This is a genomic window from Mycoplasmoides alvi ATCC 29626 (genome assembly GCF_000701785.1).
GTDB classification, from domain to species: domain Bacteria; phylum Bacillota_I; class Bacilli_A; order Mycoplasmatales; family Mycoplasmoidaceae; genus Mycoplasmoides; species Mycoplasmoides alvi.
The window spans coordinates 57,672-115,342 of record NZ_KL370825.1 but is presented as its reverse complement, the minus strand read 5'-3'; the positions used below and the strand labels follow the sequence as shown (position 1 = coordinate 115,342).

Sequence of the window (57,671 nt, the reverse complement as noted above, 5' to 3'; positions counted from 1 at the left end):
CCAAATAAAGTCAAAATCATAATTTGTGTAGGGGCAATACTGAATGGCAACACCAAACCATTATCATCTCCATGACTCATAATTAAGCCACCAATAATTCTTGTAGATAATCCTGCAGACATTGTATGAACAAATTCATAAATATTATTTTTATTTTGATACTTGATATCAAAAGCTTTAGAAAAATTTTGACCTAAATTATGACTAGTAGCAGATTGTAAAGCTTGTCCATCTGGCATAATTGTTTCAATTGTATAAGTTTCAATTGCGCCAGCAAATTTTTCATTTTCACTTTTTAGTCCAGACAAAGTAGGTATCATTAAGACATCATTAATAAGTCATGCATAAATATCATGCATTTTCTTAACCATATCAATACAACTTGAACTGTCAGAAAAAGCTCCATGCATTTCTTGTCAATGAAATTCACTATTACGTAAAAATGGTCGTGTAGATTTTTCAACACGAAAAACATTACACCATTGATTATAAAGAAATGGTAGTTGAGAATAATTTTGTAAAATTTCACTTCATAGTTTGCAAAAAGCTACTTCTGAAGTTGGTCTCAAAACATATGGACTAGACAATTTTTCATGATTTTTGCTCTCAATCAAAAATAATTCTGGATTAAAACCCTTAATGTGATTTGCTTCTAAAAGCAAATCACCATAAGGAAATAAGCTAGGTAAAGCAACATTTTTAATTTTTAATTCTTCAAATTTCTTATTTAAATGCTTTTGAATTTGTTCTCATATGCTTCAACCACGAGGTAGAAAACTCATGAAACCTTTGATGGGACTATAATGAATTAGTTCTGCTTTTTCAACAACGCTTGTATATCAATCACTTAAAGATACTATTTGACTAATAATTTCACGATTTTTCTTCATAGCATTACTTAGTATTATTAATGAGTTGTCGTTGCCACAACAGCAGCTACAACAATACCAATTAAAATAATTAGAATTATTGATGCAATAATAATTCTAATCTTTTTACTTTTATCCATTTTGGTTTTGTTTGTATTTTCTTGATTTTGTGACATTAAACTAAATTCTTAAATTGAAATATTAATGGAGTTAATTATAACATTTCATAAGGCATAAATAATATATTATGATAATTGCTATGATTGTCTCTATGAAGTTAAATAAAAATTTAAATGAATAATTAAAAATATTAATTTTTATTTATTAAATTATTTTTAATACAAGCATCTAGTTTATTAAACAACATAATTTTTAATATAAAATTATTTAATATTTTCTAGTATCTCTATCATTCTAAATAATAAATTTTAGGAGAAATATTTTATGCCAAATAGAAATTCTCAAGGATCACCAAAGCTTATATATCGAATTGATTCTCGTCCGCCTAATGAAATTTTTGAAGAAGGGTTTCAACCTTGAGGAACAAACACAAATTTTTTTCGACATATTTTAGGATATTCATTAGGTGATGAAATACCTGAAGATGATAGAAGTGGCATTATTTCAGCTTCTGATTCACCAGATTCAAGCTTAAGGTTTTTTGGAGGAATGATGAATAATCCTTTTCAAAATTTGGAATATTATTTATATGAAATTAGAGCTGATGAAAATGTTTATAGTGCTCAAAGAACTGCTAGTTTTTATCAACAACGAATTAACACAGGTTTAATTGATTTTGAAGAAGGTAATTTAGAAACAGCAATAGATGCAACAGACTCAGTTTTAAGAGATTTTGCTTATCAAAGAGAATGATTTAATGTTGGTCCTATTCCAAGGGAAAGAGTTCGATCAGCATGAAGAGTAGATTCTGTTTCAATTGATCCTATTCATATTCGACATCAACAAGATACTGTTTATTTTACACCAAGAATAAATGAACCTGAAATTTTAAATCCCAACTATGTAGATTCAAATACATATGCAAATGATTTGCCATATACAGAAGGTGCAACTATTGCAACAACTTCAAGAGTTAGTATACCAAATGAACTTCTTGAATCAGATGCATCAGGAGGAGTAGCAGCATCTTTAGGTTTTGCTTGTTCATTTTTGCCCGATAGTCCAAGAGATAAAAGATCTCTTAATAATAAAAGACAATTATTTTGTTACTATGATAAACAATTAATTCATAAGAATTTAAAAGATATAAAATTAAAACCTTTTATTTTAAGTTCTAGTTTTGCTCAAAAACTTTATTTACGTACTCTTAAAACTAAGCAACTTTTTGTTTTATTTTTTGAAAATCAAAAAAATTATAATTTAGCAAAACTTATTAATTTTAATCTATGAGAAAAAGCGCCAGATTTTATTTATGATGCTTTTCATAGATTAGTTTGGAACCCAAAAAATAAAGAATACTCCTATGCATTAACACCTGTTTATGTTGGGTTTCAAACTCATTATGAATTAGCTTATGCAATTGGTTCAATTAATGATGAATCACAAAAATGATCTTTAGAAAGAACAATTGTAAGAGACAATGAAACATTATTTAGAATAAAAAATAAAAAAATTAAAAATTTTTCTTTACAAAGAGAAATTAAAACTAATAAATTATTTTTGAGACATATAGATGATTATGATTCTAATTTTGAAGAAGTATATATTTCAATTAGCAAAGATACTTGTGATACTTGTATTTTGTTGCCTCAAGAATCAAAGACTAAACTAATTGATATTGAACTTTCATGATTTTATCAAAATCAAAATTATGTAATTGTTCCTGAAACTGGATGATCAAAAGCTGCAGCAATACCAAGAAATAAGTTTTTTTATGATCTAAATACTTATAAAATTGTATACATTGATAAAAATGGACAAGTTTTTGCTCTATACAATAATCGTGGTAATAATGAATGAAATTGAGTTAAATGAATAAAATCAGATTTACAAAAAACTACTAATAAAAATTTACTTTGATATTTCCAAAATGATAAGTGAGATGCAGAAAAAGGTATTAATTATCGTAACATTAGATCATTTAATAAAAATGATTATTTAAGAGTTGTTATCACAGGTCCCAAATGAGGGGGAGTTTATACTACAAATTATGGAGTTGATAAAAACTCTATTGCTTTGTTCAGAATTAACAAGTATGCTGATATTTAATAAATAAATTATTATTGTGTCAAATGCATGTGTAATTTTTAAAAAATTAATAAATTTTGTGTCACTGCATTAAATAATTTTAATTATGTTGCTTTTAGGATAGTCTTTTTTTAGTTTAATGTCAAAAGTATTTAATGTTTAAAGTCTAAAATTGCATAGTATTTATAAGAATAAACATAATGGAATGAGCATGCAACAGCATGAATGAAAAAATAAATAATTATTGGTCATATCATATTAGAAAAATAAATTTCTCACTTTGCATAGATAGATAATAAATAGTTAATAATCACATTTAATGCTGTTATTAATAAAAAAATACTAACATCAAATACTATGTATCAATTAATTCCAAAAAATTTACTATATCCTTTTGTAATTAAAAAATTAATTGTATTAAAACTTTTAATATAATTTTTCTTGATTAAATACAAAATTATTACATTAGTAACAATAAACAAAATTAAAAGTAAAAATTTTATAACTCAACTGATGTTAAAATCTAAATTAAAAAGTTCTTTAAAATTAATTACACAAAAAATATTTGTCAAAAAGAATGAAAAAAATAATGCTAAGCTATAACAAGATAATCAAAAAAAATTTTTTAAAAAGAAAGTAAAAAAACCTATGATAAATGTTTTAAAAAAATATCAATTTTTAAAGTCTTTATTGTTTGTGCTTTCAGGTATAGTATAAGTTGAATTTAATGATACATAATATTGGTTATCACTAAGATCAATTTTAGCAAAATTGGATAATTTAAAAAAAATATCTGTAAAGATTAAACAACAAATATTTTTGTTAATAACCATTTTTTTTAATTTCAAAATAAAATTTTTTCAATCAAAAGAAGTTAAATCTATATTTAATAAATTTAAAAATAAATATTTTGGTTTTTTGTAAGTTAATTTAAAACAAAGAATTTTATTTTGTGTTAATGCATTTAATTCATGAAATCTTTTTTTAGCATATTTAAGTAAGTTATAAGATTTTAAATATTCAATTGTAAGTTTTTTACTTTTAATTAAATTTTTTGAAAAAATAAAAATCTCATCATAAATAATTTTATAAACTGTTTGTTTTTTAATTAATTGAAATTCCTCAATACTAAATGTACTAATATTTTCAGAAATAAACTTGCTACGTTTAAAATCGGATAAATTTCATAAAGAAACGTCATTATATAAAACATTGCCAACTTTAGGTGGCAAAATACCTAAACTTATTTTATAAAAATCAGTAATTTTTTTAGGATTTTCATCATAAACAAAATAAAAACTATCAGAATTGAAAGTATACCAAAATCCATTTTTTAAATTGTCAGTAATTGATAAAGTTAAACAAGCCTCATAAGAAATTGTATTCTTCATTTAAATTAAATTAACCAAATTATTTTTGTACTTGTTTTAATTTTAATATTTCATAAGCTAATAATTTTTCAATTTTGGTTGTTTCAGTTAAATCATTAATTCGTGATAATTGTTGCTCTAACATTTTTTTTCTTGCAGCAACTTTGGCAACATCAATGTCTTTTGTTAAAACAAAATTAAAAGCAAAAATTTTAATTTCATTTTTTGTAGCATAAACTGTTCCGCTATTTAAAACACCTGATTCACGATTTTTATTTTCATGAGTAATGTAAATAACATTTGCTGATAATGGTGCAACAAAAGGAACGTGATTACACATTAATCCAATATATCCTTCCATAGTTTTTAACTCAACCATTCTTATATCCTGATCAAATTTAATACCATGGGGAGTTAAAATTTTTAAATGAACTAAATTATTTGCCATTACAATTTACTTGCCTTTTCAACTGCTTCTTCGATGGTTCCTACATAGAAAAAGGCTTGTTCAGGCAAATTATCATGTTTACCCTCAAGAATTTCTTCAAAACCTCTAATTGTATCTTGCAAACTAACATATTTGCCTTGATTACCCGAAAACTTTTCAGCAACAAAAAAAGGTTGACTTAAGAAATTTCTAATTTTTCGTGCGCGGGCAACTGCAAGTTTATCCTCTTCAGAAAGTTCATCAATACCTAAAATAGCAATTACATCTTGTAGTTCAGCAAATTTTTGCAAAATTTGTTGAACATTTCTTGCAACTTTATAATGACGTAATCCAACAATGTTAGGATCCAGTAAACGACTTGTTGACTCTAAAGGGTTAATTGCTGGGAAAATACCCAAAGCAGCAATATTACGATCTAAAACAGTTTTTGCATCTAAATGAGAAAATGTTGTTGCAGGCGCTGGGTCAGTTAAATCATCTGCAGGAACATAAATTGCTTGAACAGAGGTAATTGAACCACTTTTAGTTGATGTAATTCTTTCTTGCAATAAACCCATTTCATAAGCTAAAGTAGGTTGATATCCAACTGCTGATGGCATTCTACCCAATAATGCTGAAACTTCACTACCTGCTTGAGTAAAACGAAAAATATTATCAATAAACAATAAAACATCTTGATTACGAGAGTCACGAAAATATTCAGCCATTGTTAAAGCAGTTAATGCAACTCGCATTCTTGCTCCTGGTGGTTCATTCATCTGACCAAAAACTAGAGCTGTTTTATCAATAACACCTCCATCAATCATTTCATAATATAAGTCATTCCCCTCTCTTGTTCTTTCACCAACTCCAGCAAAAACAGATAAACCACCATGACCTTTAGCAATATTATGAATTAATTCTTGCACTAAAACAGTTTTACCAACTCCTGCTCCACCAAATAAACCAATTTTACCACCTTTAGAATAAGGTATTAAAAGATCAATAACTTTGATACCTGTTTCAAAAATTTCAATTTCACCAGATTGTTCTTCAAAAGTCGGAGGATCACGGTGAATTGACATTTTCTTTACATTTTTTTTATCAAGACTTTCTAAATTATCAATTGTTTGACCAGTTACATTAAACATTCTACCCAAAACTTCTTCACCAACTGGAACTTGAATTGGTGCACCAGAAGCTAAAACTTCAACACCTCGGCTTAATCCATAAGTGGCTCCCATAGAAATACAACGAACAACATTATCACCAATTATTTGTGATACTTCTAAACATAAATCTTGACCATCTAATTTAACATATAGAGCATCATTAATTTTTGGCATGGTTTCTTCATCAGGGAAAATTACATCAACAACTGGTCCAATTACTTGATGAACTTTACCTATAATTAAATTTTTTGTTTTCATAACACTTAAAAATCCTTTTATTTTTGTTCACAGCCTTGAATAATTTCATTAATTTCTTGAGTAATTGAAGCTTGTCTTAATTGGTTGTACATTAGTAAATAGTTATTATATAGATCATTTGCGTTATTGGTTGCTGCTTCCATTGCATTACGTCGACTTGCATATTCAGAAACTTTTGTTTCAATTAAGCAACCATAAAGAACAACTTGCATAAATTGAGGCATTAAGATTTCAATTACTTTTTGAGCATCTGGTTCAAATTCAATGGGAGCAAGATGTTTTTTGCTTGAATTTTGGATTGACACCAGATGCTGATCAAAAATAGCTTTATCAAAAGGTAAAACCTGAATAATTCTAGGTTCTTGTTTTAAATTGTTAATAAATGTTGTATAAACAATACAAACTTTATCAAATTCATTAGATTTATAACAATTAAAAATTTCATTACCTAAACTAAAACTAATATCAAAATTGATATCTGCATCTTGCAAATCTTTAACTGATAAAATTGCTTTTTCCTTGCCTTTTAACTTTCAAAAACCTAAACTTTTTTTACCTAATAAGATTAATTTATCATTAGGCTTAATTTGATCATATAAAATACGATTCATATTATTATTAAAACCACCACATAAAACTAAAGATGAATTAATTAAAACGTATAAAGTACTATTGTTAGTTGTCTTTTTTTGGGAATAATATTTAGCGTTTGCAATTGCATGACCAATAATTTCATAATATTCATTAAAAAAATCATAAACAGTTTCATGCTGTAATTTAAATTTACGTAATTTAGCTGTAGCTGCCATTTGCATTGCTTTAGTGATTTTACTTGTAACTGTAATTGAATTCATTTTTTGCTTTAATTCTTGTTTGGAAGCCATGATCTAAAATTCTCCAGTTGAATTTAGTTCAGTTTCATCACCAAATTTACTAATATCATAACCAGGAATAGCCATGACAAATTCTTTAATAAAGGTTTTAAAGGCGTTTCGTAAAGATTTTGTCAAAGAATCATCAAAAACTTTATTAACTACTAATTTATTATAAGTATCTGAATTAGCAAAATAAGAAATCATTTCTTTTTTAAATGCTTGAATATTTTCAATTGGAATTCACTTAATAAAACGTTCTTTAATTGCAAATAAAAAAATTGCTTCCATTGCTTGGTCTAATGGCTGACCATTTGATTGTTTTAACATTTCCATTACTCGTTTACCATGGTCAAGAATTTTTTTAGTTTCATTATCTAAATCACTACCGAATTGACTAAATACATCTAATTCTCGATATTGGGCTAACTCTAATTTTAAAGAACCAGAAACTTGTTTAATTGCTTTAGTTTGAGCTGCTGAACCAACACGACTTACAGACAAGCCAACATGAATTGCTGGTCTTTGACCTGAATTAAATAAATTAGTAACCATAAATAATTGCCCATCTGTAATTGAAATTACATTAGTTGGAATATAAGCAGAAATGTCTCCAGCTTGAGTTTCAATAATTGGCAAAGCAGTAATTGAACCTCCACCTAATTCTTTGGATAAGTGCCCAGCACGTTCCAATAAACGAGAGTGTAAATAAAAAATATCACCAGGGTAAGCTTCACGACCAGGAGGTCTACGTAATAATAAGGAAATTGTTCTATAAGCAACTGCATGTTTAGACAAATCATCATAAACAATTAAAACATCACGTCCTTGACGCATTCAATATTCAGCAATGGTTATTCCAGTAAATGGGGCAACATAAGATAAAGCAGGAATCTCTGATGCTGTAGATGAAACAATTGTTGTATATTTCATTGCATCTGCAGATTCTAATTGACTAGAAATTTGCGCAATAGAAGAATTTTTTTGTCCAATAGCAACATAAACACAATAAACATTTTTATTCTTTTGATTAATAATTGCATCAATTCCAATAGTTGTTTTGCCTGTTTGTCGATCACCAACAATTAATTCACGTTGACCTTTGCCAATAGGTAACATTGAATCAATTGCTAAAATGCCTGTTTCTAGTGGTTCATTAACTGTTTGTCTCTCCATCACTCCAGGAGCAATTTTTTCAATTGGTTCATAAGTAACATTTTTTAATTCACCTTTACCATCAATAGGTACACCAATTCCATTAACAACTCGACCAATTAATGCATCCCCAACCGGGGCTTCAATAACTCTTGATGTTCTTTCTACTAATGAACCTTCGTGGATATCATAATACTCACCCAACATAATGACACCAACACTATTAGATTCAAGGTTAAAAGCAATTCCAAAAGAACCATTTTCGAATTTAACTAATTCATTCAAAATAACATTATCTAAACCACTAACTTTAGCAATACCATCACTAATTGAAACAACATAACCTTTTTCATTGGTTAAAATTTTGTCTGAATATTTTTTAACTTGTTCCTTGATTAAAGATGATATTTCATCTAAATTAATTGCCATTTTAATCTCCTATCTAATAAATCTTGTTGAGTGTAAACTTGCTGCAATTGCTTTTAACTTACCTTTAATCGTATAGTCAATTGAATTGGATTCAGATTCAATTTTAATTCCAGCAATAACATTGGGGTCAATTTCTACTTTAATAATTAAATTTTTTTTAGTTTTTTGCTCTAATATGCATTTGATTTGTTCAATTTGCTTATCTTCTAAAGCAAATGCAGAAATAATCTTAATGAATTGTGAACTTTCTTTTTCTTCAACAATTTCTAAATATTTTTTAAAAATTAATTTAATGTCGTAAAAACTATGCATATCAATAAGAACTCGCATAAAATTGCAAAGTAAATCATTAAAGTGATTTTTAAATGTTTTATCAATAATGTTAAACTTATCCAATTTATTTAATGATTGATTATCAAACAATTTGATAATTTCTGGATGAGTATGCAATAAAGATAAAAAACTTTCAATTTGATCAAAAATAATTTTGATTATTTTTTTTTCATCTGCAAGTGAATATAATGCTTTAGCAAAACTAGCAATTTTATTCAAAATCTATTTCCTCCAATTCAGAAATAAATGTTTCAATAAATTTTTTGTTATCTTCATTTGAAATAGATTTTTTTGTTAATTCTGTTGTAGCAGCAATTGTTAATTCAATAATTTCTTCATTTAATTGAGATCGCAAGCGATTTTCTTGCTTTGTAAGTTCATTTCGAGCATTCTGCAAAATTACATTGGCATCCCGACGAGCTTTAGTCTCAATTTCATTTTTAATTTGATATGCTTCATTAGTTGAATTATTAACAATTTTTTGAGCCTCACTAATTGCTTTCATCCGCTTTTCATTTGCTTGTAATAAGTATAACTCTGCTTCCTTTCTTGCATTATTTGCTTCATCAATGTTCTTTTGAATAATTTCAGAACGATTAGCAAGAGTTCTTTTTGTTGGTTTTCATAAAAACCAAATCATTACAACTAACAACAAAATTAATGCAATGATATTAGCGAGAAAAACTCAAAAATTTGGAAAAAATTGGTTAACAATTGTATCTTGATTTAATTCTTCTGGCAAAGCACAAGATGTAAGTGTTAGTGAAAATATAAAAATTAAAACCAAAATTGATAATAATAAAAAATATTTTTTACTTCGTCTTAAAATATTCATTTTCATTAACCAAATAAATTAATTAAACAACAAAAATTAAAATAAATGCAATAATTAATGCATAAATAGCCGAAGTTTCAGATATTGCTGCACCAATAATCAAAAATGTTCTAATTTTTGATTCAACTTCTGGGTTACGGGCAATTGAGTCACATGCTCGACCAGCAACATATCCTTGACCTGCCCCAACACCAGCTGCTCCAACCATAGCAAGACCAGCACCAATGTAAGCAGCACCTTTATCTGTATAAGTTGTTCCACTTGCAGCTGTGTGATTAATAATGTTTGATAATTCAAGTAAAAAATTGTGATCCATAAATATTAAATTTCCTTCTTAAAATAAATTACTAAATTCGATCATGAGAACTTAAATTTGTTGTTTTAATTTTAATACTTTTAGTGGAATTATTTTCTCCTTTTTCACTTTCCATCATTTGATTTGACCAATATGTATAAGTCAACATAACAAAAACATATGCTTGAATTAATCCGATTGTCAAATCAAAATAAAGGTGAAATACAGGACTAATTAAACCACCAAAAGTTGATCCTAAAACTAAACCAAGAATAGTAGGATTTACATTACTAAATAAAAATTGCATAAATGAATAAAACAATGCCAAAATTAATGTTCCAGCAAAAATATTTCCCCATAAACGCATTGAAATTGAAAGTAATGGCGACACTTCACCTAATATGCTAAAAGGGTTAATCATAATTGGAATTGATTTGTTTTTATACTTTAGCTTTAAAGCAAAAGTTTTAAGATATGATAACCTTTGATGCCTAAAACCCATATAGATAGTTCCAATAAAAGTAATTAAACCCATAGAAAATGTCACAGTTAAAGAACCTGTAGGCGGAGACAATCCTACTAATGCCAATAAGTTAGAAACTGTGATGTATGACATTAGCATTAAAAAATAAGGTGTTATTTTTCTATAACGTTCGCCTAACAATTCAACTGTTAAATTTTCAAAACTAATAACCATCATTTGAACTAATAAAACATAACCTGTTGGAGCTACATCAGGTTTTTGATTACGCAATTTAAAATAATAAACAAAAACACAAATCAAAATAATTATAACAGTTACTGGAATTGTTATTACTGCTGCTGTTGGTACAAATGGTTTTCAATCTAAACCACTTATTGGCATTTGATTCCAAAAAGAATCCAAACTAGAATTAAAATCACTAGATTGCTGCCAAACTATCGCCTGTGGGGACATATTTTTTACCTTCTTCTTTTTGCTTGTGGTTACGATAATCAATTCAAAATAATAGATAATTTACTACAATACTAGAAATTGGAATTAATATTATTGCAACAATAGTTGGAATAACATTAAATACACCTTCTAATTTAAATCCATTAATACCACCAGCAATTAAAATTGGCAATGCATAAAATATATATCTTAGAATATAAATCAAAATACTCAAAGACATTATCACTTTATTTTGCTGTTCTTTCTTTTTCTTTGAGTAATTCAACAAAAAATTTGGAATCAATGTATAAGAAATCATTGCTAAAATTGCAAATGGTGTAACTAACAATCATCCATAAAGTGATCCTCATGGAGTCAAGTTTAAACCACAAATTATAAGTAAAACAATTATTCCAATAAAACAAAGTCCACTATAAATTAAAAACAATCACTTAGTTTGTTTGGTATTAAACATTAATTAAACTCCAAAGAGTGATCTTATTCTAAACCTAAATTATGTAATAAACATAAAAAATTTAATATTTTATTCTAATAAAAAATGACCAAGAGATTCTTGGTCATTTAATTTAAAAATGGCGGAAGCGGAGAGATTCGAACTCTCGCACCGGAAAACCCGATCTAACACCTTAGCAGGGTGCCCCCTTAACCACTTGGGTACGCTCCCATTTGTGTGAATAGTTAAACATAATACTAATAAATTATAAATATAAATTATCATTTTTGATGTGACATTTGTTGAATCCTTAACATATATGAATTTGTCATCCTAATTAAAGGAATTAAATTAACAACAATTAATGGCATTTTAAATGTTTCTTTAATAACACGGGGAATTAAATAATAGTATGAACCATATACTAAAAAATTTTTGGAATAAGAATTATCATTAGAAACAAAATATTTATAAAAATTAATTGCAGCTATAGTCCCTAAAATAAATGAAAAAATAATTGATAGCAAAACTCCTAATAATGTTGTATAAATAAACAAAATAAACTGTTTCTGATATAAAGTTTTGTATCGCAAAAGCGTATGAATAATAATTTCACTAATAATAAAAAAAATACTTATACAACTAATAGTAAGTAATACAGTATCTATGTGATTTAAACCCAAAAAATTTAATGATGCATCATCAAATTTACTTGAAGCAAAATTTAATAAAATCAAAATTGAACTAATTGTAAACAAAATTACAATTGTTTGAAATAATAAATAATCTCAAATTGAATTTTTATATTCTTTTCTAATATTATAAATTCCAGCAATTATTCCTGCTAAACAAGTAATTAAAGGTTCTTGAATAGCATACATTCAATATCAAATTCCTCCTGATCAAAAAAAAGTGAGTGAATCCATTAAAATTCCAATCGGAATTCCTAAAATAGGACCAAAAAATCATCCAATTAATGATGTTGGAATTCAAGTTACAGATAAACGTAATACAGGACCTATTGGTAAACTAAATATTTGGGTTATAAGTCTAAATGAAATTAGAACTGCCAATAAGACAATAAGTTGTGTTGAATATTTTCATTTTAATGGAAAATATGGAAACAAAAATTTTAAAAATTTTTGTTTTTTAGTTTTAAATTTTGGAAAAATAAATTGTTGTTGACAATTTAAAAAATCAATATTCATGTAAAAAAGCCACTATAGTAAGCAATGCGAATAATTTTTATCCAAAAATTTTAAATTTAAAAACTAACTTTAATAAACAAAAATTTACGATCGTGAATTATTTGATAATTACAATTCTATTTTTAGACTTATATTCTATTCTAAACATCATCGCACAAATAAAATTTACATTATAACTTAAAAACCAAAAGGTCCGCCAAAACCACCAACTGTATCATTTAAGGCACTATCAAAAGGATCTTTACCACTGTTTTTTAATTCTTCTGTGTATTTATTTAAAATTTCTTGCATTCGATTAAAGTCTTGTTTTGGATTTAACACTTTTGCGGTTATTAAAACAAGAATTAATGGTAAAAAACTAGCTAGTAAAATAATATTAGTTATGAATATTGCCATTATAACAGGATCATTTAAACCCATTTCACCATTCATTCCACGAAAATTATTGATATTTATAACAACAACCATTGGATTTAAAACACCTATTGGAATTAGCGCAATCAAGAGATGAACAATAAAAGCAAAAATAATAGAATTTGGTCTTAAATAGTATTGTAAATTTTGATTAACTTTTGGAATATTTTCATTTGGATTTAAAGAATTTTGGGCAATTAATTGTTCAACCTTTTTTTTATTTGAATAACTAAGTTTACCCATTCAGTCATTTGAATATTTTATTACCATATTCAAACCAAAACCTACTAAAATTATAGGAGTTAAAATAATAGTAAAAACATTGCCACCGTTTATTAAAACTTCATTATTAGCGCCATTATTCGTATTTATAAATTTAATTCCAACAGTAGTTGCATAAATTCATGCAATAATTACACCAAGACCAGCTAAAACATACAATAAGGATAAAAGAACCGTAATAAATTGCAAAATTAAAATTGCTCTTGGTTTTTGCTCTCAACAATACACTCTTCCTGATCTAACATCTAAATTAAGACGTTTTGTTGCAGCAGCACGATAAACAATATCTGCTGAATTAAAAGAATTGTTATCTTTAACAAAGGAATTAGCAAATACATTATTATTTCCCGAAAGAGAAGACCAAAAATTGCTATTTTTTCTTGCATTAAAATTAGAATTGTTTATTCTTTCGCCTTTTAAAGCTTCAGAATTTTTAGATGAATTATTTAAATTAGTATCATCTATAGAATCTGTTGAGTTAATTTTATTTTGTTGTTTGTTTAGGTTTGAATCACTATCTAAATTAACATTATTATTGATATTTATTGGAAATTCTGAAAGAGATTTTTGATTAAATAAATTTTTAACAGCAATATTTAAGTAATTAATTTCATCTTGAATATCATCTAAATCAGTAATATTTTCAAACTCATTTAAATTAATATCCTTATTAGTTCTTAATTTGAAATTCTCAAGATACTTTGATGTAATTTTATCTTCTGTGTTTGAAATTTTTTCTAAATTATTATGAATAGCAATTCCCTTGCTTACAACTGCTGCAAAGTTATCATTGTTACTTAATTTAGAAACTAAAGCATCATTTCCGAAAATAGTACTCAAATATTGTCTGATCGTAATCAATAATTCACTAGTTGATTTTGACATATTTAATAATTTAATAATTTCCTTTTACAATAAAAAGTCTAATAGAATTTGGGTCAATACTAAACATTTTTAATTTGATATCCAATGTAAGTATACTATTTAAAAAAAAATCTAGTTCTTTTATACCTTTTATTCTACAAATTTTTTTCATTTCTCTAAATTGATATGAACTTATATCTAATGATTTTGATATTGTAGCATCATCTATTTTTTTATTCAATGATCATGAAATCATAATTAACTTAAGCACTTGACTAGCCATGATTTGTAACAGTTCAATGTAAGAAAAAAATTGTGGAACCAAAGCATCTAACAATTTTATAGCACTATCAATTTTTTCTGTAAGAATGTATTCTACCATTTTAAAAATTGAGACATTACTATATTCAAAAATTAAATTTTCAATCAATTCATCTGATATTTCATCTTTTGTAAAATATCTTAATTTATCAATTTCATTATTTAAGATCTGGGCATCTTGAGGGATTTTTGATAACAAATTGTTAATTTGATCAAATGATAAATTTATTTTTTTTTCTTTTAACAAACTAATAGCTAAATTATGAAATGAACGAGAATTTAATTTAGGAATTTCAATTACTTCAAACAATTCTTTTATTTTTTTTATATTTGCATTTGATAATAATTTTGGACTATTAATAGTTAAAAAAACATCAAGATTTTGATTCATTTCTAAAACACGAAATAAATCAAAAGCAATTTTACATTCATTTTCATCTGACAAAAAAGAACAACCATGAATAATAAAATGTTTTTCTTTTTCAAGAAATAAGCTTTTAGCATGTAATAAATCAATCAATTGATTAGGTGTTTTGTACATAAAAACTTCATAATTGTCTAAATTATTTTTTACTAAACTATTTATTTTATGGTTAATCAAACCTTGATCTTCTGAATAAATTATTGTCATAACATGTAAAATTATATTTTTGTTTAACCTTTAACTTAAGTTTTTTTTACTTGAATTTAAAAAAATAAATACAGAAACAAACATGAAGTAGTAAAAATAAAAAAATCATTTGTTTATTATATAAATATCTAAATGAATGAACAAATTAACTTTTGATAACAAGTTAATTATAAATAATCCATTGTACATAAAATCTATTCAAGATCATAAAAATGGAAATCAAAAAATAAAAAGTGTAAAAATGTAATAAAAAAATATAAATGGACTAAATAGTCAAGAATTTAAAATAGTAAATATACTTATTTTTCCATTAATTTTTAAAATAATTGGTCCAATTAATAAATTAATTAAAAAAGAACTTATAAATGGTTTTAAATATTTGTTTATTGAAATAAAATTAGTCAAACAAATTCCTAAAAGGGATAAAAAAGTTAATTGAAAACTTAAATTAAAAACACAATAAGGGTTTAAAACTAATAAAATAAAACCAGATAATCCTGTTTTTGATTGTAAATTTCAAGATTTTGTTTTTTTAAAAATTAAATCCAAAAAAATTAATATCATTACACGCATAGCGCCATAAGAAAAATTTAATAAATATCCATAAAATAAAATAACTATAAAACCTAAACTTTTAGAAAAAATTGGATATTTTTTAAATATTCTATTAATAAATGAATAAATTAAATTTAAATGAAATCCGCTAACAACAAACAAATGAGCAATGCCAAGATTACATAAATCATTATAAAAATTTTCAACTAAATTACTTTTTTCATTAAAAACAATTAATAAAATTAAATTTTTTATTTCACTTTTGTTATTTTTAATTTGTTCAATTAATAAGTTTCTTAAATTATATTCAGAGGGTATAAAACTAAAGATGGTTTTTATTTCTCATTTTTGGCCACCTAAATAATATAAAATTTGACCTCAAATTAAAATTAATATACCTATAATAACAACTCAATAAATTATTTTTCAATTTGTAATTAATAACAAAGTAATAAAAATAATAATAAAGCATATTAAAAGTTCAAAATTTTTACTAAATGTTAGATAAACAAGGCCAGAAAGAAATAAAAATAGTAAAAAAATAAATTTTTCTTTATTTATTGCATGAATGCTATTTAATAACATTTAATGTACATGACAACAAATAATAAATTTCAAATTTAATAAAATTTTTTTGTTAAATATATTTTTCAATACAATAAAAAAATTTACTTGAACAAAACTTCATTTTTAATTCTTTCCTATCAATATAAGTTCATTTTTTAAAAGTTTTGTACAATTTTTTTAAAAAAATATCAAATTTACTTAGTTTTAATTAAAGATTTTTCTGACATTTCCTTAGGTGTTTTAATGCCTAAATAATCTAAAATAGTTGGTGCTACATTGGCCAAAGAACTATTTTTGTTAAAAATAAACTTTATTTTTGTATCTGTGCAAGCAAATGGAACCATATTAGCTGTATGTTTTGTAATTGGTTTTTTGTTTTCATCTATCATAGCTTCAGCATTACCATGATCAGCAGTAAAAAATAAAGTTACATTATTTTTTTCACAAATTTTAATTAACCTGCCAATTTCCAAATCTAATTTTTCTAATGCTTTTATAGTGGCTTCATAATTACCAGTATGCCCTACCATGTCCGGATTTGCATAATTTAAAACAATTAAATCATATTTACCAATTTCATTAATCAATTTATCAGTAATCAGTTTGCATGACATTTCTGGAGCTAAATCATAAGTTTTTACTAATTTATTTGAAGGTATTAGAATCTTTTTTTCCAAAGGATAATTTACTTCTTTTCCTCCATCAAAAAAGAAAGTCACATGAGCATATTTTTCTGTTTCTGCAATCCGTAATTGTTTTCGCTTTTGTTTTGCAATAACTTCACCCAAAGTATTTTTGTAATTAATTTGTGGAAAAGCAATTGCTGAAGGCTTTATTCCTTCATATTGCATCATTGTTAAAAAATAAATGTTTTTGCGGCGTAATTTTGGTTGTTCTTTGTAATATTTAGATTTAAAAATAAAATGAGAAAGTTGACGTGCTCTATCTGGTCTAAAATTAGCAAAAAATACAGCATCATTATCTTGAAGAGTAACTGCTTCAATTGGTTTAGAAATATTAACAGCTGGTTCTAAAAATTCATCATAATTTTTTTTACTATATTGTTCTTTAATGTACAAAATTGGATCTTTAAATTTATTAGCCTTGCCTTCAACTAAAGCTAAATAATACTTATTTATACGTTCTCAACGTTGATCACGATCCATTGCATAATATCGACCAGAAATAGTTCCGATTGTTACATCCATTTTTTTAAAATTTGGTAAAGTTTTTTTTAAATCTAACAAAATCCTTTGAGGACGAACATCACGACCATCTCCAAAAATATGTAAAACAGTCTTAACTTTATGTTTATGTGCAACATTTAAAATGGCTAAAATGTGATTAAGTGAACTATGAACACCACCAGTAGAAAATAAACCCATAACATGAAATTTAGACTTATTTGTTTTCGCATGTTTAATGGCATTTAATAAAGCTTTATTTTGTTCAAAAGTTTTATCCATAATAGATTTATTAATCAACGATAAACCTGTATAGATAACACGACCTGCGCCAATGTGCAAATGACCAACTTCTGAATTTCCAATTTGACCTTTAGGTAATCCTACAGCAGTTCCTGATGCTTTAATTTCAATGTGTGGGTATTTAGATTGCAATTGATCTAGATATGGAGTTTTAGCATTCATAACAGCATTGCCTGTTTTATTTTTAGAAATTCCATAACCATCAAGAATCATTAAAAGAACCTGTTTTTTAGTATTTTTGGTTGTTGTATGCATTACATATTATCCTAACAATTTCACATAATCAGAAGCAATTAAAGAAGCTCCACCTACTAAAGCACCATCAATGTCTGGTTGATTTATTATTTCTTTAATATTAGTTGGTTTTACAGATCCACCATAAAGAATTGGCACTTTATTAGCAATTTTATTTCCTGCAATTTTTTTCAATTCATTTCTAATTGCTTTAATTGTTGATTGCGCATTTTCTGATGTTGCGGTTTTGCCAGTACCAATAGCTCAAATTGGTTCATAAGCTATAATCAAATTGCTGAGTAAATTTAAATCAATATCTTTTAATGCTAATTTAAGTTGTTTTGCACAAACTTGATTAGTTTTTTTTTGATTAAATTCTTTTAAATTCTCACCAATACATAAAATAGGAACCATTTTGTTTTCTAATAAAGCTTTTGTTTTTTGATTAACAACTTCATCAGTTTCATTGTAATACTGTCTACGTTCTGAATGACCAACAATTACATATTTAATTTTTATATCTTTTAATTGTGATCAACTAACTGTACCAGTAAAAGCTCCTGAGGCAACTGCATTAGCATCTTGAGCAACAATAATCATTGATTTGGGTGCAAGTGATTGTGCTAAAGTCAAATGGATTGCTACTGGTGCAACTCCAAATATACAATCAACTATATTCTTTTTTAAATGAACCTTTAACTCATTAAAAAAATTTTTAACTTCTGCTTGAGTTTTATTAGTTTTCCAATTGCCAATAATAATTTTTTTTTTCATACTACTCATATTACTTTTTATGTTTTTTATAAGTTTAACAATGCTTTAAGTTCTGCATTAATAACCTTTGCTTCTTTTGCCAATTCAACAAGTGAATCACCATAAAGATTGTAATAAATTTTAAATTTAGGCTCAGTTCCTGATGCCCGGAACCTTAGTCATGAATTATTTTCAAAAATTCAATCATAGCAACCGCCAATTTCATTGTATTTAATATCAATTATTTTTCGATTACCAATCATTGGGTAATTAAATTTTAAAATTTTTTGTAAACGTTCATCAACCAATAATTTTCAATTTAATTCACTAAATGTAAAAGCAACGGTGTCATTATAAACAATTCCATATTTATGATAAATTTCTTGTTCCAAAAAGTCTATTATGTTTATTTGCTTTTGCAAACAATCATAATAAATTTCCAAAGCTAAGGCAGCAGCTTGATATGCATCTTTATCACGATTAATTGTAGAATTTAAAGCTCCAACAGCTTCTTCAAAACCAACAACAAATTCTTCATCATTTCCTATTTCATTAATTTTAGCACCAACCCACTTAAAACCAGTTCCTACACGATAAACTTTGCCGCCATAAGATTGTAAAATTTTATCAATTAGATTTGTAGATACATATGATGAAATAACATAAGGAATCTTTTCGAATTTTTTATTTTTTAGAACATAATAAGTGTAAATAATTCCCATTTGGTTTCCACTAAGAAAACGTCATTCATTATGATAACGAACTCCCATTGCAAACCGATCTGCATCAGGATCAACTTGAATGATCACATCAGATTTATATTTATCAGCATATTTAATAGATAAATTTCATGCATCACGGTTTTCTGGATTAGGAGTTAATGTATGAGAGAAATTACCATCAATCAAACATTGTTGTTTAACTGGAATAATGTTTGTATATCCTAAAGATTGCAAAAATTCTGGTAAACGTTTGCAAGCAGTTCCATGTTGCCCGCTAAAAACAATTGGAAAATTCTTAATTTCATCAACTTTAGTTTTAATTAATGCTGATTTACATTCATTATAATAATTTGTAAAAATTGATTCATCTAAAAATGTGATTAAACTATCATTGTTCTTAACTTTTAAGTTAATTACATCTTTTATATCAGGCATAAATTCAACAACTTTAGCTCCATCAATAGGTAAAACTTGACCTCCAGTTTCATCATAAATTTTAAATCCATTGTCTTCTTTAGGGTTGTGACTTGCAGTAATAATAGCTGCTCCATTAGCATTTAATGCACGAATTGCATAAGAAACAATTGGTGTAGATGTTAATTGATTGTGTTCAAATAAATACACTTTAATACCCAATGAAGTCAAAACATCGACCACATCAACTGAAAACATTGTGCCATTATTTCTATTATCATGAGCAACAATAACACTTATTGGTTGATTACTAAATTTATATTTCAAAAAGCGACCATATCCAATCGCCATTTGATAATAAACAATTTTATTTAAAAACTGTGTTCCTGGACCCATTTTAGCTCTAATACCAGCAGTCCCAAATGCCAATGGAATATTAGCAAAAGCAATCTCTAACTCAGTGCTGTCCATTTGTTTAATTTGTAATTTCTCTCAATCACTAACATTTTTACTTTCTAATCAAAGATTAATTAATTCATTATTCATTGACGAATTTCCTTTGCAATTGTTTAATTCATGCTATCAACATTAAAACTAAAAGGTAAAAGTTCACCAATTTTATAAACTTTTTTTTCACCTTTAAGATTGTAAGCAATAACCGGAACATTAGGTTTAGCAAATTCACTTAAAACTTGACGACAAACTCCACAAGGAGTTCCTACCTCTTTGTTTAAAGTATTTGTTAAAAGATATACTTGACAAATATTTTTAAAACCAGCTGTTACCATTGAACTAACTGCACTACGTTCTGCACAAATAGATGGCGAATATGCACAATTTTCAATATTAACTCCAGCAAATCAACCACCATCTGACATTATTAAACATGAGACACGAAAACGAGAATATGGTACATAAGCATTTTTTAAAAGTTCTAGTAATTTTTCAAAATACAAATCTCGATTTTTCATAAATACAATTCATCCATCTATTTAATTTTAAAAATATTTTTTGCCCGAATAACCAATTCTAATTCAATTGGATTTGAAGAATACAGGGATATAATTTTATCACCATTTTTTACACTATCTTTTTCTTTTGCATGTAAATAAATTCCAGCTTGATAATCAATTTTGTCATTTTTTTCATATCGACCAGAACCTAAATCAACACTTAATTGTGCAATATCAATAACACTTTTATAACTAACACGTCCTTTTTTTTGAGCTTTTATTGTATATTCATACTTTGGTTTAAAAAAATTATTATTTTCGATTTTTTTGACATCACCTTTTTGAGCTTCTACTCAAGCAATAAACTTATGAAATGCCATTTTTGAACTAATTACATTTTTAATTTTAATTTTTGCTTCACTATTAGATTTGCAAATTTTTGATTTTATTAAAATTAAAGTAATTAAAGTTTCCATAGTTTTTTTAAAATCTTTAGAAACTCAATCTTCATCCTTTAAATAATCTACAACTTCTTGAACTTCAATTGCATTACCAATTGCTTGTCCTAAAACTTGATTCATATCACTTAGAAGAAAATAAACTTTGCGGTTAAATTTTTGTGCTAATTTAATCATAATATCTTTTAATTTTTGTGCAGTACTTAAATCTTTACAAAAAGCACCTTGACCATATTTGATATCAATAAAAATATAGTCAGATTCAAATGCAAATTTTTTTGATAGCACTGAAGCTGCAATTAAAGGTAAGGAATCTACTGTTCCTGTAACATCTCTTAAAGCATATAAAATCTTATCAGCTGGAACAATGTCACTAGTTTGTCCAATAATAAACATGTCATTAGAATTTAAAATTTTTTTAGCTTCTTCAATTGAAAGATTTGTATCAACACCAATTGATTCTAATTTATCAATTGTTCCGCCAGTAAAACCTAAACCTCTTCCAGAAAGTTTAGAAATACCCAAATTAAAACAACTTAAAATAGGTGCTAAAGCAATGCTAACTTTGTCACCTATTCCTCCAGTTGAATGTTTATCTATTAGTATTTTTTTATAACTAGGATGAAAACTATAAATTTTACCTGAATTAGTCATTGCTTTGGTCAAATAATATAATTCATTTTGATCAAGTCCATTAAATCAAATAGCCATTAACAAAGCACTAATTTGATAATCAGGAATTAATTTATTAACTACTCCATGAATGAAAAAATTAATTTGCTCTTCAGATAACAATTTTTTGTTTTTTTTTAGATCAATTAACTCAATTACATTCATGATACAGTTAGTTGCCTTCCTTTTGTTGATTCAATTCCAACATAATATCTACACTTTTTGAAGATCCAATTCTAGTAGCTCCTGCATTGACTAAAGCTTTAACATCATCCAAAGTTTTAATACCCCCAGATGCTTTAATTCCAATTGGTCCATATTCGTCTGATACCGAACGCATAATTTCAACATCTCTAACTGTAGCACCTCTGGTTGAAAAACCAGTTGATGTTTTGACAAAGTCTGCTCCTGCTTCAATAACAGCCATTGTTGCTTTTCTAATTTCTTCTTCAGTTAATAAAGCTGTTTCAATAATCACTTTTAAAATTGTATTTTTGCAAACTTTTTTTACCTTTCTAATTTCACTAATGACACATGCACAATTTTGTTTAAATTCAGGAATATTCATAACCATATCAATTTCATCGGCACCATCTTTGATTGATCGTTTAGTTTCATAAACTTTTTGTTTAGTTGAAGTTTGCCCTAGTGGAAAACCAACAACAGTACAAATCTTAACATTTGAATTTTTTAACTGACTTTTTGCATATCGAATATATGATGGATTAACACAAACAGAAAAAAATTTATATTTAATTGCCTCAGTACATAAATTTTTAATTTCATCTACTGACGCATCTGCTTTTAATAAAGTATGATCAAAAAGTTTATTAGAGATATAACTCATAATGTATATTAAACCTTAACTTATTTTAAAAGTTCAACTGACATATCTAAAGCCATTTGAACCATATTTTTAAATGTTTTTTGACGTTCTTCTGGAGACATTGATTCATGTGTAATTAATGAATCACTAACAGTTAATAAGGTTAGTGCATGCTTTTTTTCTTTAAGAGCATTAGCATACAAACCAAAAGCTTCCATTTCAACTGCCAAAGCTTTATGTTTACGATACATTGTTGTTGGTTTATAAAGAGTTTGGTAAAAAGCATCTTCGGAAATAACTAAACCTTGATTAACATTAATATTATTTTTCTTGGCAACTTGATTAGCTAGTTTAACTAACTTCGAACTAGCATTTAGAATTTTATTTGTTGTTTTAATTCCCATTAATTTAGGGTAAATAGATTCACTATAAGCTTTATCAGCAATACAAACATCACCTAATTTAAGATTTTTTGTCAGAGCACCACAAGAACCTACTCTAATAATTGAATTAACTTTATAAAAATGCATCAATTCATAAGAATAAATTCCAATGGAAGGAATCCCCATACCACTAGCCATAATTGTTATCTTTTTATTCTTATAAAAACCTGTAAAACCTAGAACATTACGAACTTTATTAATACAAACAATATCTGTTAAAAAATTTTCAGCAATTCATTGAGCCCTTAAGGGATCACCTGGCATTAGAACAACTTTAGAAATTTGATCAATTTTTGCTTCAATATGTGGAGTCATATTGCAAATATCCTTATATTAAAAAATATTTATATAAAATTGTTATACATAATGATTATATGACTTTTTGCAATTTAATACATAATAAATTGAAAGGCTACTAGTATGGGATTACAAACATTAATTGCTGTTGAGGACCTATTATTGGAAAAAGAAATTAAAGCCATTTTGTCAAAAAGTAAAGTTAAATATGAAAATTTAATTAGTCCAGAAACTAGTGAAATTGACTGAGTTAAATTTAAACAAGAATTACGTTCAGAAAGTGATGAAAAAGAAATTATTTTATATATTCAACCTCCAAAAATAAATTACACTTCTTCATTAAATTTATTACTAAATGATAATCTTGAAATTATTTTGAAATGATTCATTAGATTTAACAAAATTCATCAAAGTATTTTTCAGCTAACTAATAATAAAAAAATTAAGATTCTTAACATCATATCATTACCAAATGATGAACAAAATTTAATTAGCAGAATTATAAACAATTATGTTTGAAAATATTATGAAGGCATGTTGATGGAAACCATTAATTATGGTGTAAATATGGGTATTATTTTTAGAAATCAAAATGAGTCATTTTGAAATCATGCAGATGCCTTAGTAAGATTTTTTCAAACAAAAAATCAATGAGTTTATACAAACATCAATAAAAGAATTTTAAATCAAGAAATTGTATCAAGATCTAAAGTTAAATATAACAAGGTTATTGATTGAGATTATGATAAAAATAAAAAAGTTGCCATCATTACTGGTGCTTCAGGCGGAATAGGATTAGCAATTGCTAAATACTTAATTCAGAATCATTGGAAAGTTTATTCTTTATCTCGTCAGGGCGGAGTAAATTATGGAATTATTTACATTAAATGCGATTTAAAAGATGAAAATAATATTAAAAGCATTATTAATGAAATTTTTGCGAAAGAAAAAGCCATCCATTTAATAATTAACAATAGTGGTTTTGGTGTTGGATCATCATTAGAAAACTTAGATACAGATCAATTTGAAGATATGTATCGAATTAATGTTATGGGAGGATTAAAATTAATTAATCTAGCATTACCTTTTTTGAATCAAACAAGGGGAACAATTGTAAATATTGGTTCTATGGCAGGAGTGTTTACGATTCCATTTCAAGTCGGATATTCATTAACAAAAGTGTTAATTGATGTCTATTCAGAAATTATTCTAGACCAAGTTAATGATAAAAATATTAAAATTGTTAATTTAATGCCCGGAGATACGCGTTCTAATTTTAGTAAAAACCGTCATTTATCAGTTCATGATCAAAATACTAGATATAAAGAACGTATTTACAAGTCTATTCAAAAAATGGAAAAAGATGAACATCATGGGCATAAAGCAGAATTAGTAGCTAAATGCTTATACAATAACATAAACAAAGAAATTTTGCCAATCAGATTTACTATTGGTAAATATAAATTGTTGTTTAAACTATCAAAGATGATCTCACCTAAAATGATCTTCAAAAAAATAAATAAAATGTATTCCCAATGAGAAAACAATGATTAAATTAGTTTATGTTTATAAATGTATTTAAAAATATTTTTAAGTACAAATTAAATACTAATATTTTAAATTTTGATAAATTGGAAATTTTTTAATCTTTTCACTTACTAATTTAGAAATTTTTTCAATTGTTTTTGAATTACCTTTGTTGGTAATAATTTCAATAATTCATTTTGCAACATCAATAAAATCTTTAGTTTTAAAACCTCTAGTAGTCATTGCTGCTGTACCCAAACGAATTCCAGATGGTTTATTTGGCGAATTTTCATCATAAGGAATAGTGTTTTTATTAACAATAATTTTAGCAGCTGTTAATCATTCCTCAACTTGATCGCCAGTAACATGATGATTTTTATAAATGTTTATAGAGAATAAATGATTATCAGTTCCGCCTGTAACTACATCAAAACCATGATTTTGAAAATAATCAGCAAAAACTTTTGCATTTTTAATTACTTGCTGAATATATTTTTTAAAACTTGGTTTAGTTACTTCCTTAAAAGCAACCAACTTAGCTGCAATAATATGTTCTAATGGACCGCCCTGACTGCCTGGAAAAGAAGCAGATCTTAATTTTGAAAAAATTGCTTCATTATTGCTCATAATAATGCCGCCTCTAGGTCCTCTTAATGTTTTATGAGTAGTTGAAGTTACAACATCACAATAAGGCAAAGGATTCATATGTTCATTAACCGCAACTAAACCAGCGATGTGGGCAATATCTGCCATTAAGTAAGCATTAACTTTTTTAGCAATGCTAGCAAATTTTTTAAAATCAATTTTTCGTGAATAATTAGATGCGCCGCAAACAATTAATTTGGGTTTAATTTTAATTGCATATTTTTCAATGGCATCATAATCCAAACAATTATTTACTTTATTAACTCCATAATGATAAAAATCATAAATTTTTCCTGAAAAATTTACATTAGAACCATGTGTTAAATGACCACCTTCGCTTAAACCCATAGCTAAAACTTTATCACCAGGTTTTAATAATGATAAATAAACAATCGCATTAGCTGATGAACCTGAATGAGGTTGAACATCTGCATATTTTGCTTTGAAAATTTGCTTTAAAGTTTCAATGGCTTCCATTTCAATTGCATCAACAAATTCACATCCAGCATAATATCTTTTACCAGGAAAACCTTCAGCATATTTATTAGTTAAAACAGATCCTGCAGCAATTAAAACATCTTCTGAGACAAAATTTTCAGAAGCAATTAATTCAATGTGAGATTGTTGTCTAATCAATTCTTGGTTTAGCAATTTAGAAACTATTTTATTTTTCATGCTTATAAAAACCCAATTTCATTTTAAATGAATTTAAATTTTCTTTAAAAACTTGTGGAAACATTTGTAGATCATGAACAAAGGTTTCATTGTAATTAATAAGTCGTTTTTTTCAATATTTAGTGTGAATTAAATTTTTTAAAGCAATAACAAGATTTAAAAAGGAAGTGAATACAAAAAGCATAATAATAGTATTAAATGGAAAAACAATATTTGTGTCTCTTAACACTAATGAAGCAATAATATATGAACCTGATACCGAATAATCTAATCGAGTTAATCCAGTTGTAAAATATTGAATATTCATAACTCTTGTAACAATTAGAACATAAACAACATAAAAAGTAATTAAAACATAAGTATAGAAAAATTTGGACAAACTATATCTATTAGAATAAATCATTCATGACAAACCACCAACCAATAAATAAGTATGGTAACCAAAAAAAAGTTGCTGATCAAAAAAAATTAATTGCCATGTAACATGAACATTTTCATCAGCAACAACGCCTCCATAAATTGTAATAAATCCGCCTAAAAAAGCCCATGGAGCAAATAAAGAAGCAATATCTTTTTTATAAGAAAAAATAATAGATAAAGGGAAAGCAATGGATAAAAATTGACATAATGGTGTCACAAAAATATTACTAAATGTAAAAGAATGTAACCACAAAATAGCTTGTTGATACAAATATAATTGATTATTTTTAGATAAACTATCAATAACTGTATTTACATATAAAGGATCATTTTGATTTACTACATTTAAATCAGTTAAAATTGGTGTAAAAGGATCAGGAAAAACTAAAAAAGGACTTGAAACATTTTCTAAATTAGTTCCTCTTAATAAATCATTAATCATATAAAATAAATAGTAATTAACATTTGTTTGCTTCATTACATATGGCATCAATGAACCATCGATTGGTGTTCCATCATAATAAACAGCATCAAAACCACCAATATCACCATTAGTTAAAATTTTATTTGGAACTCAAATAAATTTAATCCCACCATGCGCTTGAGCATCATTTAACACAAAATTAAACTGACTTAACTGAATTAAATTAACAATAAAATAAGCTCCAAACCAATAAAAGAAAATAAAAATTGCAACTCCTAATCAGATTGGATAGTCACTTTTTCACAATAAAAATCTTTCATTGTACAAAGCGCTTTTTAAACCAATTGGTTTAAATCAATGCTTATGATTATTATTTTTTTTAGCATAACAAACAAAACCAGCAATTATAGATAGAAAAATAGTCATCAAAATGCCAATAATAATTCGACCGGTTAATTGGTCATTTAAAACCGACTGCATACAATTAATTCCTTTTTAAATAAATAAAATTTAATATGCTAATTTGACTAAAATTATCTATATTATCTATGTTTTAAAATTATAACAAAACAAAAAGTTAACTTATAAAATTGCTATCATTTTTAAGAAAACAATCAAGTTTGCTCACCATTTAAAGAAGATTTATATGAATTTATTGTATTTTCATTGCCAACAATTAAATCATAGGAACTAAATATTTGATAATTTGACTTATTGGAAGCTCTTAATGGTTGAGACAAACCATAAGGCACTTCTTGAGTAACATTACTACTTCCTGTTTTATAAGACCAAGTTCCAAAATAAATGCCCATGATTTCATTATTTTGATTTAAATTCAAACTTCCAGAAGAACCACCAGATAAGTTGGAATTGTTAATGACATATCCAACACCTTGTTGCTTATATGAAGTTCCATGATAACTTAAACTTCAATCTAATAATTGTGGAAAATAAACTCCAGGTATGTAAGTGGGAAAACCAATTGCTTTACTATTCTGATTAGTATCATAAGATTGACCTTGATAATTAGAATTTGTAGGTTGCCCACTAGAATTCAATGGCTCATTGACAGTTCAAAAACCACTTCCTAATTCATATAAATTAGGTTGTAAATTAGTTGAATATTGAGCGGTAGACATATATGGATAGCCAGCAATATATGATCTATAAGAATTTAAAAAATCCTTGTTAATTATTTGAACTGGAAAAATTTTATCTAATTTTGAAGAAGTTTCATTGTTATCAACCAATTGATTTAATCTATTAATTGATTTTTGAATCAAATTTTGATAAAGGTAAGATGATGTATTAATATTGACTGATATTACAGCAAAATCAACATAATAATTATTCATAAGTCCAAGACCTTCTAAGTTTGAACTAATAATTGGTTTATAAAAATCAGTCGCAGCAAATTGAGTTTTAGGCAAAGAATTAGTTTTGGTAATTGGATTAAATGAACCTACCTCATAATATGATGTTGTTCCAGGAGTTCCATCATTAGTAACAACTGAATATTTACCTAAATAAAATGCACGAGTTGTAATAACGTTAGCATAATTTTTAACATTTAACAAACTAGGTGATAAATAACTAGGATTATCATTAGGGTTCAATAATGCATCTGCAACATGCAAATTAGTTCCAAAATAACAAGTACAATTACTACCATTATCCTTATAATCAAATAATCAACCTGTTCCAAATACCCTTGATTTATTTAATCCATCTTTTGAATTATCCATCATTAGAGAGTACTCTAAATCATGAGCAATTTCATATGGGGTATTTGCAGGAACAGCATGGGAAAAGTTACTTTGTACTGCTTGTGGAGAATAACTTATTCTTGAAAAAGAACAACCTGTAAGGATTAATGGAATTAAACCTAATCCAATAATGCCAACAAATCATTTTGAAACTAAAAATTTATTTTTTAATTTTATTTTTTTCATAGTGTAATCTTTTCATTATATTATAACTTAAATATAAAAACAATGTTTGATTACTACTTTTTTATGATTATCAAAATATTTAAATAGTTTTGTTTAACAATAAAATTAAATGCCATAAAACAATCAAGTTTTAGCATTATTTAATGAAGATTTATAAGAATTTTGTTGACCAGCAATTAAATCATATGAATTAACTAGAAGTTTATTAGTAGAATCATTAAAACGTAAAATTTGACTCAAACCAAAAGGTGATTCTATATTTTTATCTGAATAACTAAATGTGCCATAATAAATACCCATAATTTCATTATTTTGATTCATCAAAAGACTTCCTGAAGAGCCTTCAGAAATATTAGAATTATCAATTACATAACCAACTCCTGATTGATTATATTGCAAACCATGATAGCTAATAGATCAATTCTTTAATTCTTCAGAAATATAAATTCCTGGTAAAACCATTTTAAATCCATATGGTTTCTTATTTGCAGTTTGGGATAAATCAAAATTTTGTCCTTCATAATTTGGGTTAACTGGATTTTGCTTATCATTTAATGGTTCATTAATTGTTCAACATGCTGATCCAGGAGAAGAAAGAATTGATTGTGTTTGATAAAAGAAAGCATTTTTATCATCATAATAAGGATAACCCGCAACATATGCTTTCAAATTTGATAAATTATTTTTAGAAACATCTTGAATAGGAAACAATTTATCAACATATGAAGAATAACTAATGTTTCCAACTATTTGTTTTAATCGATTGATTGAATTAGAAATTCAATTAGTATAAATTGGATCAGTTATTGAAAGTGTAACTGCAAAAACAGCAAAATCAATGTAAGAACTAGAAAATTTACTAGTAACAACATTTGTTCCTACAAATTGAGTTTTTGGTAAAGTGTTTAATTTGCAATATGTAACATCTTTTTGAAATTTAATTGATGATAAATCACTATTTATACCATTATCATATTTACCTAGATAAAATAATTTTGTCACTAATCCACTTAAATCCATCTTGTCTTCAGAATTATGTAATGCATCTGCAACATGTAAATTTGTTCCTAAGTAAAATGTTACATCCTTATTATTGTTATTGAATTGAAAATCAAACATTCAACCAGTACCAAATGTAGCTTTATTATCGTTATTAACAATTAATAATGAATATTCTAAGTCATGAATAGTTTGATAAACAGTATTGGTAGGAATTGCATGTGAAAATTTATTATTAACTGGTGCTGTTGTAGAACATGAAGTTGCAATAAAAACAGAAGAAGTAATAATTGCAGACAAAGATATAGCAATTAAATTATAAAAAATGCCTTTTTTGTTAAAGTATTTCATTATTTGGTACCAAATAAACGATCGCCTGCATCACCAAGACCAGGAGTAATATAACCATCTTTATTTAATTTTTCATCTAAACCTGCCAAAAAAATATCAACATCAGGATGATCTTTTTGAACTTTCTTAAGACCAAAATAACTACCAACTAAACCAAGGTATTTAATAGATTTAGGTTTAAATTTTTTTATAAGATCAATTGCTTTACTTAAAGAGTTGCCTGTTGCAAGCATTGGATCTAAAACTAAAACATCAGCATTCTTAACACTATTTGGTAATTTGGTGTAGTATTCTATTGGATTTAACGTTTTTTCATTTCGATAAAGACCAATATGTCCAATTTTAACTGAAGGAACAATTTGACTGATGCCATCTACCATACCTAATCCTGCGCGCAAAATTGGAACTAAAACTAACTCATTCTTTAATTGATAACCAATTGTTTTTGAAATAGGTGTCTCAATATTTATTTTTTTTAAAGGATAAAATTTGGCAACTTCATACATCATCAAAGCAGTGATTTCTCTTAGCAAATCACGGAAATCTTTAGATTTTGTATTTTTATCTCTTATTTTAGTTAATTTATCCTTTACAAGTGGATGATCAATAACTGTATGCATATTTAATTTTGCCCATTAAATGAATATGGTTTAGATTATACAATAACTATCATTAATATGATTCTTTGCATAAAAGATAATATAGTAAAAATTACTTAAGTTATAGTGTTTAATATTTAAACATTTAACAATAATTAATTAATGTAAATTAATTCATATTTTTTAAAAAAATTAGACAAAAATGATGAATTTTATTTATTTAAAATACAAAATTTAAGTTAAGTAATATGATCTTCATAAAATCAAACATTAATAAATTATAGTATCATTTACTAAACATAAATTAACAATAGGTATATAAGTTTTAGATGCACTTTAAAAAAAAATATAGTAATTCCAATGTTACTTTTGTAAATTACTTTAAAAGTTTTTCTACAATTCGCTGAATTTTCTTTTCTGCTTTATTCTTTTTTTTAACTTCTTTTGGTTTGTTAATAAATCAAATAGTTGACAAATTATTGCAAAATCAGTTTTTAAATACACCATGAACAACAATTGATAAATTCACTTGACAAAGTAATATGTTATTATTGATTTTTAGCATATTCTTTGTATTTTTTCCTAAACATCAATTCTTAAAAACTGATAGTTTTTTAATTAGTAGTTTATCTTATATATTTTTTACATTTTTTGGATATAACTTCATACTAACTATCCTTGAAGGTGGTTATCCAAAAGATCCTTTTGATTGTTTTGTAAGTGTATGAGCTCATTTAGTGTGTCCAGTTGTATTCATGGTTTCTGGGATTCTTAGATTTTTTTTAGAACCTCAAACTATAAAATTAAGAAAATTTTCAAGAACTTTAATTTTAGGAATGATATACCCAACCATTTATGTTATTTATTTATCAACCATTCCTTTTGTTTTTAATACAAATGATGGTGAGGTTTATACAGTTTATAATATTGCAACTGATACAAAAAATCATCCGCAAATAGCTTGACCAGCTATTGCTTCAATTTATTTAATTTTCTTTCCATTAACATTTGCTGGTTTTTATTTTTCAGCTAAAAAAATTAAAATAAAAAAAAGTAAATAGACTTAACAAATTTTCATTAGGAATTATTAATGAATTTAAATATAAAGTATGATTACAGTTTTTCAATTATTATACCCTATTACAATACGGATTTAAACCAAACTAAATTTTGTTTGGAAAGTTTAATTTGCCAAAATTTAAATCTTTTAAAAGAAATTATTATTGTTAATGATGGTAGCAATGAAGAAAATAAAGAAGCATTAATTAAATTAGTTAATGATCTAACACACACACACACACACACACAAGGCAAATCATTAAATTAATTCATCAAGAAAATTTAGGGTCCACTGGCGCTAGAAAAACTGGTTTTGATCATTCTAATGGTGACATCATTCTTTTTGTTGATTCAGATGATTGGATAGAAGACAAAAAGTGAATTCAAAAATTAAATAATTGATTTTTAACTTATTATGAAATAAGTTTAATTACATTTGGTGAATTTCAAGTTGATTACAGAGATTCAAATAGTTTAGTAGTTCAACCCAAAAACATTTACAAAAAAATTAAAATATTAAACACTAAATGATACTTTGAAAATATTTTTAATTCAAAAGAATCTACAGTAGCAGTTTGAAGATATGCATATAAAAGAAATGTATTGAAAAATAAAGGATTTTGAAATTGTTTAAAATTACCATATGAAGACTGATATTTTAGTGCTTTTCTAATTAGTAATAATTTCAAGGCACTTGTCACTAATGAAATTTTTTATTGTTATAGAGTAAATAATTTAAACTCAAATGTAACTTCATCAAGTAGATTATCATTAAAAAAAAGATTGCAAATATTTAATGAATGGTTTACTAGTTCAAAAATATTTAATATTTACACATCCCATGTGGCAAAAGAATATTTTAATTGGATTATTATTTATAATGCAATCCCAACAATAGGTTTTAGAAAAACTATTAATTTAGCTAAAAATATAAATGAAACTTCACCTAGTTTAAAAGATATAAAAAATTTTATTAAAAAATATAAGGTATTTAATGGAATAAAAAAAATATATATTTATCTTATGCTAAACAATTTTTTGTTAGATTTTTTATTAGGAAGATTTTGTAATAAATTTATTGCAAAACATAAAATTAATGTAAAAGATTAATATTATTTGATTAATAATAAATTAAAATAAATTTTATTAATTTTAGCTAAATTCTTTAAATATAGTTAAACCCACTAAAATATGCAATCAAATTATACTTTTTCAATCATTGTTCCTTATTACAACACCAAAATTGAACAAACTAAATTTTGTTTAGAAAGTTTACTTATGCAAAATTTAAATCTTTTAAAAGAGATCATCATTGTTAATGATGGTAGTAATGATGAAAATAAAGAAGCATTAATTAAATTAGTTGATGATCTAACACACACACACACACAAGGCAGATTATTAAATTAATTCATCAAGAAAATTTAGGACTAGCAGGTGCTAGAAAAACTGGTTTTGATCATTCTAATGGTGACATCATTCTTTTTGTTGATTCAGATGATTGGATATGTGATAAAAAATGGTTAGATGAATTAAACAAATATTTTCATATTTATGATGTTGAAATAATTAAATATAACTCTAAGTGTGTGCTTGATAATAATTATCAAAATGACTATTGAATTAAAAAAAATAATATAAAAATTAAACATTTAAAATTAGATATTAAATGATTTTTAGACAAAAATAAAGTAGCTATACCACCAGTAATTGTATGAGAATATGCTTATAAAGCTTATGTTTTAAAAGATAGTAATTTTTGATTTAACTTAAATTTACCATTTGAAGATGTTTATTTTAATTCTTACTTAATAAGCAAAAAATTAAATTGCATTTTAACTAATCAAGTCTTTTATTGCTATAGAATGAATAATTTGAATTCCATAATGTACAATACAAAAAATTTTAATGCATTAGATAGAATTAAAATAATAAATAAATGATTTCAATCTAATGACAAATGAAATATTTTTGAATATGCTGAATGTAGAGATTATTGAATTTCAGTATATATGAGAATAATATTATCTCATGGAAGTTTTAGACAAATATTAGAAACATCAGAAAAAAATGAATTAACTCATCCAAAAATAGAAGAATTTAAATTTTTTATTAAAAAATATAAGTTTAGAAATGTTTTTATGCGAGTGTACATTAAATTATGTTTAAGCAATAAATTTATGGACTTTAATTTAAGAAAAATATTTTACAAGATTTATGTAAACATTTATTCCATAAAAAATAAAATAATAAAAAACATTTAAGTGTATACTTTAATCTATATCTTCATTAAATATAATAATTAAAATATTGAAGTTGATACATACACAAATGAAAATATTAATCTTAAATCTAAAACATCACCTTAATTTGGGTGGAGTCGAAACATATACAAAAAATCTTATAAATTTATTTTTAAATGAAGGGCATACTGTTTTTGAAATAAACACTGATTTTACAATTGAATATAAAAAAAATAATACCTTTCTAAGAGAGAGAGAGAGAGATTAAAAATTATTTAAACATTCCTAATAAGTTAATAAAAATAAAAAATAATCGATTTTTTAAATTTTTAGATAAAACTAAATTAATATTTTTTCTTACGTTAATAAACCAATATAGATTGGCAAAACAAATTAAAAATATATCTATAGAGCAAAAAATTGATATTGTTATTAATAATACTCGTGCAACTAAATTTTACTTTATATCTAATATAAAATATGTTTGGGTACAACATGATTTAATAAAGGACTACTTTAAATTAAATTGAAGAGAAAAATTAACTAGATTTTTATCTAAATCTTTAAATGAAATTAAATGACCTAATATAGTTTTGTATTCAACAAAAGATAAAGATTATTTTCTTAAAAAATTTCCTAATAATAAATCCAATATTTTTTTAATAACTCCAGGGAGTGAGTCAAAAAGTAATATTTCTAAATACATGAATGAAATAAACTATCAATTGAAAAATCAAATTGCATTTATAGGACGCATTGATGACAATACAAAGAATATTAACTTTTTAAATTTAGTAGCAAATAAATTAGAAAAATACAATAAAGTAATACATGTTTATGGCAAAGGAAAAGATGAATGCTTAATAAAAAATAACAAAAATATTATTTTTCATGGAAGTTTTAACAATAACGAAATAAAACAAATATTTTCACAAATTAAAATATTATTAGTCCCATCTAAAAAAGAACCATATGGATTGGTTATATCTGAAGCTTTATGTCATGGCACTCCATGCATCATTTCTAGTAAATGCTTTCATCATGATTTTTTTATTAATGATAAAAGAGGATCTATTATTAATGAATTTAATCCAGATGATTGAGTAAAAAAAATAAATCATATTGTTAATTTAGATGCAACTCAATATAAAAATATGTCTGATGCATCTTTCAAATTTGCAGCAAGTGAATTATCACTAGAAAAATTTAATAATAAATGAATAGACTTAATTGAATCAATTTAATACATAAATTAATATTTTATCAATAGTAACATTAATGAACTAGCATAATACTTTTAATTAAACTACATATTAATATGGTTTCAAATAAAAATATAAATAATATTTCTCTAGTGTCTTCTCTTAGTATATTTATTAAAAGCTTATGTTTTAAAAGATAATAATTTTTGATTTAATTTAAATTTATTATCTGAAGATGTATACTCCAATTCATATTTAATTAGGAAAAATTAAATTTAAAAATCACAGAAATAAATAAATTCAGTTTAATTAATAGGATTAAATAATAAATATGTGATTTGCATATTTAGTCTGAAATTAACATTTTTTGATCCCAAGAATATAAAAATTATTGAATATCAGTCTAGATTAAAAATATTTAATCCTATTGTCATTTAGAAAAATTTAAAAACTAATTATTTAGATAAATTACTATTTCCTAATACTTATTAAATGAAAGACTTTATTAAAAATATAAATATAGAAATAAAATTATAAGATATTGTTATAAGTTATTATTAAATATCAAATTTGTAGATCAAGATTTAAGAAAAATAGCAAATCACGCACAATTAATTTAATTTACATAAATTAAAGTTATAATACTAATCTCAATATATCTTTTAAAATAATAAATTTTTTATCTAGTTAAACATTTTTTTAAATTTAAATAGAAATAATAATCAATAATCAATGAATTTTAACAAAAATAAAAATTACAGTTTTTCAATTATTATTCCTTATTACAATACCAAAATTGAGCAAACTAAATTTTGTTTGGAAAGTTTAATTTGCCAAGATTTAAATCTTTTAAAAGAGATTATCATTGTTAATGATGGTAGTAATGAAGAAAATAAGGAAGCATTAATTAAATTAGTTGATGATCTAACACACACACACACACACACAAAGCAGATCATTAAATTAATTCATCAAGAAAATAGAGGAGTTGTTATTGCTAGAAAAAATGGTGTTTACAATTCTAATGGTGAAATAATTTTATTTGTTGATCCAGATGATTGAATTATTGATCAAAATTGAATAGTCAAGCTAAATAATTATTTTTCCAAAAATATAATAGATCTTGTTGCATTTAAAGGAATAGAAGTAATAAATGAAAAAATAAAGGTTCCAAAAATTATTACAAAAATTAAATATTGTAAATGAACATTTCAAGAAACAATAAACTATGAAAATCAAATTGCAGTTTGAAGTTATGCATATAAAAAAAACATATTAATTGATCCAATATTTTGAAATTCATTAAGGTTGCCAAGAGATGATGCATACTTTAATGCTTGCCTCTTAAGCAAAAAATTAAATATTTTAAAAACAAATGAAATATTCTATGCATATAGAATTAATAACCCTGGTTCTATTTGTTGAAATTCTAAACAAAACACTACAAAAGATGAAATAAAAATATACACAAAATGATTTACTACATTTGAAAATGCAAATATTTTTAATAACAATCTCATTAAAGATTATTGAACATTTTGTTGCATTTACAAAACAATGAGTCAAGTAGGTGGTTTTAGAAGGATGAAAAAATGATGTATAAAACAAAAAATTAATTATCCTTCCTTAAAAGAAATAAAAAGTTTTTTACATAAATATAATCCATATGTAAATGTTAAAAAAATTTATATTTGACTTTGTATAAATATTTCAATTTGTGATTACTTATTCCCCATTTTTTATAAATTAATTATTAAACTTAAAAATAAAAAATTTACAAATAAATATTGCTAAACAATATTGAATAAATAATTGTTTTTTATAAAATATTTTCTATCTTTATAATTAAAACTTTTTAAAAATGTTTCATAATTCATACTACAAACATAAATTTACTTTTTATTGACTTTATTAAAATGAAAAAATTTTCAATAATTGTTCCATATTACAACACCAAAATTGAGCAAACTAAATTTTGTTTGGAAAGTTTAATTTGCCAAGATTTGAATCTTTTAAAAGAGATTATTATTGTTAATGATGGTAGTAATAAAGAAAATAAAGAAGCATTAATTAAGTTAGTTGATGATCTAACACACACACACACACAAGGCAGATTATTAAATTAATCCATCAAGAAAATTTAGGACTAGCAGGGGCTAGAAAAACTGGTTTTGATCATTCTAATGGTGACATCATTCTTTTTGTTGATTCAGATGATTGGATATGTGATAAAACCTGACTAAATAAATTAGATAATATTTTTAATACACAAAATGACATTAAATTAATACTATTTAATCATTTATCTATGAATAACCAAAAAATAGATAAAAGTGAATTAAACAAATACATTTATACAAATAAAAAAAATATTCAAAGTGAAATTCATAATTTAGATTTAAATTTTTTAGTCAACAACAAACTTGCTACAGAAATAGTTTGAAGATATGCATACAAAAGAGAAATATTATTAGATAGTGCTTTATGAAACTTTACAAAGTTACCGCATGAAGATGTTTATTTTAATTCATACTTAGTAAGTAAAAACTACAAGATTCTATTAACAAGTGAAATATTTTATATTTATAGAATAAATAATGAAAATTCTTTAATGTGAAATTCACAAAGATTAACCATTTTTGAGAAAATTCAAATTATTAATGAATGATTTACTATGTTTCCTAATTGAAATATATTTAATTTTCAAAAATGTAAAGAATATTGAATATGAATTCTTATTGGAATCACTTTTTCTAAGTTTGGTTTTAGAAAAATAATAAAAATTTTAAAAAAGAAAAACATTTTATATCCGCAATTTAAAGAAATAAAAATGTTTTGTAAAAAATTTTATTCTAACAAACCGTTTTTTAAAAAAATTTATATTAATTTGTGTTTATATGTTAATTTTTTTGATTATTTATTACCATTACTATTTTTAAAAATTTGTAAAATTTTTAATTTTATTAAAAGTACACTTAAGCAATAAATGTTTTTTTATAATTAAACTAATTTCAATTTATACTTAATTTAATATAAAAGTTATTTTTATTATGACAACAAACAATAGTTTTTCTATCATAATTCCTCACTACAACAAAAAAATAAAACAAGTAAAATTTTGTTTAGAAAGTTTACTTGTACAAAATTTAAATCTTTTAAAAGAAATTATCATTGTTAATGATGGTAGTAATGAAGAAAATAAAGAAGCATTAATTAAATTAGTTGATGATCTAACACACACACACACAAGGCAGATTATTAAATTAATCCATCAAGAAAATTTAGGCTCAGCAGCTGCTAGAAAAACTGGTTTTTATTATTCTACTGGAGATATTATTCTTTTTGTTGATTCAGATGATTGAATATGTGATAAAGTTTGATTAGATAAATTAAATAAAATATTTATTGAAAATCTAGACATTGAAATAATAAGTTTTAATCAATTTGATGTTCAAAAAGAAAATGATCAAATTTACCAAAATAACATTTATTACACAAAGAAAATAATAGATATAAATTGATATTTATGAAATATGTTTAGAACAAATGAATCGACAATTTCTATATGTAGATTTGCTTACAAAAGAAAATGTTTAGAAAATAAAGAATTTTGATATTCTCCAAAATTACCATTTGAAGATATTTATTTTAATGCTTGTTTATTAAAACAAAAATATACTGCAATTGTTACAAATAAAATATTTTATGCATATAGAGTTAATAATCCAGAATCTAATTTAACAAATGCAATGAAATTAAATATTATTCAAAGATTAAAAATATTCAATAAATGATTTTTAGAAAATGAATATTTAAATATAAATACATCCAAAATAATGAAAGAGTATTGAATTTGAAATTTTACATGTGATGCAATTTTAACTGTAGGATTTAGAAATTTAGAAAAAATAGCAAAAAATGAAAATATATTTATTCCTACTAGAAAAGAAATAAAGGAAGTAATAAAAAAATACAAGCCCTTTAAATTAATTCAAAATTTATGTTTTTATGGAATGGTTTTAAATCCTATAATTGATGTAATCATACCAAAACTATATCGTAAATTTTTTGCTAAAAATCAAATTAATATTTAAATTACTATAATATAATTTTCATTATGTACATATACTCATGCTTGTTAGTATTTTTGTATATAGATAAAAATTATGAATAAAATATTAATAATAAATCCAAAACCACATACAGAATTAGGTGGAATTGAATCTTATACTTCTAAGTTAATTCAAATATTTTTAAATAATGGTTATAAAGTATTTGAATTAAGTCAAATGCCATCAGAAGTTTGTAAAATTAAAAACCAACATCATAACTTTTATTTTATAAATCATCCATACTACATTAAATCCAAATTAGATTATAAAAAATACAACTTTTTAATTAGATACATCAAATTGTTTTGGATTTCCATAAAAGTTAATTGATTAGCTAAAAAAATAATTAAGCAAAATGAAATAAACATAGTTATCGATAATAATCTTACAACTTATATTTCGTTTATTAGGCGTGTTAAATACTTTTGGATTCAACATTTCAATGCTGAAATAGTTATAGGTACTAAAATAAGACGTTTGCTTAAAAAAATTTTATTTATAAAAGATAGATTTAATTTTCCCAATATTATTACATTTACCAAAAAAGATGTTGAATATCTTGTGGAAAATCATCTTGTCAAGATAAAAAAACAAAAAATACATCAAATTACACCTGGAATAGTATTAAAACTACACACACACACACACAAGCGAACGCAATCAAATTGCATTCATTGGTAGATTGGATAATAAACAAAAAAACATTCAATTTTTAAATAAAATAACAAATGAAGCTAATAAGAATAATCAACCAATTCAAATTCATGTTTATGGTGATGGACCTGATAAACATTTAATAGAAAATAATCCTGATATTATTTTGCATGGACCATTTAAAAATGAAAATATAAATTTGATTTTGAATAAAGTAAAATTGCTCTTGTTGCCATCAAAATATGAAGGTTTCCCGCTTATTGTTGTTGAAGCATTATCGCATGGAATTCCATGCATCATTGCTAATACATATTTAAATGCTAGCTTTTTAATTGATGATACTCGAGGTAAATTAATTGATAGTTTTGATTCCAAGTTATGATTAGAAGCAATTAATAAAATTATGAATTTGTCTAATAATGAATACAATCAATTAGTTCAAAATTGTATTGAATTTGCTAAAAATAATTTATCTCTTGAGCAATTTGAAAATAGATGATTACAAATAGTTAAAAATTAGTTTAAACAATCAAACATAATACTTAGTAACAAATTCAGTAAACATATAATAATCTATTATAATAAATAAAGTTTTAGTATTGTTGTTAAGGTACTACTATTGGTATATATATATATATATATATATATGCAACTTGGAATTTTAAAGGAATTTAAAGTGGTTTATATAATTGGGTTATTTTTGTTTTTAACACCTTTTGTAACAAAATTATTTAGCAACATTTTGGGTTTTACTAACATTAGACCATTAAGACCAATTTATTTGTTTTTAATAATTTTAAACTTTACAGTAACAATATTTGTTTCTAGTAATTTAGTAAATTTTATATTTTATGTTGTATGAGTCTATTTGATAACTATAATTCTTTTTTTAGGTTATCTTTTAATAAACTTTTTTAAAATAAAACAAGCAACTAGTAATTTTGTTTTGTTACCATATTTTTTCAAAAAAAATATTAAAAAAATAATGCATGAATCTATTCCTATTTTTATTAGTAGCATTTTCTTTTTATTAATTTGCTTATTTAGTAGTAGCAAATTTGGAGATACTGGGGCATACATTAATATATCCAATAATTTTAAAAATAACATATTATCTATGAGTTTGGATGGAAATAGTCAACCAAATAACTCTTCCAATTTATTCTCTACAATAGGTCAATATCAGTACTCAGGAATTTACTACATATATGCAGCTTGAAGTATTAATAATAATGTTATTCCATATTACATGTTTTTAAACCCTTTAATATATTGAATCATATTAAGTCATTCTATTAATGAAATTATTTTATTACTATATAGAGACAAAAAATGATCTTTATATTTGGCCATATTTGCACAACTTTTTTGTTTATTTTTAACATTATTTAATTTTTCTTGGATTACAGCAGCAAATAATAGTCCATTTGAAATTTTGTTTATATTGATAATTTATGAAATTATAAATACTTCTAAATGAAAAACTTATAGTACTAATTTATATTATCCTTTGTTTTCATTATCATTTTTTTCCATAACAGCTTACTTATTTTATTTACCTTTATCTATAGTATTTGTTTTAATATCCATATACAAAAAAGATTTAAAATTATTTGTTTTTAATTGTATATTCTTCTTTTTAACTTGCTTATTATTTTTAACATTATTTAAAGCTTTTTGACCAGGATTTCTAATTATTGTTTTAGCTTTTTTAATTTCATTTTTAACAACAAAATTTTTTTGATTACAAATCCAAAATTTTATTTTTATTATTTGGCATAAAATAAAAATTATTACATATAAATCATTTAATTTTTTTAAACCAAAAAAATGAATACATGAAAAAATAATTTTTATAAAAACAAAAATAAATAACACTTATCATGTAAATAAAATTTCATTAATACCTTTTATATTCAAAATTGTTGTATTAACATTGTTGTTTGCTTTTGCATTTTTATTAGTTCAATACAATAGTAACTATTATAAAATATCAATTTTAAGAATATTTCTATTAGCAATCACATCTGTAGGATTAATTTTTTGTTCTAAATCTATAAATGAAAATAAAAAATGATTTGAATTATTTTTATTTATTTACACATTATGATTTGTGTCAGAAATAGGAGGAACTATTAGTCATTTAGTGGTTTGAAACTCATCAGCTTGAAGATTTTTATATTTAAGTGGTAATTTTTGAATGACTTTTATTCCATATGTAGTCTTAATGATAGTTTTAACAAAAGCGTTTATGGAATTTAATTACAAAAATTTCAACATAAAAATAAAAAAAATTAATTTCAAATTAAATTTACAAAAAATTAGTATATATTTTGCATTATTTATAAATTTACTAATGTTTATTTTTATTCTTGTAATAAGATCTGGGGATTTTAGTAATTTAATAAATATATATTCATTAAATGTTTTTGAAAACATATACACATTCATTTCTAGTCCAACATTAAATTCATCTAAATTTTACTACATGGAATCTAGTATTGTGTCTAACTATTGCTTCAAATTAGTTTAAAAAATAATTATTTAAAAAACCATAAATTTAATTAACCAAAGTTATTAATATGCTTATAAAATTTTGGTAATAAATAATCTAGAAATGAAAAATTAATACACAAATTCATATATATTCATCTTAGTCCAGAATAAAATTTATATTTTTTAATAAAGTTTTTCATTTCTTGTAACTCAGGACAATTAATGTTATTTTTTTGACATAATTTTATCAAATTTCTAAATCCAATAGATGAAACTGCATTTTCTATAAATGTTGAGACTCAATATTCATAACAATCATATGACCTTCAAATATTTCAATCACTAAATGTTGTGAATCATTTAGAAAAAATAGATATTCTTTTTTTTATATCTAGTTTAGATGAATGATATGTAATTGAATTTATGCTATTTTTTCTATAACCATAAAGAAATTGATTTGTGCACAAACCTTTTAATTTTTTTGACAATAAAATTGAATTAAAATAAAAATCATCAAAAGGCATTTTCATGCTATTTCACATAACTTGATCTACTAATATAGATTTTTTGTATGCATATATTCATAATGTAACTGGCGTTCCAGGTTTAAAATTCTCATTGAAATATCAATTTAAATCAAATACTTTTAATTTATTTTTAATTTTAGGTTGTTTAAATTCTGTTACTTCTTCAAATGAACTAACACACTGAAAATTTATTAAATCTACATCATTGGAAATAAATAAATCATTTAGCTTAGTTAAGGCATTTTTATCACATATTCAATCATCTGGATCAACAAATAAAATTATATTACCTTTGGCCTCTTCTACTCCTTTTTTTCTTGCAAGAATAACACCTTTATTTGTTTGGTGTATTAGTTTTATAATAGATCTTTTATACTTATCATTTAATTCACTAACTAAACATACTAGATCTATTTCTTTATCAAGGTCACTACCATCATTAATTACAATGATTTCTTTAAGCAAATATAAATCTTGATTCAATATACTTTCTAAACAAAACCTTGTGTATTGTATGTTAGTGTTATAATATGGAATAATTACTGAAAATGAATTTTGCATAATCTTTTTTTTATAAAAAATACTTGAAATATTATGTATATTTTAAATAAATATTAAATATAAAAATTTAAAATTAATTTTTTGTATATTTTCTTAGGTATTTTTTAAAAAAATAAAGTTTTTAATTTCATAAATTAAGTAAAAATAATAGAATAAAATGTAGCAACTTTCACTTTAAATGGAAAAACATATATAAAACTAAATTTCTTATTTTTTCCAAATTTATTTTGATTAAATAATTTTATTACTAATAGAATATTTAAAAAAATACAAATATTTTTACCAAAATAGGATAAATATAAAATATATGTAAAAATAAAATTAAAATTTACAAAGTATTTATTTTTTTAATAATTGGTATTTTGGAAAGTAAAAATGAACACCAATACTTTTTCAATTATTGTTCCATATCACAACACCAAAATTGAGCAAACTAAATTTTGCTTGGAAAGTTTAATTTGCCAAGATTTAAATCTTTTAAAAGAAATTATCATTGTTAATGATGGTAGTAATAAAGAAAATAAAGAAGCATTAATTAAATTAGTTAATGATCTAACACACACACACACAAACAAGGCAAATAATTAAATTAATTCATCAAGAAAATTTAGGATTAGCTGGCGCTAGAAAAACTGGTTTTGATCATTCCACAGGTGATATCATTCTTTTTGTTGATTCAGATGACTGGATATGTGATAAAAAATGATTAAATAAATTAAATAAAATATTTAAAGAAAATTTAAACATTGATTTAATAAGATTTGATGGAATCAATACTTTTAAAGAAAATTTAAAAATAGAAAACCAAAAAATTAAAAACAAAATTATTAAATTAACTTTTTTTTATTCATTATTTCATGAAAATTATATAGCAGTATGAAGTTATGCATACAAAAGAAAATGTCTAAATAAAGTTAAGTTTTGAAATATATTAAATCTTCCTTATGAGGATGCTTATTTTAATGCTTCTTTACTAAGTGAAGAACATGAAGTTTTATGCACTAATGAAATATTCTATTGTTATCGAATAAATAACTTAAATTCAATATGTTGAAATAACAAAAATAAAACTGAAAAGTATGGATTAAAAGTTTATATAACTTGATTTACAAGTTTTTCAAATTGAAATGTTTGAAATTCAGAAATTGCACATGATTACTTAGTATTTTGTTGCATATACAAAAGTTTAGGTAAAATAGGGGGTTTTAGAAAAGCAATTAAATGAGCCAAACAAGAAAAAATATATTACCCATCTTTAAAAGAAATAAAATCATTTTTAAAAAAATATCAACCATATAAAGGTTTAAAGAAAATTTACATATGACTTCATGTTAATATTTTTATTTGTGATTATTTATTTCCTAAAATTTTGTTTAAAATCTATAATAAATTGGGTCTTTCAAAGAAATTAAATCAGTAAACAAAAATGACAAATTATACTTTTTCAATCATTGTTCCCTATTACAATACCAAAATTGAGCAAACTAAATTTTGTTTGGAAAGTTTAATTTGCCAAGATTTGAATCTTTTAAAAGATATCATCATTGTTAATGATGGTAGCAATGAAAAAAATAAAGAAGCGTTAATTAAATTAGTTGATGATCTAACACACACACACACACAAGGCAGATCATTAAATTAATTCATCAAGAAAATAAAGGACCTAATAAAGCCAGAGAAATTGGATTCAAAAATTCTGTAGGTGATATAATTCTTTTTGTTGATTCAGATGATTGGATATGTGATAGGCAATGATTGAATAAGTTAAATAAAATATTTATTGAAAATAATGATGTTGATATAGTTTTATTTAATTCAATTGAAATTGACAATAATAAAAAACTTAATACTAAGGAAAATATTAGTGTTAATGATAAAATTACTCAAAAAATAATTTGATCATTTGAGAATACTTTTAAAATAGGAAATAAATTTTTAATTTGTAGCTATGCCTACAAAAAGAATATATTTCTAGATAGTGTCTGTTTTAATTCATTAAAACTACCAAATGATGATGTATATTTTAATGCATATTTATTAAGCAAGAAATTAAATGCTTTTTGAACTAATGAAATATTTTATTGTTATCGAATAAATAATATAAATTCAGTTTGCTGGAATTCTAGAAAAAATAATATATTTCAAACAATGAAAATATACACAAAATGATTTACAAGTTTTCCAGAATGAAATATATATAATTCCCAAGAAGCATTTGATTATTTAACATATTTTTGTATTTATCAAAGTGTTGGTGAAATGGGAGGTTTTAGAAAGGCAATTAAATGGAGTAAAATAGAAAACACTTTTTTTCCATCACTAAAAGAAATAAAAATATTTTTAAAAAAATATAAACCTTATAAAGGTTTCAAGAAAATATACTTTTGGTTACATTTAAATGTGCCAATATGTGATTATTTACTTCCATTAATATATAATTGGTTTTGTAAATAATCAAATTCTAAAAATTTATTATATGAAAAAGATACTTATAATTAATCCTGCTCATCACTCTGAAATTGGCGGGATTGAAACATATTCAAAACACTTGATAAATAACTTGATTAATAATAATTATGTAGTTTTTGAATTCATATATAAAGATTATTGAGAAAAAAGTTTTAATATCAAAAAAAATAATTATCAACTTGTAGAAAAACCTAATTTTTTTAAAAATTTAAAAGTAAAAAATTTTAATAAACCCAATGCTTTAGATTTATTAAAAATTTATATTGGAGCTTACAAAATAAATAAATTTTTAAAAAAATTTATTGTAAATAACAAAATAGATCTAGTTATTTCTAATGTAGCCATAACACCAATAAGTTGTATGAAAAATACTCAATACATTTGAGTACAACATACAGATTATTCAAAATATTTAGAAAATAAACTATACTTACTAATTAAAAAAATATTTTTTTTGAAATCTTCAATGTTTTTTAGTAATGTTGTTCTTTATTCTGAAAAAGACAAAAAATATTTCTTATCAAATAAATTAATTAAAAAAACATCTAAAATTACATCAATAATACCAGGTCTTTCTCAAAGCTTTAACACACACACACACACACAAGCGAACGCAATCAAATTGCATTCATTGGTAGATTGGATAATAAACAAAAAAACATTCAATTTTTAAATGAAATAACAAATGAAGCTATTAAGAATAATCAACCAATTCAAATTCATGTTTATGGTGATGGACCTGATAAAAATTTAATTGAAAATAATCCTAATATTATTTTGCATGGACCATTTAAAAATGAAAATATAAATTTTATCTTAGATAAAGTAAAGTTACTCTTGTTGCCATCAAAATATGAAGGTTTCCCACTTATTGTTGTTGAAGCATTATCACATGGAATTCCATGCATTATTGCTAATACATATTTAAATGCTAGCTTTTTAATTGATGATACTCGAGGTAAATTAATTGATAGTTTTGATTCCAAGTTGTGATTAGAAGCAATTAATAAAATTATAAATTTGTCAAATGATGAGTACAATCAATTAGTTCAAAATTGTATTGAATTTGCTAAAAATAATTTATCTCTTGAGCAGTTTGAAAGCAAATGATTAAACTTGATTAATGAATAAATTAATTTAACATATTTTGAGTTAAATTAAAAAATACACACATTTAAATTAATTGTTGCTTATGAAAAAAATTTTAATAATAAATGTTAAACCTCATACTGAAATTGGTGGTATAGAAACATATTCCAAAAAATTAATAAATTTATTTCTAAAACAAAATTTTCAAGTATTTGAATTGCCATGTTCTTTTGATAATACATGAAATGAAGTTGATAGTAGCAATAGTAATGATAATTATCATTTGTTAACTAACACTACATTTTGAAACAAAACATGAAAAAATTTAATCGGACCATTTTTCAATACAATTAAAAAAAATAAGTTTATTAACAAAGTTATTCGTGAAAATAAAATAGATATTGTTGTTCAAAATAATTTTTCATTTCCAAAATTAAAATTTTTACCAAATGTAAAATATGTTTGAGTACAACATTTTGATTGATGATTTTATAAAAGCAATAAATATGCAGCATTTATTAAAAAAATTTTAAATATAAAAGATAATTTTTTATTTTCTAATATTGTTGTTTATACTAAAAAAGATAAGGATTATCTTCTGGCAAAGAAATTAGTAAAAAATAATACAAATATTTACTCAATAGTTCCAGGAATCATATCTTTTAACACACACACACACACACAAGCGAGCGCAATGAAATTGCATTCATTGGTAGATTGGATAATAAACAAAAAAATATTCAATTTTTAAATGAAATAACAAATGAAGCTATTAAGAATAATCAGCCAATTCAAATTCATGTTTATGGTGATGGGCCCGATAAACATTTAATAGAAAATAATCCTAATATTATTTTGCATGGAGCATTTAATCAAAAAAACATAGTTAATATTTTATCTAAAATTAAGGTACTTTTATTACCTTCAAAATTTGAAGGATTTGGTTTAGTAATTGCTGAAGCGCTAGCTAATGGAATTCCATGCATTATTGCTAATACATATTTAAATGCTAGCTTTTTAATTGATGATACTCGGGGTAAATTAATTGATAGTTTTGATTCCAAGTTGTGATTAGAAGCAATTAATAAAATTATGAATTTGTCTAATAATGAATACAATCAATTAGTTCAAAATTGTATTGAATTTGCTAAAAATAATTTATCTCTTGAGCAATTTGAAAGCAAATGATTAAACTTAATTAATGAAAAATAAATTTATATTATTAATATTTGTACTAATTATTTGATAATTAAATTGTTTAAAAATTACTATGAAAAAAATTTTAATAATAAATTCTAAACCTCATTTTGAATTAGGAGGAATGGAAACATACTCTAAAAAATTAATTCAAATTTTTTTAGATGCAGGACATGAAGTATATGAATTAAGTCATATACCATCTAGGAATATCCAAAATGTAAAAAATAATAAATATCATTTTATTTATCATGATTATTTCAACAAATCAAAATTAAATTATAAAAATTATTCTTTTTTTATTAAATATTTAAAACTTACAATCATTGGTTTTAAAGTAAATAAGTTAGCCAATAAATGAATAAAAAAAGAAAATATTAATATTGTAATTGACAATAATTTTGCTACAAAAATAACTTTTATAAAAAATGTTAAATACATTTGAGTTCAACATTTTGATTGAAATTTGATTTTAGGAAAAGATATTTTTACTAATTTAATAAAAAAATTTTTGAATATAAAAAAAAGAATATTTTTTCCAAATATTGTAACATTTACGACTAAAGATAAACATTATCTTCTTGATAAAAAATTAATTTCAAATAAAAATATTTATCCAATAGCATCAGGAGTTGTATCTTCCACACACACACAAGCGAGCGCAATGAAATTGCATTCATTGGTAGATTGGATAATAAACAAAAAAATATTCAATTTTTAAATGAAATGACAAATGAAGCTATTAAGAATAATCAACCAATTCAAATTCATGTTTATGGTGATGGGCCTGATAAACATTTAATAGAAAATAATCCTAATATTATTTTGCATGGACCATTTAAAAATGAAAATATAAATTTTATCTTAAATAAAATAAAGTTACTCTTATTGCCGTCAAAATATAAAGGTTTTCCAATTGTTGTTGTTGAAGCGTTATCACATGGAATTCCATGCATCATTGCTAACACATATTTAAATGCTAGCTTTTTAATTGATGATACTCGGGGCAAATTAATTGATAGTTTTGATTCCAAGTTGTGATTAGAAGCAATTAATAAAATTATGAATTTGTCAAATAATGAATACAATCAATTAGTTCAAAATTGTATTGAATTTGCTAAAAACAATTTATCTCTTGAGCAGTTTGAAACCAAATGATTAAATTGAATAAACAAAAATTAATGTAGATATATATTAAATAATCTTAAAAATAAAAAAATGCAATTCTCAATATTTTTATTATGAGATATTGCACTTTTCTTTTTGTTCAAAATTATATTTAAATAAATAATTAATAATTTTTAATAAATTAGTTTTAAAATTTACTAATTTTTTTTAGGTCCCATAAATGGTTTAGGTGCACCAGGTTTAATAGGAGTGAATTTAGGTTTAATTTTTATAGTGTCAGAATGGATATTGGTAGTTGATTTGCTGGCAGTTTCTGCTGTTTTACTTACATTAGGTTTAACATTAAAATTAGGTTTCTTTGGTATTGGATTAGGTTTCATTTGTTGATTTAAATTAGTTTTCACTGGATTAATAGGAGGTTTAACTGTAGAAGTAGTTGTCCTTTTAATTGGAGTTGGTTGCTTGTTTTTTAATAAATTTGGATGTTTATTATCATCAATTTTCTTTGTTAATGATTTAAACACATTACCAACTGCTGAAGTTAAAACATCTATTTTTTTATTTGATAATTTAAATTCCATTTGAATAGCTTTTCTGTTCTTATGCATTGGAATTCCAATTGCTAAACCTAAAATAATAATTAGTCCAACAGCTACACTAAGTCCAATAATTAAATACAAAATTGTATTATCAACAATTGAAGATGCAAACACATTGGTATAGTTAAAATTAGTAGATCCGCTTTGACTCGGATTTGCAACTGCTAAAATTACTTCTCCTTGTTGTGTAACAGCAGTTGTATGAAAAGTAATGCTATTGGTATTTAAATTATAATCAGAAATTCTTAAGTAATATTGCAACGAATCATTACGATTATCAATTCGAGTTACTATTAAATTAAAAAATTTATTTTGAAAACCATTAAAATCATTATTATACATGTTAACCATATCAAGAACACTTGTTGCTCTCAATATTTCATTATTAATTACATTAGAAACTTCAAGATATCAAACAACTGATAATACAAGATTTACAAATACATCTGTATATTTAGCTTCCCATTTGTCATAAGTATTATTTTGAACTGATTCAGCTAAATCACTTGCTTTAATTGCAAAACCAAACATTGTATTTCCATTATAAACAATAACTTCTTGAATTGAAATACTACTAAAATCAGCTTTTGGAGCAATAAAACCTTTTTGTGATACGAATTGAGTTCCATTTGTTCTTGCTCCGACAGCAAATAATGAAGATAATTGTTGACTAGTGTATTCTGTATACAATTGTGAAATACTCAAGTTACGTTCATTAGCTGAAAAATCAGAATCATTTCTAACAACTTGATAACCAACTTGATTTGGTGATAAAACACCAATAACTGAAGCATTGTTAGTTGTCGTATCTGTTATTGTCTGAATTGAATAAACTTGACTAACTGTTGTTACTAAACCATTAATGCCAATAATAACTCCATTTAATTCACCTTTATCATCTGGATTATAGACAAAATTATCAGCTAAAATAATTTCACCAGAAACATGAGATACACTAATTAATGGCGTATCCAATTGACGACTATTAACATCATTATCAGTATAATTAGATAAAGAATTATTATTAATAATGTATGAATATATATTTGTGTTTGTAATAACACCAAAAAGTTTAAGTTTAATGTTATATTGAAAATTAATAAGTGGTTGTGATAAATTGAATAAATTTTTATCACTTAAAATTCAACTACCTATTTCATTAATAAAAATACCTATCTTATCTGTATTTATTGAAAAAGATATAATTCTGTTAATTGGATCTAAAACTTTCATAAACATTGATTTATTCCAAATTTGACTAGTTGTACTAACATCAAAAGGCAAAATATTATTAGAATTATTTGGACTTATAATATTTCTTGAACCATATTTAGTATATTGGAGACTAAAGTAATCAAAATTCTGTATTTTAAAATGAACAAACCTATTGTTAGTCACCCATATTGATGCAGCAAATAATGTTAAATATTCATTATTGTTCACATCATAAAATGATCCAACTGCTGTTCCTCAAATTCCATTAGCTGTTGTATAATTTATATTTGTGAAAGTATATCCATATGATACTCAATCAGGACTAATATTAGGTTTAAAAATAAATCATCCTGGAACTATATTATATTCATTATGACCAACTCTAGTCATTGCCCCTGTCAAACTAGCAGTATTATCAGAACTAGAAGGAATGTTTGCTGCTCGATAATCAGTCATAAAAGCAATTGACAATGCAGCATCAGATGTTAATTGATCACTTATTGGTGCTTCAATAATATTACCTGCTTGATCAATAACTTTATAATTAGTTCTTGTTGGAGCACTTGAATTAAGAACATATGGAGTTGTAGTATAACTTTTTGGATTTCCTTCAATCATCGGCGTTAAAACTTCATTATAAAAATATTCATAATACCCTAATGCTGAAGATTGTTTGTTAATTGTAGAATTATAATATCCATATAAGTTGCCCATACCTGGATCTGAACCTAAATATGATGACAATAATGCAAATTCATCTGTGTTATCAGAACTATTGTAGTTATATTGAAATAATTGACCATAAAATAAATATTGTAAATAACCAAAAGATGCATATGAACTATTATTAGCATATCCACTTTGTTGAATTAAATTGGATGCAAAATTACCAGTTTTTGTAAAAAACTTTAAACCATTATTGTAAGTTGGTTGATCATCATAAGTAGGATATTTAAAATCATAAACTGGATTTACACTATCACTTCTAATAATATTGTTAGTGACATTTATTTTAAAAATTTTAATTGAAGGAGCAGATGTTAAATCGACAGTAACAACATCTTCAAAATTTGTTGCACTTGAATTATAGTTAGTATAAACAGTATTTAATGCATGTGCAATATTACTAATACCTGCTAAAACAAAAAATGTTTCATTGTCACTACCTGGAATGATATTAGTTGTATAGTTTCATTTGTATGTTTCACCAACTATTGGCATTGCTCATGTTGAAATAATGTTGTAATCAGAATCAACTAAACCAACTCCATAATTTAATTGAGTCCCATTAGTATAAGTGGTTAAAACTAATTTATTGCCAGTAATTGATCCATCATGACTAAGTACATCTATAGACTCAAAACCATTTACATAATTTGTTCTTATTTGAACACCAGTTTGATCTGTAAATGTGTTACCATTAGTTACCAATAAAGAAGTATCTACAGAATTATCTTGTTCAATTTGCTTAATCGAAGTATCATTAGAAGTAGTTAATGAATACATCAAAATTGTGCTACCAACACCAGCTAACAAAGTGGTTACTCCTATTGTAGCAATAATTAATTTTTTATTTTGTATCTTTCCTTTTTTAAATTTAATTTTCTTACTATTAACAAAATTTAACAAATTCATTATTATTTACCCTTTATGCAAAAATTTAAATAACTTAATTTCATTTACGCAATTATTTCAATCGCACAAAAATTATAAATGGAACTATTTTTTAGTATGAAAATATGCTTAGATAAATTATTTTTTTATTAAAGAATTAATTATTTTTAATTCATTTTTCATTGATAATAATGTTGCTTCCATTTGTTTTATTTGATTTAAAAAAGTTACTTCTGGTAATGCCTTTAATTTATTTAAAAAATTTTGAAATGTTTCTTTTGTATCTAAATTGATAGAAGAAGTTAATGTTAAAAAAATTTCTAAATCTATATTAAATTCTTTTGGCTCTAATTTGTTCATTTCTAGAAGTTTCAATCCAAATTTTTCTACTGCTATCATTGCTCTAACATCATTTTCACAATACTTACATAAGTCATTAGAAATTTCTTCTCATTTATCATCATTTAATGCATTGAAAAAACGTAAAGATGTTATTGCTTGTGCTTTATCGCCTCGTTGAACATTTAAAGATTTGTAACTTACTGTTTTTGATTCATCTAAAAAACTTTGAGGTAGTAAAGTTAAAATATTTTTAATGCTATAAAAACCTAGTAAATTTTTAATTCAAATATATCAATCTTTTGTATTAACATTAAACCATTTTGCTAAATCATATAAATTTGCATTGATGGCATCAATTTTTTTATCATATATTGGATCCTTTATATATTCTTTTAATTCGTTTAAACGACTCGATTCAAAACTAGCATTATATACAACAAAACTATATTCATTAGCATTGTTTACATACAAACTGTCTATAATTTTTTTAAAAAAATCAACTGTTATATTTTTTGGATCAATAATTAAATTCAAACAGTTTAATTCTTCATTTTTTCCATTATCTTTAATGATAGAACATTGAGTAATTATTTGTGCATATGGAAATGAGTTATCTACGGCCCTAATTATTGGATTAATTGTTTCAAAATCAAAATAAATTTTTTTCTTTTTTAATGGTTCAAAGTCTTTATTTAAATCAGTAAAATATATTATGTTATTCATGTTATTAACAGGGAATTTAATTAAACGATATCAAATAATTTCTTGAGTTTTTCATGTGCCTAACTCATATTTATCATCATTAAACATTTTGTTTTTTATTGTGAAAAACAATTGTTTAATTTTTTCTTCATCTCATGAATTTAAATTTAAAAAACTAGTTAAATCCATTTTGTTGTATTCATCTAAAAAAATTGAGTAAAAATTAATTAAAGTTGGATAAAATTTACAATTTAAAAAAAATTCTAAGGAAATGTTTGTATTTTTTTTTAATTTGTTTACAAAACCAAAAGCTTTACTAAATGTAACTAATTTTCCTGAATAAGAAAATAATTCATTTTCTAAACCTCAAACCTTACGAACTTCCCGCTGATAATTAAATTTCAATCAATATGAATCAAATTTAGAAGAAAATGGAACATATAACTGTTTACTAGGTTTATTTAATTTAATTTCTGTAATAATATTTCAAAAATTATCAATTACATTTTTATATTTTTTCAAAAAAATCACATATTTATTTTTTTCATTAATATCTTTTTTTTGTAGAATTTCAAAATCTTGCAAAGAATTACCTTTTATTAAATCAGAAATTTGAATTGATTGACATTTATATTTTGATTTTTCTTTAAAACCATTATTATCATTGTTATTTAAATCAATTTTATGATATTTGTTTGCTTTAGTTAACTGAATACTATCAACAATAGTAAAAGAAACTGAACCTTTAGGTTTTCTTTCTTTTGCAATTAAAAATAATGAAGCGTTTTTTAAATTAGAAAGATTTTTTTTAGTTATTTCAATTTGAAAATATAAAGACAATACATCAGATCTATTTGTTCCTGTTGAACCTTTAACAAAATTTATTTCATAATGTTTTTCATTAATGTATGTAATTGCAACAGGGCAAGCAACAGCAGAATTAAATATAAATATTGGATGCAAAAAAATTGTTGGTACTTTAGTATTCAATATTGTTTTTAAAATTTCTTTGGCTTTTGTTTCAAGATCAAAAATATCATTTGGGTACAAAATATCAAAATCAATTACATTAAAAATATTAAGTGTTTTCTTACTGTAATTTATTAAAAAATTAGAAAATTTATTACTAATAATTTTCCCTTCAATAAAACGGGGATTACTTTCATCAGTTAATTTAATAATCTTATAATTTTCATAAACATCTAATGGATCAAATTCAATAAATTCATCCATATCTTGTTCATATTCAAAAATAAAATTATCATCATAATGTTTTGAATATGATTGAAAAATACTTTCAATCTCTTCATTATTTAAACGCCAAAATAATGAAGGTCTATCAAAATAATTTAAAAAATCTAATTTACGAATATATAAATGCTTGTTTATTGACATTAAAACAATTTATCCTTTAAATTAAACGGATAAACTCCATTATATTTTCTAACTTCTATTCGTTTTTTTCCTGGTAAAAGAAATTCAGTAATATGAACACACTTTTTATTTATAGCTTGTATACAAATAAAATTTTTATCTAACAAATTGATTATTCCTGGTTCAGTATCAAATTCATGATTTCCTAAAGTAGCATTAAAAAACTTAATTGTCTTATTTTTATCAAAAAAAGAAAAAGTTCCTGGAGCTGGTGAAAATGCTTTTATATGTCTAACAATTTTAAAAGCTTCAAAATTTCAGTTAATCTTTTCTTGTTCTCTTGTGAAAATAGGAGCTAATGATTTCTGTGTAGAATCTTGATGATGTCAAGTTATATCATTACTCAATATCTTATACATACATAAAAGCAATATTTTAGGAGCATCTTTTATGACTTTATTCATAAGTTCTCCAGATGTTCATTCAGAATTAATAGAAAAATTATTTTGAAAACAATAATCACCAGCATCCATTTCTTTAGTTAATTTCATAATTGTGATACCAGTTTCTAAATCACCATTCATAATTGCATGTTGAATTGGTGCTCCACCTCGATATTTTGGCAATAAAGATGGATGAACATTTATAATTCCGTAATGAAATAAATTAATTATTGATTCAGGAATGAATTGCCCATATGCAACACAAATCCCTATTTCAGCTTTTAATGATTTAATTTCTTCAAATATTTCAACAATTTTCAAAGGTTGTAAACATTTTATATTATATTTTAAAGCAGTTTGTTTAATTTCATTTCATTTATTATTTTTTTTAGCTTTCGGGTTATCTGGTTGACAAACAACACAACAAACATCAAAATTTTTATCTGACAATATTTGAGATAAACAAGCAGCACTTAAATTTGTAGAACCAAAAAAAATTACTTTAGTTTTCATAATCTAAAAATTAACTATTTTTTATTGTTTGTAGGCGATACAGTTTTATTTCTTCCAACATATTTCATTTTTCTTTTTTCTTTTTTGGCTTGTCTTGCTAATTGTTGTTTCTGTATTTTGGCAATTCTCTCATCTTCACGTTTTTTTAAAGGTTCAATTCATTTAAATTCTGTATCAAAATCTTTTAAACCATTAATCACAATGACTCTTTTAGTTGGTTCTTTTTTTTGGCCTGTTAATTTTTGAACAACTTCAGCTTCAAAAATCCTAGCCTTATCATCAACTCTTGTTTTAGTATCACGACTTATAAAATAAATGCAATAAAGTTCTCTAGAAGCTTCTTTATTTCGCTTAGACTTATATTTTTTTGCTGCTTTTTTATCTAATTTATTGTCTTCAATGTATTTATTAGTTTCTGCTAAATAAAGTTTTCTGATTTTCTTTTCTTGCATTGGATTAGGTCTTTTAGCAACAAAAGAATACACTACTTCCTTACCATTTTCATTATTTTGTTGCATAAATTTTTTAATAGTTTGTCACACTTCATCTTTTTTGGCTTTTTTAGGCGTGCCATCAAAACCAATTTTTGATTTATTTTTTTTCTTTTTAGAAAAAAAGTAAAAAACAGCAATAATTGGAATGACTAAAATTAAAATTGAAAACAATGATCCGCTATTACCCATTAAGCACACCTTTTATGAAAAACAAAACATTAAATTTAAATTAATTTAAAAGAAAATCTATAAATTTGATATCATTACTAACATAATTATATATTTATTCTATAAGGAATGTTTTTAAAACATAGTAGTTAATTAGTAATGGCAAATATTAAATCTAATGAGA

The 57,671-nt window shown here is 24.1% G+C and carries 60 protein-coding genes, 1 tRNA gene and 4 pseudogenes (2 of these 65 cut by a window edge); 31 read left to right on the top strand and 34 right to left on the bottom strand.

Annotation, left to right across the window (positions count from 1 at the left end; all coding sequences use genetic code 4):
- Together proS and T383_RS03910 are read right to left on the bottom strand one after the other, a co-directional pair.
- Window positions 1–890, bottom strand: partial view of a proline--tRNA ligase gene (gene proS, locus T383_RS0103435; protein ID WP_033160268.1) — the 5' portion only. It extends 532 nt beyond the left edge of the window; only the first 890 of its 1,422 coding nucleotides appear in the window; it begins with the start codon at window positions 888–890; its stop codon lies off the left edge, out of view.
- A gap of 17 nt (window positions 891–907) precedes the next feature.
- Window positions 908–1,045: a hypothetical protein gene (locus tag T383_RS03910; RefSeq protein ID WP_156940257.1), complete on the bottom strand. Its 138-nt coding sequence runs from the start codon at window positions 1,043–1,045 to the stop codon at window positions 908–910.
- A 268-nt stretch (window positions 1,046–1,313) separates the two neighbouring features.
- Here T383_RS03910 and T383_RS03810 point away from each other — a divergent pair, with 268 nt between their 5' ends.
- Complete coding sequence (locus T383_RS03810) at window positions 1,314–3,098, top strand: scabin-related ADP-ribosyltransferase (protein ID WP_052664064.1); 1,785 nt, start codon at window positions 1,314–1,316, stop codon at window positions 3,096–3,098.
- A gap of 131 nt (window positions 3,099–3,229) precedes the next feature.
- Here T383_RS03810 and T383_RS0103425 read toward each other — a convergent pair whose 3' ends face one another.
- The 22 genes from T383_RS0103425 to deoD all read right to left on the bottom strand — a co-directional run bounded on the left by T383_RS0103425 (window position 3,230) and on the right by deoD (window position 23,712).
- Window positions 3,230–4,468: a hypothetical protein gene (locus tag T383_RS0103425; RefSeq protein ID WP_033160267.1), complete on the bottom strand. Its 1,239-nt coding sequence runs from the start codon at window positions 4,466–4,468 to the stop codon at window positions 3,230–3,232.
- Window positions 4,469–4,487: 19 nt separating this feature from the next.
- Window positions 4,488–4,895: an ATP synthase F1 subunit epsilon gene (gene atpC / locus T383_RS0103420; RefSeq protein ID WP_033160266.1), complete on the bottom strand. Its 408-nt coding sequence runs from the start codon at window positions 4,893–4,895 to the stop codon at window positions 4,488–4,490.
- A complete protein-coding gene (gene atpD / locus T383_RS0103415) occupies window positions 4,895–6,304 on the bottom strand; it encodes a F0F1 ATP synthase subunit beta (RefSeq protein WP_033160265.1) in 1,410 nt (469 codons plus the stop codon). The genes atpC and atpD overlap by 1 nt, the downstream gene beginning before the upstream one ends.
- 17 nt (window positions 6,305–6,321) lie before the next feature.
- Window positions 6,322–7,188, bottom strand: a complete 867-nt coding sequence (gene atpG / locus T383_RS0103410; RefSeq protein ID WP_033160264.1) for an ATP synthase F1 subunit gamma — start codon at window positions 7,186–7,188, stop codon at window positions 6,322–6,324.
- A gap of 3 nt (window positions 7,189–7,191) precedes the next feature.
- Window positions 7,192–8,760, bottom strand: coding sequence for a F0F1 ATP synthase subunit alpha (atpA, locus tag T383_RS0103405; RefSeq protein WP_033160263.1), 1,569 nt, complete (start codon window positions 8,758–8,760; stop codon window positions 7,192–7,194).
- A 9-nt stretch (window positions 8,761–8,769) separates the two neighbouring features.
- Window positions 8,770–9,312 carry an ATP synthase F1 subunit delta gene (gene atpH / locus T383_RS0103400; RefSeq protein WP_033160262.1) on the bottom strand — a complete coding sequence of 181 codons (543 nt, stop codon included), beginning with the start codon at window positions 9,310–9,312 and terminating at the stop codon, window positions 8,770–8,772.
- Window positions 9,305–9,928: a F0F1 ATP synthase subunit B gene (atpF, locus tag T383_RS0103395; RefSeq protein ID WP_052664063.1), complete on the bottom strand. Its 624-nt coding sequence runs from the start codon at window positions 9,926–9,928 to the stop codon at window positions 9,305–9,307. The genes atpH and atpF overlap by 8 nt, the downstream gene beginning before the upstream one ends.
- 22 nt (window positions 9,929–9,950) lie before the next feature.
- The gene (atpE, locus tag T383_RS0103390; protein WP_033160261.1) at window positions 9,951–10,244 is read right to left on the bottom strand and encodes an ATP synthase F0 subunit C; all 294 of its coding nucleotides are present in this window, start codon (window positions 10,242–10,244) and stop codon (window positions 9,951–9,953) included.
- Between the two features lie 31 nt (window positions 10,245–10,275).
- Window positions 10,276–11,160: a F0F1 ATP synthase subunit A gene (locus T383_RS0103385; protein ID WP_084269109.1), complete on the bottom strand. Its 885-nt coding sequence runs from the start codon at window positions 11,158–11,160 to the stop codon at window positions 10,276–10,278.
- Window positions 11,126–11,614, bottom strand: coding sequence for an MG406 family protein (locus T383_RS0103380; protein ID WP_033160260.1), 489 nt, complete (start codon window positions 11,612–11,614; stop codon window positions 11,126–11,128). Before T383_RS0103380 ends, T383_RS0103385 begins: the two co-directional genes overlap by 35 nt.
- A gap of 119 nt (window positions 11,615–11,733) precedes the next feature.
- A tRNA-Ser gene (locus T383_RS0103375) sits at window positions 11,734–11,824 on the bottom strand.
- 47 nt (window positions 11,825–11,871) lie between these two features.
- Window positions 11,872–12,801, bottom strand: coding sequence for an ECF transporter S component (locus T383_RS0103370; protein ID WP_033160259.1), 930 nt, complete (start codon window positions 12,799–12,801; stop codon window positions 11,872–11,874).
- A gap of 177 nt (window positions 12,802–12,978) precedes the next feature.
- Entirely contained in the window at window positions 12,979–14,382 is a 1,404-nt protein-coding gene (locus tag T383_RS0103365) for an MPN449 family protein (RefSeq protein WP_033160258.1), read from the bottom strand.
- 10 nt (window positions 14,383–14,392) lie between these two features.
- Entirely contained in the window at window positions 14,393–15,313 is a 921-nt protein-coding gene (gene holA / locus T383_RS0103360; protein WP_033160257.1) for a DNA polymerase III subunit delta, read from the bottom strand.
- Between the two features lie 30 nt (window positions 15,314–15,343).
- Window positions 15,344–16,453 carry a ComEC/Rec2 family competence protein gene (locus tag T383_RS0103355; protein WP_033160256.1) on the bottom strand — a complete coding sequence of 370 codons (1,110 nt, stop codon included), beginning with the start codon at window positions 16,451–16,453 and terminating at the stop codon, window positions 15,344–15,346.
- Between the two features lie 176 nt (window positions 16,454–16,629).
- Entirely contained in the window at window positions 16,630–18,177 is a 1,548-nt protein-coding gene (gene gpmI, locus T383_RS0103350; protein WP_033160255.1) for a 2,3-bisphosphoglycerate-independent phosphoglycerate mutase, read from the bottom strand.
- 6 nt (window positions 18,178–18,183) lie between these two features.
- On the bottom strand, window positions 18,184–18,930 hold the full coding sequence (tpiA, locus tag T383_RS0103345; RefSeq protein WP_033160254.1) for a triose-phosphate isomerase: 747 nt from the start codon (window positions 18,928–18,930) through the stop codon (window positions 18,184–18,186).
- A gap of 26 nt (window positions 18,931–18,956) precedes the next feature.
- Window positions 18,957–20,591, bottom strand: coding sequence for a phospho-sugar mutase (locus T383_RS0103340; protein WP_033160253.1), 1,635 nt, complete (start codon window positions 20,589–20,591; stop codon window positions 18,957–18,959).
- 23 nt (window positions 20,592–20,614) lie between these two features.
- Window positions 20,615–21,016 carry a cytidine deaminase gene (cdd, locus tag T383_RS0103335; protein WP_033160252.1) on the bottom strand — a complete coding sequence of 134 codons (402 nt, stop codon included), beginning with the start codon at window positions 21,014–21,016 and terminating at the stop codon, window positions 20,615–20,617.
- A 17-nt stretch (window positions 21,017–21,033) separates the two neighbouring features.
- On the bottom strand, window positions 21,034–22,293 hold the full coding sequence (locus T383_RS0103330) for a thymidine phosphorylase (RefSeq protein ID WP_033160251.1): 1,260 nt from the start codon (window positions 22,291–22,293) through the stop codon (window positions 21,034–21,036).
- A gap of 7 nt (window positions 22,294–22,300) precedes the next feature.
- Window positions 22,301–22,975 carry a deoxyribose-phosphate aldolase gene (gene deoC, locus T383_RS0103325; RefSeq protein ID WP_033160250.1) on the bottom strand — a complete coding sequence of 225 codons (675 nt, stop codon included), beginning with the start codon at window positions 22,973–22,975 and terminating at the stop codon, window positions 22,301–22,303.
- Window positions 22,976–22,995: 20 nt separating this feature from the next.
- Window positions 22,996–23,712, bottom strand: a complete 717-nt coding sequence (deoD, locus tag T383_RS0103320; protein WP_033160249.1) for a purine-nucleoside phosphorylase — start codon at window positions 23,710–23,712, stop codon at window positions 22,996–22,998.
- A gap of 105 nt (window positions 23,713–23,817) precedes the next feature.
- Here deoD and T383_RS0103315 point away from each other — a divergent pair, with 105 nt between their 5' ends.
- Entirely contained in the window at window positions 23,818–25,248 is a 1,431-nt protein-coding gene (locus tag T383_RS0103315; RefSeq protein WP_033160248.1) for an SDR family NAD(P)-dependent oxidoreductase, read from the top strand.
- A gap of 54 nt (window positions 25,249–25,302) precedes the next feature.
- Here T383_RS0103315 and glyA read toward each other — a convergent pair whose 3' ends face one another.
- The 5 genes from glyA to upp all read right to left on the bottom strand — a co-directional run bounded on the left by glyA (window position 25,303) and on the right by upp (window position 31,307).
- The gene (gene glyA, locus T383_RS0103310; protein ID WP_033160247.1) at window positions 25,303–26,541 is read right to left on the bottom strand and encodes a serine hydroxymethyltransferase; all 1,239 of its coding nucleotides are present in this window, start codon (window positions 26,539–26,541) and stop codon (window positions 25,303–25,305) included.
- Window positions 26,531–27,865: a DUF5378 family protein gene (locus T383_RS0103305; protein WP_033160246.1), complete on the bottom strand. Its 1,335-nt coding sequence runs from the start codon at window positions 27,863–27,865 to the stop codon at window positions 26,531–26,533. The genes glyA and T383_RS0103305 overlap by 11 nt, the downstream gene beginning before the upstream one ends.
- Window positions 27,866–27,987: 122 nt before the next feature.
- Window positions 27,988–29,337 carry a DUF31 family putative serine protease gene (locus T383_RS0103300; protein ID WP_033160245.1) on the bottom strand — a complete coding sequence of 450 codons (1,350 nt, stop codon included), beginning with the start codon at window positions 29,335–29,337 and terminating at the stop codon, window positions 27,988–27,990.
- Window positions 29,338–29,442: 105 nt separating this feature from the next.
- Window positions 29,443–30,687 (bottom strand): DUF31 family putative serine protease, encoded by a 1,245-nt coding sequence (locus T383_RS0103295; protein WP_033160244.1) that lies wholly within the window; start codon window positions 30,685–30,687, stop codon window positions 29,443–29,445.
- Window positions 30,687–31,307, bottom strand: a complete 621-nt coding sequence (upp, locus tag T383_RS0103290) for a uracil phosphoribosyltransferase (protein WP_033160243.1) — start codon at window positions 31,305–31,307, stop codon at window positions 30,687–30,689. The genes T383_RS0103295 and upp overlap by 1 nt, the downstream gene beginning before the upstream one ends.
- A 308-nt stretch (window positions 31,308–31,615) precedes the next feature.
- On the opposite strand from upp, the gene T383_RS0103285 reads away from it, so the two are divergent.
- From T383_RS0103285 to T383_RS0103220, 17 genes and pseudogenes are all read left to right on the top strand, one after another.
- On the top strand, window positions 31,616–32,347 hold the full coding sequence (locus T383_RS0103285; RefSeq protein ID WP_052664060.1) for a DUF1600 domain-containing protein: 732 nt from the start codon (window positions 31,616–31,618) through the stop codon (window positions 32,345–32,347).
- Window positions 32,348–32,376: 29 nt separating this feature from the next.
- Window positions 32,377–32,613, top strand: coding sequence for a glycosyltransferase (locus tag T383_RS0103280; RefSeq protein ID WP_033160242.1), 237 nt, complete (start codon window positions 32,377–32,379; stop codon window positions 32,611–32,613).
- Window positions 32,601–32,663 (top strand): annotated as a pseudogene (locus T383_RS04025) (hypothetical protein); the annotation flags it as partial. The gene T383_RS0103280 and the pseudogene T383_RS04025, both read left to right, overlap by 13 nt.
- Window positions 32,664–32,948: 285 nt before the next feature.
- Window positions 32,949–33,455 carry a hypothetical protein gene (locus T383_RS03975; protein ID WP_033160241.1) on the top strand — a complete coding sequence of 169 codons (507 nt, stop codon included), beginning with the start codon at window positions 32,949–32,951 and terminating at the stop codon, window positions 33,453–33,455.
- An 81-nt stretch (window positions 33,456–33,536) separates the two neighbouring features.
- Window positions 33,537–33,755: a glycosyltransferase gene (locus tag T383_RS0103270; RefSeq protein ID WP_033160240.1), complete on the top strand. Its 219-nt coding sequence runs from the start codon at window positions 33,537–33,539 to the stop codon at window positions 33,753–33,755.
- Window positions 33,704–33,868: pseudogene (locus tag T383_RS04020) on the top strand (glycosyltransferase family A protein); the annotation flags it as partial. The gene T383_RS0103270 and the pseudogene T383_RS04020, both read left to right, overlap by 52 nt.
- 66 nt (window positions 33,869–33,934) lie before the next feature.
- Window positions 33,935–34,609 (top strand): hypothetical protein, encoded by a 675-nt coding sequence (locus T383_RS0103265; protein ID WP_033160239.1) that lies wholly within the window; start codon window positions 33,935–33,937, stop codon window positions 34,607–34,609.
- Between the two features lie 67 nt (window positions 34,610–34,676).
- Window positions 34,677–34,856 carry a hypothetical protein gene (locus T383_RS0103260; RefSeq protein WP_033160238.1) on the top strand — a complete coding sequence of 60 codons (180 nt, stop codon included), beginning with the start codon at window positions 34,677–34,679 and terminating at the stop codon, window positions 34,854–34,856.
- A 112-nt stretch (window positions 34,857–34,968) separates the two neighbouring features.
- Window positions 34,969–35,832 carry a glycosyltransferase family 4 protein gene (locus T383_RS0103255; protein ID WP_033160237.1) on the top strand — a complete coding sequence of 288 codons (864 nt, stop codon included), beginning with the start codon at window positions 34,969–34,971 and terminating at the stop codon, window positions 35,830–35,832.
- Window positions 35,833–36,522: 690 nt separating this feature from the next.
- Window positions 36,523–37,584, top strand: a complete 1,062-nt coding sequence (locus T383_RS03805) for a glycosyltransferase family A protein (RefSeq protein ID WP_052664059.1) — start codon at window positions 36,523–36,525, stop codon at window positions 37,582–37,584.
- A gap of 122 nt (window positions 37,585–37,706) precedes the next feature.
- The gene (locus T383_RS0103245) at window positions 37,707–37,916 is read left to right on the top strand and encodes a glycosyltransferase (RefSeq protein WP_033160236.1); all 210 of its coding nucleotides are present in this window, start codon (window positions 37,707–37,709) and stop codon (window positions 37,914–37,916) included.
- Window positions 37,904–37,960, top strand: a pseudogene (locus tag T383_RS04015) (hypothetical protein); the annotation flags it as partial. The gene T383_RS0103245 and the pseudogene T383_RS04015, both read left to right, overlap by 13 nt.
- Before the next feature lie 138 nt (window positions 37,961–38,098).
- Window positions 38,099–38,776 carry a hypothetical protein gene (locus T383_RS0103240; RefSeq protein ID WP_033160235.1) on the top strand — a complete coding sequence of 226 codons (678 nt, stop codon included), beginning with the start codon at window positions 38,099–38,101 and terminating at the stop codon, window positions 38,774–38,776.
- A 64-nt stretch (window positions 38,777–38,840) separates the two neighbouring features.
- Entirely contained in the window at window positions 38,841–39,884 is a 1,044-nt protein-coding gene (locus T383_RS0103235) for a glycosyltransferase family A protein (RefSeq protein WP_033160234.1), read from the top strand.
- A 72-nt stretch (window positions 39,885–39,956) separates the two neighbouring features.
- Entirely contained in the window at window positions 39,957–40,583 is a 627-nt protein-coding gene (locus tag T383_RS0103230; RefSeq protein ID WP_033160233.1) for a glycosyltransferase family protein, read from the top strand.
- A 1-nt stretch (window position 40,584) separates the two neighbouring features.
- A complete protein-coding gene (locus T383_RS0103225; protein ID WP_033160232.1) occupies window positions 40,585–41,076 on the top strand; it encodes a glycosyltransferase in 492 nt (163 codons plus the stop codon).
- Window positions 41,077–41,256: 180 nt separating this feature from the next.
- The gene (locus T383_RS0103220; protein ID WP_156940256.1) at window positions 41,257–43,089 is read left to right on the top strand and encodes a hypothetical protein; all 1,833 of its coding nucleotides are present in this window, start codon (window positions 41,257–41,259) and stop codon (window positions 43,087–43,089) included.
- Between the two features lie 31 nt (window positions 43,090–43,120).
- On the opposite strand, the gene T383_RS03800 is transcribed toward T383_RS0103220, so the two are convergent.
- Window positions 43,121–44,140, bottom strand: coding sequence for a glycosyltransferase family 2 protein (locus T383_RS03800; RefSeq protein WP_052664058.1), 1,020 nt, complete (start codon window positions 44,138–44,140; stop codon window positions 43,121–43,123).
- 375 nt (window positions 44,141–44,515) lie between these two features.
- On the opposite strand from T383_RS03800, the gene T383_RS0103210 reads away from it, so the two are divergent.
- From T383_RS0103210 to T383_RS0103170, 11 genes and pseudogenes are all read left to right on the top strand, one after another.
- Window positions 44,516–44,728 carry a glycosyltransferase gene (locus T383_RS0103210; protein WP_033160230.1) on the top strand — a complete coding sequence of 71 codons (213 nt, stop codon included), beginning with the start codon at window positions 44,516–44,518 and terminating at the stop codon, window positions 44,726–44,728.
- Complete coding sequence (locus tag T383_RS04010; protein ID WP_084269120.1) at window positions 44,721–45,560, top strand: glycosyltransferase; 840 nt, start codon at window positions 44,721–44,723, stop codon at window positions 45,558–45,560. Before T383_RS0103210 ends, T383_RS04010 begins: the two co-directional genes overlap by 8 nt.
- A 6-nt stretch (window positions 45,561–45,566) precedes the next feature.
- Window positions 45,567–45,782, top strand: coding sequence for a glycosyltransferase (locus T383_RS0103205; protein ID WP_033160229.1), 216 nt, complete (start codon window positions 45,567–45,569; stop codon window positions 45,780–45,782).
- Window positions 45,731–45,853 (top strand): annotated as a pseudogene (locus tag T383_RS04005) (glycosyltransferase family A protein); the annotation flags it as partial. The gene T383_RS0103205 and the pseudogene T383_RS04005, both read left to right, overlap by 52 nt.
- A gap of 42 nt (window positions 45,854–45,895) precedes the next feature.
- A complete protein-coding gene (locus T383_RS0103200) occupies window positions 45,896–46,594 on the top strand; it encodes a hypothetical protein (RefSeq protein WP_033160228.1) in 699 nt (232 codons plus the stop codon).
- A gap of 22 nt (window positions 46,595–46,616) precedes the next feature.
- On the top strand, window positions 46,617–47,282 hold the full coding sequence (locus tag T383_RS0103195; RefSeq protein WP_033160227.1) for a glycosyltransferase family protein: 666 nt from the start codon (window positions 46,617–46,619) through the stop codon (window positions 47,280–47,282).
- Window positions 47,249–47,740: a glycosyltransferase gene (locus T383_RS0103190; RefSeq protein ID WP_033160226.1), complete on the top strand. Its 492-nt coding sequence runs from the start codon at window positions 47,249–47,251 to the stop codon at window positions 47,738–47,740. The genes T383_RS0103195 and T383_RS0103190 overlap by 34 nt, the downstream gene beginning before the upstream one ends.
- Window positions 47,741–47,801: 61 nt before the next feature.
- Window positions 47,802–48,449: a glycosyltransferase family protein gene (locus tag T383_RS0103185; RefSeq protein WP_033160225.1), complete on the top strand. Its 648-nt coding sequence runs from the start codon at window positions 47,802–47,804 to the stop codon at window positions 48,447–48,449.
- Window positions 48,416–48,910 (top strand): glycosyltransferase, encoded by a 495-nt coding sequence (locus T383_RS0103180; protein WP_033160224.1) that lies wholly within the window; start codon window positions 48,416–48,418, stop codon window positions 48,908–48,910. Before T383_RS0103185 ends, T383_RS0103180 begins: the two co-directional genes overlap by 34 nt.
- Window positions 48,911–48,968: 58 nt before the next feature.
- Window positions 48,969–49,616 (top strand): glycosyltransferase family protein, encoded by a 648-nt coding sequence (locus T383_RS0103175; RefSeq protein ID WP_033160223.1) that lies wholly within the window; start codon window positions 48,969–48,971, stop codon window positions 49,614–49,616.
- Window positions 49,583–50,077: a glycosyltransferase gene (locus T383_RS0103170; protein ID WP_033160222.1), complete on the top strand. Its 495-nt coding sequence runs from the start codon at window positions 49,583–49,585 to the stop codon at window positions 50,075–50,077. Before T383_RS0103175 ends, T383_RS0103170 begins: the two co-directional genes overlap by 34 nt.
- 143 nt (window positions 50,078–50,220) lie before the next feature.
- Here T383_RS0103170 and T383_RS0103165 read toward each other — a convergent pair whose 3' ends face one another.
- The 4 genes from T383_RS0103165 to T383_RS0103150 all read right to left on the bottom strand — a co-directional run bounded on the left by T383_RS0103165 (window position 50,221) and on the right by T383_RS0103150 (window position 57,508).
- A complete protein-coding gene (locus T383_RS0103165; protein WP_033160221.1) occupies window positions 50,221–53,472 on the bottom strand; it encodes a hypothetical protein in 3,252 nt (1,083 codons plus the stop codon).
- A gap of 117 nt (window positions 53,473–53,589) precedes the next feature.
- Window positions 53,590–55,890, bottom strand: a complete 2,301-nt coding sequence (locus T383_RS03795; protein ID WP_052664057.1) for a DUF2779 domain-containing protein — start codon at window positions 55,888–55,890, stop codon at window positions 53,590–53,592.
- On the bottom strand, window positions 55,890–56,825 hold the full coding sequence (fmt, locus tag T383_RS0103155; protein WP_033160220.1) for a methionyl-tRNA formyltransferase: 936 nt from the start codon (window positions 56,823–56,825) through the stop codon (window positions 55,890–55,892). The genes T383_RS03795 and fmt overlap by 1 nt, the downstream gene beginning before the upstream one ends.
- Before the next feature lie 14 nt (window positions 56,826–56,839).
- The gene (locus tag T383_RS0103150; protein ID WP_052664056.1) at window positions 56,840–57,508 is read right to left on the bottom strand and encodes a DUF5385 family protein; all 669 of its coding nucleotides are present in this window, start codon (window positions 57,506–57,508) and stop codon (window positions 56,840–56,842) included.
- Window positions 57,509–57,646: 138 nt separating this feature from the next.
- Between T383_RS0103150 and rpsT the strand changes: the two genes are divergently transcribed.
- On the top strand, window positions 57,647–57,671 hold the 5' portion of the coding sequence (rpsT, locus tag T383_RS0103145; protein ID WP_033160219.1) for a 30S ribosomal protein S20. Its footprint extends 230 nt past the window's final position; only the first 25 of its 255 coding nucleotides appear in the window; the start codon lies at window positions 57,647–57,649; the stop codon falls past the right edge of the window.